At 69.4% G+C, this 53,123-nt stretch carries 65 protein-coding genes and 1 tRNA gene (1 of these 66 running past the window's edge); 36 read left to right on the top strand and 30 right to left on the bottom strand.

Annotated elements, in window-relative coordinates; translation table 11 throughout:
• Positions 1-1,253, top strand: partial view of a flavin monoamine oxidase family protein gene (locus FH610_RS40025; RefSeq protein ID WP_276607739.1) — the 3' portion only. The gene continues 595 nt to the left of window position 1, outside the view; the window shows 1,253 of its 1,848 coding nt (coding positions 596-1,848); its start codon lies off the left edge, out of view; its stop codon occupies positions 1,251-1,253.
• 62 nt (positions 1,254-1,315) lie between these two features.
• Here FH610_RS40025 and FH610_RS40020 read toward each other — a convergent pair whose 3' ends face one another.
• The 3 genes from FH610_RS40020 to FH610_RS40010 form a co-directional block, all read right to left on the bottom strand.
• Positions 1,316-1,705 carry a nuclear transport factor 2-like protein gene (locus tag FH610_RS40020; protein ID WP_139580452.1) on the bottom strand — a complete coding sequence of 130 codons (390 nt, stop codon included), beginning with the start codon at positions 1,703-1,705 and terminating at the stop codon, positions 1,316-1,318.
• Positions 1,702-2,259, bottom strand: a complete 558-nt coding sequence (locus FH610_RS40015; protein WP_139580451.1) for a MarR family winged helix-turn-helix transcriptional regulator — start codon at positions 2,257-2,259, stop codon at positions 1,702-1,704. Before FH610_RS40015 ends, FH610_RS40020 begins: the two co-directional genes overlap by 4 nt.
• 72 nt (positions 2,260-2,331) lie before the next feature.
• The gene (locus FH610_RS40010; RefSeq protein WP_139580450.1) at positions 2,332-2,817 is read right to left on the bottom strand and encodes a MarR family winged helix-turn-helix transcriptional regulator; all 486 of its coding nucleotides are present in this window, start codon (positions 2,815-2,817) and stop codon (positions 2,332-2,334) included.
• Between the two features lie 83 nt (positions 2,818-2,900).
• Here FH610_RS40010 and FH610_RS40005 point away from each other — a divergent pair, with 83 nt between their 5' ends.
• Positions 2,901-3,545, top strand: a complete 645-nt coding sequence (locus tag FH610_RS40005) for an FMN-dependent NADH-azoreductase (RefSeq protein ID WP_139580449.1) — start codon at positions 2,901-2,903, stop codon at positions 3,543-3,545.
• 103 nt (positions 3,546-3,648) lie between these two features.
• On the opposite strand, the gene FH610_RS40000 is transcribed toward FH610_RS40005, so the two are convergent.
• Both FH610_RS40000 and FH610_RS39995 read right to left on the bottom strand, forming a co-directional pair.
• A complete protein-coding gene (locus FH610_RS40000; RefSeq protein ID WP_139580448.1) occupies positions 3,649-5,166 on the bottom strand; it encodes an alpha/beta hydrolase domain-containing protein in 1,518 nt (505 codons plus the stop codon).
• Positions 5,167-5,254: 88 nt separating this feature from the next.
• Positions 5,255-5,641: a nuclear transport factor 2 family protein gene (locus FH610_RS39995; RefSeq protein ID WP_139580447.1), complete on the bottom strand. Its 387-nt coding sequence runs from the start codon at positions 5,639-5,641 to the stop codon at positions 5,255-5,257.
• Between the two features lie 59 nt (positions 5,642-5,700).
• Between FH610_RS39995 and FH610_RS39990 the strand changes: the two genes are divergently transcribed.
• The 3 genes from FH610_RS39990 to FH610_RS39980 all read left to right on the top strand — a co-directional run bounded on the left by FH610_RS39990 (position 5,701) and on the right by FH610_RS39980 (position 8,289).
• Positions 5,701-6,648, top strand: a complete 948-nt coding sequence (locus FH610_RS39990) for an RNA polymerase subunit sigma-70 (RefSeq protein WP_240809475.1) — start codon at positions 5,701-5,703, stop codon at positions 6,646-6,648.
• A 17-nt stretch (positions 6,649-6,665) separates the two neighbouring features.
• A complete protein-coding gene (locus tag FH610_RS39985; RefSeq protein WP_139580445.1) occupies positions 6,666-7,271 on the top strand; it encodes a DUF1707 SHOCT-like domain-containing protein in 606 nt (201 codons plus the stop codon).
• A 286-nt stretch (positions 7,272-7,557) separates the two neighbouring features.
• Positions 7,558-8,289, top strand: a complete 732-nt coding sequence (locus tag FH610_RS39980) for an rRNA methyltransferase (protein ID WP_139580444.1) — start codon at positions 7,558-7,560, stop codon at positions 8,287-8,289.
• Between the two features lie 102 nt (positions 8,290-8,391).
• Here the strand turns inward: FH610_RS39980 and FH610_RS44045 are convergent, their stop codons facing one another.
• The 4 genes from FH610_RS44045 to FH610_RS39960 form a co-directional block, all read right to left on the bottom strand.
• Positions 8,392-9,204 (bottom strand): P-loop nucleotide/nucleoside kinase family protein, encoded by an 813-nt coding sequence (locus FH610_RS44045; protein ID WP_139580443.1) that lies wholly within the window; start codon positions 9,202-9,204, stop codon positions 8,392-8,394.
• Positions 9,205-9,439: 235 nt separating this feature from the next.
• A complete protein-coding gene (locus FH610_RS39970; RefSeq protein ID WP_139580442.1) occupies positions 9,440-10,396 on the bottom strand; it encodes an acyltransferase domain-containing protein in 957 nt (318 codons plus the stop codon).
• A 142-nt stretch (positions 10,397-10,538) separates the two neighbouring features.
• A complete protein-coding gene (locus tag FH610_RS39965; RefSeq protein ID WP_161628198.1) occupies positions 10,539-11,126 on the bottom strand; it encodes a DsbA family protein in 588 nt (195 codons plus the stop codon).
• Positions 11,127-11,383: 257 nt separating this feature from the next.
• Positions 11,384-11,923, bottom strand: coding sequence for a GNAT family N-acetyltransferase (locus FH610_RS39960; protein ID WP_139580440.1), 540 nt, complete (start codon positions 11,921-11,923; stop codon positions 11,384-11,386).
• A gap of 1,144 nt (positions 11,924-13,067) precedes the next feature.
• Here FH610_RS39960 and FH610_RS39950 point away from each other — a divergent pair.
• Positions 13,068-13,640 (top strand): DUF6461 domain-containing protein, encoded by a 573-nt coding sequence (locus FH610_RS39950; protein ID WP_139580438.1) that lies wholly within the window; start codon positions 13,068-13,070, stop codon positions 13,638-13,640.
• A gap of 275 nt (positions 13,641-13,915) precedes the next feature.
• Here FH610_RS39950 and FH610_RS39945 read toward each other — a convergent pair whose 3' ends face one another.
• Complete coding sequence (locus tag FH610_RS39945; RefSeq protein ID WP_139580437.1) at positions 13,916-14,140, bottom strand: DUF2283 domain-containing protein; 225 nt, start codon at positions 14,138-14,140, stop codon at positions 13,916-13,918.
• A 463-nt stretch (positions 14,141-14,603) separates the two neighbouring features.
• Between FH610_RS39945 and FH610_RS39940 the strand changes: the two genes are divergently transcribed.
• Positions 14,604-14,996, top strand: a complete 393-nt coding sequence (locus FH610_RS39940; RefSeq protein ID WP_139580436.1) for a hypothetical protein — start codon at positions 14,604-14,606, stop codon at positions 14,994-14,996.
• Positions 14,997-15,193: 197 nt separating this feature from the next.
• Here FH610_RS39940 and FH610_RS39935 read toward each other — a convergent pair whose 3' ends face one another.
• Positions 15,194-15,538 (bottom strand): hypothetical protein, encoded by a 345-nt coding sequence (locus FH610_RS39935; protein ID WP_139580435.1) that lies wholly within the window; start codon positions 15,536-15,538, stop codon positions 15,194-15,196.
• Between the two features lie 220 nt (positions 15,539-15,758).
• On the opposite strand from FH610_RS39935, the gene FH610_RS39930 reads away from it, so the two are divergent.
• Positions 15,759-16,163, top strand: coding sequence for a hypothetical protein (locus tag FH610_RS39930; protein WP_139580434.1), 405 nt, complete (start codon positions 15,759-15,761; stop codon positions 16,161-16,163).
• A 923-nt stretch (positions 16,164-17,086) separates the two neighbouring features.
• Here the strand turns inward: FH610_RS39930 and FH610_RS39925 are convergent.
• Both FH610_RS39925 and FH610_RS39920 read right to left on the bottom strand, forming a co-directional pair.
• Positions 17,087-17,908: an inositol monophosphatase family protein gene (locus FH610_RS39925; protein ID WP_139580433.1), complete on the bottom strand. Its 822-nt coding sequence runs from the start codon at positions 17,906-17,908 to the stop codon at positions 17,087-17,089.
• A complete protein-coding gene (locus tag FH610_RS39920; RefSeq protein ID WP_139580466.1) occupies positions 17,905-18,774 on the bottom strand; it encodes a DUF5919 domain-containing protein in 870 nt (289 codons plus the stop codon). Before FH610_RS39920 ends, FH610_RS39925 begins: the two co-directional genes overlap by 4 nt.
• Before the next feature lie 157 nt (positions 18,775-18,931).
• On the opposite strand from FH610_RS39920, the gene FH610_RS43120 reads away from it, so the two are divergent.
• The 4 genes from FH610_RS43120 (at position 18,932) to FH610_RS39905 (ending at position 20,609) form a co-directional block, all read left to right on the top strand.
• Positions 18,932-19,096 (top strand): hypothetical protein, encoded by a 165-nt coding sequence (locus tag FH610_RS43120; RefSeq protein ID WP_161628197.1) that lies wholly within the window; start codon positions 18,932-18,934, stop codon positions 19,094-19,096.
• Positions 19,097-19,101: 5 nt separating this feature from the next.
• Positions 19,102-19,461: a hypothetical protein gene (locus FH610_RS39915; RefSeq protein WP_139580432.1), complete on the top strand. Its 360-nt coding sequence runs from the start codon at positions 19,102-19,104 to the stop codon at positions 19,459-19,461.
• Positions 19,458-19,778, top strand: coding sequence for a hypothetical protein (locus tag FH610_RS39910; protein ID WP_139580431.1), 321 nt, complete (start codon positions 19,458-19,460; stop codon positions 19,776-19,778). The genes FH610_RS39915 and FH610_RS39910 overlap by 4 nt, the downstream gene beginning before the upstream one ends.
• 99 nt (positions 19,779-19,877) lie before the next feature.
• Positions 19,878-20,609, top strand: a complete 732-nt coding sequence (locus FH610_RS39905) for a GntR family transcriptional regulator (RefSeq protein WP_139580430.1) — start codon at positions 19,878-19,880, stop codon at positions 20,607-20,609.
• Here FH610_RS39905 and FH610_RS39900 read toward each other — a convergent pair.
• A complete protein-coding gene (locus FH610_RS39900) occupies positions 20,597-21,172 on the bottom strand; it encodes an Imm21 family immunity protein (protein WP_139580429.1) in 576 nt (191 codons plus the stop codon). The two genes, FH610_RS39905 and FH610_RS39900, sit on opposite strands and share 13 nt — an antisense overlap.
• Before the next feature lie 154 nt (positions 21,173-21,326).
• Here FH610_RS39900 and FH610_RS39895 point away from each other — a divergent pair, with 154 nt between their 5' ends.
• The 8 genes from FH610_RS39895 to FH610_RS39860 all read left to right on the top strand — a co-directional run bounded on the left by FH610_RS39895 (position 21,327) and on the right by FH610_RS39860 (position 27,019).
• A complete protein-coding gene (locus tag FH610_RS39895) occupies positions 21,327-21,719 on the top strand; it encodes a plasmid replication, integration and excision activator (protein ID WP_240809474.1) in 393 nt (130 codons plus the stop codon).
• Positions 21,716-21,994: a hypothetical protein gene (locus FH610_RS39890; RefSeq protein ID WP_139580427.1), complete on the top strand. Its 279-nt coding sequence runs from the start codon at positions 21,716-21,718 to the stop codon at positions 21,992-21,994. The genes FH610_RS39895 and FH610_RS39890 overlap by 4 nt, the downstream gene beginning before the upstream one ends.
• Positions 21,991-22,320 carry a hypothetical protein gene (locus tag FH610_RS39885; protein ID WP_139580426.1) on the top strand — a complete coding sequence of 110 codons (330 nt, stop codon included), beginning with the start codon at positions 21,991-21,993 and terminating at the stop codon, positions 22,318-22,320. The genes FH610_RS39890 and FH610_RS39885 overlap by 4 nt, the downstream gene beginning before the upstream one ends.
• An 87-nt stretch (positions 22,321-22,407) precedes the next feature.
• A complete protein-coding gene (locus FH610_RS39880) occupies positions 22,408-23,820 on the top strand; it encodes an FtsK/SpoIIIE domain-containing protein (protein ID WP_167538829.1) in 1,413 nt (470 codons plus the stop codon).
• A 4-nt stretch (positions 23,821-23,824) separates the two neighbouring features.
• On the top strand, positions 23,825-24,007 hold the full coding sequence (locus tag FH610_RS39875; RefSeq protein ID WP_139580425.1) for a hypothetical protein: 183 nt from the start codon (positions 23,825-23,827) through the stop codon (positions 24,005-24,007).
• A complete protein-coding gene (locus tag FH610_RS39870) occupies positions 24,004-25,620 on the top strand; it encodes a replication initiator (protein WP_139580424.1) in 1,617 nt (538 codons plus the stop codon). The genes FH610_RS39875 and FH610_RS39870 overlap by 4 nt, the downstream gene beginning before the upstream one ends.
• Entirely contained in the window at positions 25,617-25,811 is a 195-nt protein-coding gene (locus tag FH610_RS39865; RefSeq protein ID WP_139580423.1) for an excisionase family DNA-binding protein, read from the top strand. The genes FH610_RS39870 and FH610_RS39865 overlap by 4 nt, the downstream gene beginning before the upstream one ends.
• A gap of 107 nt (positions 25,812-25,918) precedes the next feature.
• A complete protein-coding gene (locus FH610_RS39860; RefSeq protein ID WP_161628196.1) occupies positions 25,919-27,019 on the top strand; it encodes a tyrosine-type recombinase/integrase in 1,101 nt (366 codons plus the stop codon).
• Positions 27,020-27,078: 59 nt separating this feature from the next.
• On the opposite strand, the gene FH610_RS39855 is transcribed toward FH610_RS39860, so the two are convergent.
• The 3 genes from FH610_RS39855 to cysS all read right to left on the bottom strand — a co-directional run bounded on the left by FH610_RS39855 (position 27,079) and on the right by cysS (position 29,579).
• Positions 27,079-27,151, bottom strand: a tRNA-Thr gene (locus tag FH610_RS39855).
• 51 nt (positions 27,152-27,202) lie between these two features.
• Positions 27,203-28,162 (bottom strand): 23S rRNA (guanosine(2251)-2'-O)-methyltransferase RlmB, encoded by a 960-nt coding sequence (gene rlmB, locus FH610_RS39850; RefSeq protein ID WP_139580421.1) that lies wholly within the window; start codon positions 28,160-28,162, stop codon positions 27,203-27,205.
• A 22-nt stretch (positions 28,163-28,184) separates the two neighbouring features.
• The gene (gene cysS, locus FH610_RS39845; RefSeq protein ID WP_139580420.1) at positions 28,185-29,579 is read right to left on the bottom strand and encodes a cysteine--tRNA ligase; all 1,395 of its coding nucleotides are present in this window, start codon (positions 29,577-29,579) and stop codon (positions 28,185-28,187) included.
• 350 nt (positions 29,580-29,929) lie between these two features.
• Here cysS and FH610_RS39840 point away from each other — a divergent pair, with 350 nt between their 5' ends.
• Positions 29,930-31,450, top strand: coding sequence for a DUF2637 domain-containing protein (locus FH610_RS39840; RefSeq protein WP_139580419.1), 1,521 nt, complete (start codon positions 29,930-29,932; stop codon positions 31,448-31,450).
• Between the two features lie 152 nt (positions 31,451-31,602).
• Here the strand turns inward: FH610_RS39840 and FH610_RS39835 are convergent, their stop codons facing one another.
• The 3 genes from FH610_RS39835 to FH610_RS39825 all read right to left on the bottom strand — a co-directional run bounded on the left by FH610_RS39835 (position 31,603) and on the right by FH610_RS39825 (position 33,023).
• Positions 31,603-31,872 carry a GlsB/YeaQ/YmgE family stress response membrane protein gene (locus tag FH610_RS39835; RefSeq protein WP_139580418.1) on the bottom strand — a complete coding sequence of 90 codons (270 nt, stop codon included), beginning with the start codon at positions 31,870-31,872 and terminating at the stop codon, positions 31,603-31,605.
• A 192-nt stretch (positions 31,873-32,064) separates the two neighbouring features.
• The gene (gene ispF / locus FH610_RS39830) at positions 32,065-32,523 is read right to left on the bottom strand and encodes a 2-C-methyl-D-erythritol 2,4-cyclodiphosphate synthase (protein ID WP_139580417.1); all 459 of its coding nucleotides are present in this window, start codon (positions 32,521-32,523) and stop codon (positions 32,065-32,067) included.
• A gap of 17 nt (positions 32,524-32,540) precedes the next feature.
• Positions 32,541-33,023: a CarD family transcriptional regulator gene (locus FH610_RS39825; protein ID WP_030510364.1), complete on the bottom strand. Its 483-nt coding sequence runs from the start codon at positions 33,021-33,023 to the stop codon at positions 32,541-32,543.
• Positions 33,024-33,280: 257 nt separating this feature from the next.
• Between FH610_RS39825 and FH610_RS39820 the strand changes: the two genes are divergently transcribed.
• Positions 33,281-33,925, top strand: coding sequence for a copper chaperone PCu(A)C domain-containing protein (locus tag FH610_RS39820; protein WP_240809473.1), 645 nt, complete (start codon positions 33,281-33,283; stop codon positions 33,923-33,925).
• Positions 33,926-34,018: 93 nt separating this feature from the next.
• Here FH610_RS39820 and FH610_RS39815 read toward each other — a convergent pair whose 3' ends face one another.
• Positions 34,019-34,708, bottom strand: coding sequence for a response regulator transcription factor (locus FH610_RS39815; RefSeq protein WP_139580416.1), 690 nt, complete (start codon positions 34,706-34,708; stop codon positions 34,019-34,021).
• Positions 34,705-35,895: a sensor histidine kinase gene (locus FH610_RS39810; protein ID WP_420813775.1), complete on the bottom strand. Its 1,191-nt coding sequence runs from the start codon at positions 35,893-35,895 to the stop codon at positions 34,705-34,707. The genes FH610_RS39815 and FH610_RS39810 overlap by 4 nt, the downstream gene beginning before the upstream one ends.
• A 104-nt stretch (positions 35,896-35,999) precedes the next feature.
• Here FH610_RS39810 and phoU point away from each other — a divergent pair, with 104 nt between their 5' ends.
• Both phoU and FH610_RS39800 read left to right on the top strand, forming a co-directional pair.
• Positions 36,000-36,659 carry a phosphate signaling complex protein PhoU gene (gene phoU, locus FH610_RS39805; protein ID WP_139580415.1) on the top strand — a complete coding sequence of 220 codons (660 nt, stop codon included), beginning with the start codon at positions 36,000-36,002 and terminating at the stop codon, positions 36,657-36,659.
• 136 nt (positions 36,660-36,795) lie between these two features.
• Positions 36,796-38,193, top strand: a complete 1,398-nt coding sequence (locus FH610_RS39800) for a hypothetical protein (protein ID WP_139580414.1) — start codon at positions 36,796-36,798, stop codon at positions 38,191-38,193.
• A gap of 74 nt (positions 38,194-38,267) precedes the next feature.
• On the opposite strand, the gene FH610_RS39795 is transcribed toward FH610_RS39800, so the two are convergent.
• From FH610_RS39795 to mshA, 3 genes are read right to left on the bottom strand one after another with little or no spacing between them, the layout of a single operon-like run.
• Positions 38,268-39,011 carry a phosphoglyceromutase gene (locus FH610_RS39795; protein ID WP_139580413.1) on the bottom strand — a complete coding sequence of 248 codons (744 nt, stop codon included), beginning with the start codon at positions 39,009-39,011 and terminating at the stop codon, positions 38,268-38,270.
• Between the two features lie 39 nt (positions 39,012-39,050).
• On the bottom strand, positions 39,051-39,536 hold the full coding sequence (locus tag FH610_RS39790; protein ID WP_139580412.1) for a type III secretion system chaperone family protein: 486 nt from the start codon (positions 39,534-39,536) through the stop codon (positions 39,051-39,053).
• Between the two features lie 10 nt (positions 39,537-39,546).
• Positions 39,547-40,830: a D-inositol-3-phosphate glycosyltransferase gene (gene mshA / locus FH610_RS39785; protein WP_240809472.1), complete on the bottom strand. Its 1,284-nt coding sequence runs from the start codon at positions 40,828-40,830 to the stop codon at positions 39,547-39,549.
• A gap of 157 nt (positions 40,831-40,987) precedes the next feature.
• Between mshA and FH610_RS39780 the strand changes: the two genes are divergently transcribed.
• The 3 genes from FH610_RS39780 to FH610_RS39770 are packed head-to-tail and all read left to right on the top strand — an operon-like array spanning position 40,988 to position 43,123.
• On the top strand, positions 40,988-41,737 hold the full coding sequence (locus tag FH610_RS39780) for an SDR family NAD(P)-dependent oxidoreductase (RefSeq protein ID WP_205826394.1): 750 nt from the start codon (positions 40,988-40,990) through the stop codon (positions 41,735-41,737).
• A gap of 10 nt (positions 41,738-41,747) precedes the next feature.
• Positions 41,748-42,569, top strand: coding sequence for a class I SAM-dependent methyltransferase (locus FH610_RS39775; protein WP_139580410.1), 822 nt, complete (start codon positions 41,748-41,750; stop codon positions 42,567-42,569).
• 26 nt (positions 42,570-42,595) lie between these two features.
• On the top strand, positions 42,596-43,123 hold the full coding sequence (locus tag FH610_RS39770; protein WP_240809471.1) for a GNAT family N-acetyltransferase: 528 nt from the start codon (positions 42,596-42,598) through the stop codon (positions 43,121-43,123).
• 17 nt (positions 43,124-43,140) lie between these two features.
• On the opposite strand, the gene FH610_RS39765 is transcribed toward FH610_RS39770, so the two are convergent.
• Positions 43,141-43,659 (bottom strand): O-acetyl-ADP-ribose deacetylase, encoded by a 519-nt coding sequence (locus FH610_RS39765; protein ID WP_139580408.1) that lies wholly within the window; start codon positions 43,657-43,659, stop codon positions 43,141-43,143.
• Positions 43,660-43,710: 51 nt separating this feature from the next.
• Here FH610_RS39765 and FH610_RS39760 point away from each other — a divergent pair, with 51 nt between their 5' ends.
• From FH610_RS39760 to FH610_RS39740, 5 genes are all read left to right on the top strand, one after another.
• Positions 43,711-44,067, top strand: coding sequence for a BlaI/MecI/CopY family transcriptional regulator (locus FH610_RS39760; RefSeq protein WP_076438399.1), 357 nt, complete (start codon positions 43,711-43,713; stop codon positions 44,065-44,067).
• Positions 44,064-44,978, top strand: coding sequence for a M56 family metallopeptidase (locus tag FH610_RS39755; protein WP_139580407.1), 915 nt, complete (start codon positions 44,064-44,066; stop codon positions 44,976-44,978). Before FH610_RS39760 ends, FH610_RS39755 begins: the two co-directional genes overlap by 4 nt.
• 68 nt (positions 44,979-45,046) lie before the next feature.
• Complete coding sequence (locus FH610_RS39750) at positions 45,047-45,481, top strand: helix-turn-helix domain-containing protein (protein ID WP_139580406.1); 435 nt, start codon at positions 45,047-45,049, stop codon at positions 45,479-45,481.
• A 3-nt stretch (positions 45,482-45,484) separates the two neighbouring features.
• Entirely contained in the window at positions 45,485-45,844 is a 360-nt protein-coding gene (locus FH610_RS39745) for a hypothetical protein (RefSeq protein WP_139580405.1), read from the top strand.
• A 176-nt stretch (positions 45,845-46,020) separates the two neighbouring features.
• Positions 46,021-46,371 carry a DUF2516 family protein gene (locus tag FH610_RS39740; protein ID WP_240809470.1) on the top strand — a complete coding sequence of 117 codons (351 nt, stop codon included), beginning with the start codon at positions 46,021-46,023 and terminating at the stop codon, positions 46,369-46,371.
• A 7-nt stretch (positions 46,372-46,378) separates the two neighbouring features.
• Here FH610_RS39740 and FH610_RS39735 read toward each other — a convergent pair whose 3' ends face one another.
• Both FH610_RS39735 and FH610_RS39730 read right to left on the bottom strand, forming a co-directional pair.
• Positions 46,379-47,350 carry a magnesium transporter CorA family protein gene (locus FH610_RS39735; RefSeq protein ID WP_139580404.1) on the bottom strand — a complete coding sequence of 324 codons (972 nt, stop codon included), beginning with the start codon at positions 47,348-47,350 and terminating at the stop codon, positions 46,379-46,381.
• Positions 47,351-47,462: 112 nt separating this feature from the next.
• On the bottom strand, positions 47,463-47,879 hold the full coding sequence (locus tag FH610_RS39730) for a VOC family protein (protein WP_139580403.1): 417 nt from the start codon (positions 47,877-47,879) through the stop codon (positions 47,463-47,465).
• A 111-nt stretch (positions 47,880-47,990) separates the two neighbouring features.
• On the opposite strand from FH610_RS39730, the gene FH610_RS39725 reads away from it, so the two are divergent.
• The gene (locus FH610_RS39725; RefSeq protein WP_205826392.1) at positions 47,991-49,622 is read left to right on the top strand and encodes a DUF2207 domain-containing protein; all 1,632 of its coding nucleotides are present in this window, start codon (positions 47,991-47,993) and stop codon (positions 49,620-49,622) included.
• Here FH610_RS39725 and FH610_RS39720 read toward each other — a convergent pair.
• The gene (locus FH610_RS39720) at positions 49,617-50,222 is read right to left on the bottom strand and encodes a CGNR zinc finger domain-containing protein (protein WP_139580402.1); all 606 of its coding nucleotides are present in this window, start codon (positions 50,220-50,222) and stop codon (positions 49,617-49,619) included. The two genes, FH610_RS39725 and FH610_RS39720, sit on opposite strands and share 6 nt — an antisense overlap.
• 85 nt (positions 50,223-50,307) lie before the next feature.
• Here FH610_RS39720 and FH610_RS39715 point away from each other — a divergent pair, with 85 nt between their 5' ends.
• The gene (locus FH610_RS39715; protein ID WP_139580401.1) at positions 50,308-51,189 is read left to right on the top strand and encodes an alpha/beta fold hydrolase; all 882 of its coding nucleotides are present in this window, start codon (positions 50,308-50,310) and stop codon (positions 51,187-51,189) included.
• Between the two features lie 11 nt (positions 51,190-51,200).
• Here FH610_RS39715 and FH610_RS39710 read toward each other — a convergent pair whose 3' ends face one another.
• Positions 51,201-52,142 carry an asparaginase gene (locus FH610_RS39710; RefSeq protein WP_139580400.1) on the bottom strand — a complete coding sequence of 314 codons (942 nt, stop codon included), beginning with the start codon at positions 52,140-52,142 and terminating at the stop codon, positions 51,201-51,203.
• Positions 52,143-52,187: 45 nt separating this feature from the next.
• Here FH610_RS39710 and dtd point away from each other — a divergent pair, with 45 nt between their 5' ends.
• Positions 52,188-52,613: a D-aminoacyl-tRNA deacylase gene (gene dtd / locus FH610_RS39705; protein ID WP_079316195.1), complete on the top strand. Its 426-nt coding sequence runs from the start codon at positions 52,188-52,190 to the stop codon at positions 52,611-52,613.
• A 36-nt stretch (positions 52,614-52,649) separates the two neighbouring features.
• Positions 52,650-53,123 (top strand): VanZ family protein (locus tag FH610_RS39700; RefSeq protein ID WP_139580399.1); only part of this gene is annotated, 474 nt, incomplete at its 3' end.

Below are 53,123 nucleotides of genomic sequence, written 5' to 3'. Positions count from 1 at the left end.
GCGCCTTCACGGCGCCCCCGCGCGTGAACCACACGTTCATCCACGTCAACGGCATCACCCAGCGGCGCGACGAGTACGCGAGGGATCCGCGCAGGATCAACGCGTCGTTCGGCCTCGGGGACGACCGGACCGCGGCCGAGATCCTCGACGCCGCCCTGGACCCGGCGAGGGACTACTTCTCCGTACGCAGGGGCGACAAGCGGATCGACAAGCCGCTGCCCGAGCAGATCGAGGGCTGGGCCCGGCTGCTGTACGACTTCGACGGCTACTCGATGTACGCCTACCTCAAGGAGCACGCGAAGCTCGGCGACGAGGCGATCGACGCCATCGGCACGCTGGAGAACCTCACCTCCCGGCTGCCGCTGTCGTTCATGCACACGTTCCTCACCCGCAGCCTCGTCAACCCGGCCGTGACCTACTGGGAGATGACCGGCGGCAGCAGGGAGCTGCCGTACGCGCTGGAGCCGGGCCTGCGCGACGAGATCCGCATGGACCGCAGGGCCGTACGGATCGAGACGTCCGGACGCCGCGTGCGCATCTCGACGGTCAGCGAGGCGGGCAGCACGGAGTCGGAGTTCACCCGGCAGACGCCGCGGGAGACGTTCGAGGGAGACGTGGCGATCATCACGGTCCCGTTCTCCGCGCTGCGCCACGTCGAGATCGCGCCGGCCCTGTCCTACCGCAAGCGCCGCTCGATCATGGAACTGCACTACGACTCCGCCACGAAGGTGCTGCTGGAGTTCCGCAGGCGCTGGTGGGAGTTCACCGAGGAGGACTGGAAGCGCGAGCTCGGCGGCCGCTACCGCCCCGGGCCGGTGGCGCACACGATGGGCGGCGGGTCGGTCTGCGACAACGCCAACCGGTTCATCTACTTCCCCTCGCACCCCGTGCCGGGCAGCGACGGCGGCGTCGTGCTGGCCAGCTACTCGTGGGCCGACGACGCGACCCGCTGGGACTCGATGGACGACGAGGAACGGTACGGCTACGCGCTGCGCGGGCTCCAGGAGGTGCACGGAGACCGCGTCGCGGAGTTCTACACCGGCCACGGCCAGACCCAGAGCTGGATGCGCAACCGCTACGCCTTCGGCGAGGCAGCGGTCTTCACGCCCGGCCAGATGACCGAGGTCCACCCCGCCATCGCCGTCCCCGAGGGCCCGCTGCACTTCGCCGGCGAGCACACCTCGCTGAAGCACTCCTGGATCGAGGGCGCGCTGGAGTCGGCCGTACGCGTGGCCCTGGAGGTCAACGGCTGACCCCCTACTCCCGCGGGGTCCTTCGTGCCCGGGGCCCCGCGGGTTCACCCGGACAGACGTGGTCAACGCCCGAGATCCGGCTCGATCTCCGCTCTCATCGGCTGCCAGGGCGACGCGTCGAACACCAGCATGATCGAGACGATCTTGCCGTCGTCCAGGCGGAAGTGCTCGGCCGTGCGCTGCGTGCCGGCCGGCGTCGCGGTGTGCACGTCGTACACGAGCGTCGCCTCGGCTTCGCCGTACAGCTCGCTGATGAGGTCCACCCCGGTCACGATCGACACGAACCCCGGCAACGTCGCCAGATGCCCGGCCCGGTCGTCGGAACTGAAGAACGGGCTCTGGAACCGGAAGGGCTCCCCCAGATGTGCCGCGGCGGCGGTCGCGTCCCCGCGGAAACGGGCCTCGTGATACCCGCGTACGGCGCGGCGCGTCTGTTCCTGCGTGACGTTCACGGCTGGGATCCGATCTGACGGAGGTGGGCGGAGAGGCGCTGCTGGTTGGCGGCCAGGCGCAGGCACAGGTCGCGCAGCACGACCAGTTCTTCGGGCGTGAACCCCTGGAACAGCGCCTTCATCGCGAGCCTCGACGGCTTGCGGAAGTCGTCGATCCACGCCCGGCCGGCCGGGGTGATCTCGGCGAGGACCGAACGCCGGTCACCCGGGTCCGGGACCCGGCGGACCAGCCCGTCGCGTTCGAGGGTGTCCACCAGGCCGGTGACGTTGCGGGAGCTGACCCCGGCGGCCCGGGCGAGCTCGCCGATGCTGATCCCCCGCTCGCTCGCGGCGAGCCGGATCAGCAGGTCGAGAGCGCCCGCGCTGACTCCTCTGCCCTCGGAGCCGTGGGAGCGGAGGCGCTCGACGGCGTGACAGGCGGTGCGGACGGCCGCGCTCGCCTCGAACGCGGGCAGATCACCGTCGTCACCGGCGATCCACGCCATCGCCGCCCTGGCTCGCGGGTCGTAAAGGAAGCCGTCCGGATCGTTCTCATAGGTATCTACGTCCTTCATAGTAAGAACATAGATTAGTACGTACTTCCAGATCTTGCGATCTTTTGCTGGAGGCAGGCGGCCCCGCCGCCCTCAGCAGGGTGGGACTTCGTCGCAGGCGGCCACTTCGGCGCAGGCCTCCGCGCTGCCGCCGGCCACCTGCTGGAGCAGGCCGTAGAGAGTCTCACGCTGGTCGTGGTCGAGCGCACCGAGCACCTCGTCCTCGACCGCCGCCAGCGCGAACTCGGCCTTCGCGAGCCGCTTCGCGCCGGCTTCGGTGAGTTCGACGAGGTGCCTGCGGCGATCCTCCGGCGACCGCCGCCGCTCGATCAGTTTCTCGGCCTCCAGGTCGTTGAGCAGCCCGACGACGTTGGTCCCGTCCATCTCCAGCGTGCTCGCGAGCGCCTGCTGGGTGCTGCCGCCGCGGTCCCGCAGCACCGTGAGGGCGACGAGGTGGCGGGGACGCAGGCCGAGCGGCGCGAGCACCGACTCGGAACGTAGACGCAGACGGCGCGCGAGGTGTTCGAGCAGCGCGCCGCACCGGTGCACCGGCTGGTTGACGACGGGCAGGGACGCCATGGTCCAACTCTAGCCGACTTGACCTGCGATAGATGGGGGGCTAATCATTGATGCAGCACAAACCATCTGTGGAAGGCGAGGAAATGTCCCATCTGCTGCACATCGACGCGAGCATCCAGGGCGAGCGTTCCGTCAGCCGCAAGCTCACCGCGAGGGCCGTCGCCGCCTGGCGCGCCACGCATCCCGGGGGCACCGTCGCCTACCGCGACCTGGGCAGCACCCCGCTCCCGCATCTCGACCAGGACAGTGGCCTGGCCCGGATGGTCCCGCGGGAGCAGCACACCGCGGCCCAGGCGGCCTCGTGGAGGTTGACGGAACAGTTGGTCGGCGAGGTGAGGCAGGCAGACACGATCGTGCTCGGGCTGCCGCTCTACAACTTCGGGGCGCCCAGCGCCGTCAAGTCCTGGGTCGACCACCTCATCGCCCCCGGACTGTCGTACGACCCCGCGACGGGCGAGGGCCTGCTGGGAGGGCGTGACTTCCTGGTCCTCGCGAGTCGCGGCGGCGGCTATGGGACGGGGACGCCTCGCGAGGGGTGGGACCATGCCGCGCCGTGGCTGCCGCACGGTCTGTCCATGACGGGCCTGCAGCCGCGCTTCATCACGGCCGAGCTCACCCTCGCCTACGTCACACCGTCGATGACCGAGCTGATCCCGCTGGCCGACAAGAGCCTCGCGGCGGCGGAGCAGGAGATCGACGGTCTCTGGGCTCCCGCCGCCGTCGCCTGAAGGGAGTCCGGCGGAAGCGGGCAGCCGACGGGCGAGGGCCCCTTCCCGGGGTGGGAAGGGGCCTTCGTCCGTCGAGAGAAGGGGCGTTGCCCCGGTGATCGCGTCAGCCGCCGATGCCGGAGTTCTCCGCGGCGGTGACGATCGTGGTCGCGTCCTCCGGCAGGAGGTATCCGGCGCTCACCGACGCCTGCGCGGCCGCCCGCACCTTGCTCACGTAGTCGGCGTGCGTCGGGTAGAGCCGGGCCAGCACAGGCTCGGCCGTACGCGGCAGGAACGGGTCGGACGGGTCGCCCAGGTTGTGCCGGTCCCACGGGTCGGCGTCGCCGTTCCACGGGTCGCGGGCGCCGTAGAGGCCGCAGAAGACGCCACTGCCGCTGGTGTCCCGCTCCCCCGTGAGCGTGCGGGTCGGCACCGCCACGTCGGGGAGCCGGACGCCGCCTGCGGCCAGGCCCGTCGCCGGGTCGCGCAGCTCGGGGTGCAGCAACGCCCCGCTCGGCGGCCGGGGCCCGCCCCTCGCCCAGGCGGCCAGGTGACGCAACGCGGCGTTCATGGAGTAGTGGCCGGGTCCGTCGTTGAACGGCGCCGACCCGGCGGCGCAGTCGGCCCGCGGCGCGGCGGAGCCCGCCGACTTCTGCACCGTCGGGTCACCGAGGTCGTACGCCCACTGGTCGCCGTGGGCCGTACCGGCCAGCTCCCAGTGCACCACCCGGTCGGTGTCCGGCTGCCGGGCCGCGAACGCCGTCGGGACGTCGGTCTCGGTGAGCACGACGAACGTCGGCACCGGCAGGTCCGTACGGATCCTGCTCGGGTTCGGCATCGCCAGCACGTCGATCAGGCTGCCGCTGATCGGGGCGCCGACCGCGCCGTTGCTGTGGATCATGAAGCCGTCGTAGACCTTCGACACGGGCTGCACCGCGTTGACATACGTCGTCATGAAGCCGGCCGACTGCGACTCGCCGTCGGCGAGCAGCGTCGTGACGTGCAGGCCGCCGAGCGGATCGGGCCCGTTCGGCGTGCGCAGCGCCTGCCCGGCCTGGGAGAAGATGTCGTACGCGTAGGCGTCGCCGGGGTGGACGAGGCTGCCGTACCGCGCCGGGTCCCAGCCCTTGAGACCGCTGATCTCGCCGAGGCCGCCGTTGACGCCGACCTCCTGCGCCGAGACGCCCACCCACGCGTAGCCCTTGCGCAGCAGTTCGTCGCGTTCGAACCAGTAGTCCGGGGACAGGTCGATCTGGCCGCTGACGTTGAGCCATTCGACCACGACCGTTCCGTTGAACCTCGCCGGGTCGGCGGGCCGGCGGACCAGGAGCCGGGTCTTGTACGCGGCGCGGCCGGCCGCCCGGACGTTCCACCGGCCGTCCGAGGTCCAGATGCCGGACTTGGCGTAGGAGGTGGCGGTGCCCTCGATGAAGTACTCGCTCTCCGTGAAGCCGAACGAGCCGAGGTCCTCCGCCGCGGCGAGGAACGGGAAGCCGTGGTCGCCGGCGGCCGGGACGCTGATGGCAGGGCTCGCTGCCGCGGCCTGGGCGGCCGGCGGGGCGCCGAGGAGGGCGGCGGCGAGCGCCGCCCCCAGCGCCGCGGCGGTGATCCGCCGCCGGGGGGACCGGACGGGTACGCGCACGGGTTACCTCCGTGAGACGAATGTCGGGGAGGCACAGTGTCGCCCGCCCCACCCGGCCGGGTAATCGGCGGAATCACCTGCGTTGGCACTAGCCCTGAACGGCGCCGGCCTGGGCCTGCCGGCGGCGGAACTCGTCGAACGGCGTGCGGTCGAAGACGAACCGGTTGTAGACGATCTTCCCGTCGCGGACCGTGACGCATTCGGCCGCGGGCGCGCTCTTCGCCGGGATCGTCTCCGCGTCGTACATCATCAGGGCCTTGTCGTCGTCACCGAACGCCGCGATCATCTCCGCCCTGACGAGGAACCGTTCGGCGAAAGGCGCCAGGAAGTCCCGGTACGCCTGGATCCCGACGAGCCGTCCCGCCGGGGCGTCGAGCACGACGTCGTCGGCGATGTAGCCGGTCGCGAGGTCGAGGTCCCCGCCGGTCCACGCGCGGTGGTAGGCGAGCGCGATCTGCAATGCTGAGCTGGTCATCATGTCTCCTTCACGGTGCTGCCTTGTACGACACCGAAGACCCGCGGAACGGAACGGTCGTGGCGGAAATCGCGTTCGAAGAACTCACGGCGTACCGGCAGGAGCTGCTGCTGCACTGCTATCGCCTGCTGGGCTCGCTGACCGACGCGGAAGACGTGCTGCAGGAGACATTGCTGGCGGCCTGGCGTGGCCTGGACGGCTTCCAGGGCCGTGCGTCGTCGCGGTCGTGGCTCTACCGCATCGCCACCAACCGGTGCCTCAACGCTCTACGCGACCGCGGCAGGCGGATGCCGCCCGCGCCCAGCCCGCCGTTCCAGCCGCCCGAGCCCAGCCGCCACGGCGACGTACGGTGGCTGCAGCCATACCCGGACGCCCTGCTCGAGTTCGTGCCGGACGCCGCCCCCGGCCCCGAGGCGCGCTACACGGCACGGGAGGCGGTCGAGCTGGCCTTCGTCGCCGCGCTCCAGCGGATCCCGCCGCGGCAGGCCGCGGTCCTGGTGCTCTGCGACGTGCTCGGCTATCCGCTGAGCGAGGTCGCGCCGATGCTCGGCACCAGCTCGACCGCCGTCAAGGGTCTGCTGCAGCGGGCACGGGCCTCGCTCGGCCATCGCCGTGCCGAGCCACCGGCGCAGGGGTCGGCGCAGGAGCGGCATCTGGTCCGCCGCTTCGCCGAGGCCTTCACCGGCGACGACATCGACGCTCTGGTCGCCCTGCTCACCGACGACGCGTGGCTGTCCATGCCGCCCGCACCGCACGAATACCACGGTGTGGCGGCGATCGCCTCGTTCCTGCGGGCGAGCGCCGCGTGGCGGGTGGGTCGACGCCTCGAGTTGGGACCCACCCGCGCCAACGGTCAACCGGCGTTCACCTGCTCCCTCGACGGCGGACCCACCGGGGTCATCGTGCTCACGCTGAGCGGCGACCGCATCCACGGCATCACCCGGTTCCTCGACGACCGGCTACAGGAACATTTCGAAGCGGGACGAACTCCCTGTCGGGTCGAATGAGAACTATCGTGACCAGCATGGAAAATCCCCCCCAGCGCCGGGACTCCCCGACGTCCCACCTGCGCGCCTCGGACAGCAACAGGGACCAGGTCGCCGCCCTGCTCGGGGAAGCCCTGAGCACGGGCCAGCTGAGCCACGAGGAGTACTCCGAGCGGCTCGACAGCCTCTACCAGGCCAAGACCGTGGGAGAGCTCGAGGTCCTCACCCACGACCTCCAGGTGGAGCGGCAGCGACCGGCCGCGAGCCCGGTGTCCTACGCGCCGAACGCGAGCACCGAGCCCGACAACATCATCGCCGTCTTCGGCGGCGCCGACCGCAGGGGCCGCTGGCGGGTACGACGGCAGACCAAGGCGCTGGCCGTCTTCGGCGGCGTGCGGTTCGACCTGACCGAAGCCGAGTTCGAGGCGAAAGAGGTCGAGATCACGATCAACGCCATCTTCGGCGGGGCCGAGATCATCCTCCCGGAGGGGGTCGAGGTGCGCTGCCAGGGCGTCGGCGTCTTCGGCGGCTACGACGTGCACAACAGCCCGGACGTCGACCCGACGGCACCGGTTGTCGTGATCAAGGGCCTGGCGCTGTTCGGCGGAGTGAGCGGCAGGTTCCGTCGCCGCCGCGACCGCTGAGCCCCCGCTGAGCGCCCGCTGAGCCTGAGGGACGCCGCGCGAGGAGCCGCGAAAATCGGTGGACAGCGCCGATATCGTCCCAAAATGTGATAATCCTTGACGTTGACCGGTTCGTCGCAGACGGGTTCGCCAAGGTGGAGGCGGTGATTCCGGCGCGAGGTCGGCGACGCCGCCAGGGAGCTGCTGCGGCGGCGAATCGGGCTGTCGCTGGACGACCCGTCGGTCTGGACGCAGCCGGTGGTGCGGGCGGCCTGCTGGTGAGGCGTCACGCGAACGGCCCCGCGTCGTGACCTATCGGCACGCGACCGTCCGGGACGACTACGCCGATCTGGCCGGCGGCGCGGTGCTGCACTCGGCTCCGGGGTTTCCCGCCTTTCCCGTCAGGCTGGCCAGCGAGATGTTCCAGCGCGCGATGGAGCTGCGGGGCGGCGGCCGGGCCACGGCGTGGGATCCGTGCTGCGGCAGCGGCTACCTGCTGACCGTGATCGGGCTGCTGCATCGTCGCCGGATCTCGGCCGTGCTGGCCTCTGACATCGATCCCGCTGCCGTCGGGCTCGCGGAACGGAATCTGGCCCTGCTGACGCGAGCCGGGCTTGCGGCTCGTGCCGCCCATCTCGCCGAGCAGGCCGAGCGCTGGGGCCGCGCTTCCTACACAGCGGCGGCCGAGGCGGCACACCGGATTGCGACCACCCTGAGCGCCGACGGCGGTGACGTGCCCAACGCCGTGTGTCAGGCCGACGTGTTCGACGCCGACCGGCTCCGCCAGATCCTCGACGGACGCCCGCCGGACGTGGTGATCACGGACGTGCCCTACGGCGAGCAGACGTCCTGGCACGGGCCCAACAGCGCCGACGGGGCCGCGGGCATGCTCAACACCCTGGGCTCGGTGCTCGGCGAGAACGCGGTGATCGCGGTGGCGGTCCGCGGACGCAAGGCACCGCGCGCCGACCGCCTGCGTACATGCGCGACTTTCAAGATCGGGACTAGAACGGTCGCCCTGCTGCGGCCTCAACCGTGACGTGACGCCGGTCCGCAACTAGTCAGCAGCCGTCTTCGCACCAGCCGCCGCCAGGCGATCGTAAGGGCGATGTCGGACGGAGTCGTTCCTGGCAACCGAGTCTTAGTCGGGCAGATCGAGGCCATGCGCCTTCAGCGCTTTGCGAGCTCGGTGGACACATTCTTCCGCGGAGCCCGCGTCGGCTCGGACAACCCATCTCTCCTGGCTCTGCCCTGCACCGCTTGCGTGGAACGTCCATGACCGGGCGCCTCCACGCTCGGCGTCGACCCTGAGCAGAGCGTCGACGTCGTGCTCCAGGAGCCATTCGAGCATTGCGACCGCGTGCTGAGCAGGCCCTTGGTGATCACCCCGAGCGCCACCGCCGGAGGCGTCGGTCATTGATCTTCGGTGTATCCGTTCCGCCAGCTCGGCTATGTCCACGACCTCGGTGGTGGCCACACGGTGGACGGGGCCGAGGGCGAGTGGTCTGGCTTGGCGGGCCCATTCCTTCCACTGCTGATCATCGACCTGGGATTCATGGTGGATGGGGTGCCGGTCAGCGGACCGTTTCTCGTATCGCCGGCGAGCGAGAGGTGCGGGGATGTCGCACCACACCTCCTGGATGGCGGTGACGTCGGCTTTCTGTAGGCCGGCGACGACGACTGGCCGCATATTCGCGAGCCATGGGCTTTCGAGCACTGCACCGCACCTGGTGTCGGCGAGGAGTGCCCAGAGGGTTTCGCCTGCTGTGGCACCGAGTCTCTGGCTCCATTGCCGAGCGGTCAGGCCTGGTGGTGCGGTGATGCCGAGTGTGTCGGCGAGGGTTTCCTTGATGCGGTCCTTGCTGAGGAGGGGAAGGCCGAGAGCGTTGGCGAGGCCTTTGGCGAGGGTTGTCTTACCCGAGCCGGGCAGGCCGTTCACGAGCACGACGAGCATTCGGCGATGGTAGGTCATGGCTCGTACGTGGAAGCGGCCCGAGCCGCCGCCGGCGGTGACGATGGCTCGGGCTCCGCGGGCGACGAGGAGGCTCGCCGGCGATCGCTCATCTTGTGTCGAGGTCCTCGAAGCCCAGCTTCAGCCAGCTCTGCCCCACGACGACATGAAGCTCACTGCCTCGCCCCAGGAGAGTCGCAGACCTGGGCACCGGTCGCCCATCGGGCATCACCAGAACCTAGGGGCGTGGCTGGATCGGGAAGTGGCCGCGGCGCCAGTGCCAGTGACGGCCGGCCTTCAGGTGGTCGACGATCGCGCGCTGGAGCACGGTGCGGCGCGGCAACTGGTCGAGCGGCGTGGTCAGGGTGCGGAACACGAATCGCAGCACCTCGACGTCGGCGTCTATCCCTTCCGGTTCCTCGTAGGGCTCCAGCTCGAACCTTCGCTGGAACCGGACGATGTTGGAGTCCTCGGGCAGGTACTCCAGCAGCTGCGGGTCGAGCAGCCACGAACCACAGGAGAACGCCGTGTAGCGCTCGTCGGGAAAGTGGTGCGGGAAGAACGCGCGGGCTTCGTCGAGCGACGCCGCGATCGCCTCCGGGGTCATCGGCCCCGACTCGGGGATGTGCAGGCCGATGGCGGTGTCGCCGCGCTGGTACTGCAGCCGGCCCAGCTCGTAGACGCCGCCGCGCGCGTGCAGCGTCAGCCAGCTCTGCATGACCGGCCAGCCCTCGCCGCGCATCCGCCGGTCGATCGCGAGGTTGCGGCCCAGGTCCGCGAGGGTCACCCACGACACGGCATCGGCGATGCCGTGGTCGCGGTGGTACCCCATGACGACGTCGACCAGGGCCAGGTACGCGTACACGTAGAGATGCCGCCAGGCGGGGCCCCGTTCTCGCGGCAGCTCCGGACCTGGCGGCAGCCAGCCATGGCCCCCGAGATCGGCGCGGACCAGGGCGATCGAACGGTCGAGCAACCAGCGCAGCTCCGCAGTCCACAGTGGAGAGTCGGGGTCGGGCCAGCCCGCCATGATTTCGGCGGCGTCGTCCGGCTGCACCGCGAGCCGGGCGAGGATCGCGGGCGCGTCGGCCTTGGCGGGCAGCGGAGCCGACGGCCGGTCGCCGGCGAGCCGATGCACGCGCTCGACGTCCTCGACGGGTACCCCGAGCCGGGCGGCGGTATCCTCAAGATCCACGCGGACGACCCTACCGGCCGGTGGGCGTCTTCCACAGCCCTACCGCTCGGGCCAAGCACCCGGTCGCTCATCGTGGACCTGGTCCTCCCCGGCGACCTCCACGAGCTGGAGGACGCCTATTCGCTCTGACGCGAAGGGCACGTCATCCTTGCCCCGCTTCACGCCAGCTTGACGTCCAATCGAGGTCTTGGCCCTGATATCGGATCGTGGGGGTACCTGTCACTCCTCGGCTGAGGGCCAGCGCGGTGACGGCGTCGGCCCGCTTCGCGGTTTCTGGAGATTTGAGACACGCTGTGAATTCCGCGACCGGAATGCCGACCTTCCTTGCGAGCTGTACAAGCTGCTCATTGGGGAATCCGCCCTTCTGGAACTCGTCCGGCTGATGGGCGTACAGCTCATCGTGATATCTCAGCCACTTGCGCGGATCCTGAACGCAAAGTGAGGCGATCAGAGCCCGTCGCGAGTTCTCCCGAGTGATCGGCTTGTTATCCCGGAAGATGGTCAACGGGTGGATCATGACGGCTATCGCCCCTTTGACAACCATTTCTCGCACGAGCGCGTTGTTGTCGCCCTGCTCGAACTCCAGGCAGACCGGGCACTGGTAGTCCTCGTAGATCTCCAACGTCGGGCCTGCCACGTCAAGCTGAGCTATGCGGACGGTGCCGTCCCACTCCAGTTCGACCAAGTCGTCGACGACGGCACCGGCGCGCGCGGCGACAGTCGGAGCCACAGCAGGTTCTTCACGTGTGCCGCAACCGGCCGCTACTGCTACACACGCAAACGCGACAAAGAACCTCAAAAGCAGATTCGGGCGCGGAGCCATATGCACCTTCAAGATCTCTACGAGTGACGAAAACGCCACTTTAGTGATCTATGTGCACTTGCCTCTACCGGTTTGTGAGAGGCCCGTGACGTCTACGGCCACGCGTTAGAAAGATCACCTAATGGGTGCTCTTCGGGAGTGGATCGCGGCCGGCGCTCACGTCTCTACCTCGGATCGAGTACGCGCGTCATCCAGATCGTGTTGCCGCGTTCGGCGTCCTCGGTGATGCGTTCGCTTCGGTGGAAACCGAGCTTCTCGAGGACGCGGAACGAGGGTGCGTTCCACTCCCGCACGGTCGCCCAAAGTCGTCGACGTCCTGTTCGCGTCGCGGCTTCGATGACCGCACGGGCGGCTTCTGTCGCGTAACCATGGCCGTGAGCTCGTTGTGCCAGCTCGTACGCGATCTCAGGTTCGTCGAAAGATCCCTGGCCGACGGTCAATCCGCAGTACCCGATGAACTCACCGGTGTCTCGCAGCTCGATCGGCAGCAACCCGAGCCCCGGATCCGCCATCAGCGGATTGTTGCGGAGCCAGCCGCGGATGTCCTCGACCGTCGGGCGTCCCTCGGCGTCGATCCGCCGTACCGCTCGTGGATCCCGCTCAAGCCATAACCCGCGGAACTCCTCGGCATCCGACGGCGCCCACCGCCGCAACCGCAGCCGCTCGGTCAGCAGCTCCGCCGGTAGATCCTCATAGGTCTCCACCCGACCAACCTAACCCGGTGCCGACCAAGACCGGAGGTGACGGCTAGAGGCGACGGTCCACCGCGGCCCCAGCGAGAACGGCACCCCCACAGACCTGCCGCCCCCACCGCTCGTCGCCAGCTCCGCGTTAGCAAGATCGCCGGCCTGGCTCAGAGCCTCATCGCCTGGAGCACGTCGACAACAACCTGGTCAGCCTGGCGCTCATGGTCGGGCCATGTTCCGGGGTCTCCCAAACCGGGTGTCAGCGCGGAAGATCCGCAGGGAAAGTTTCAGCCCTTGTCCGGCATAGTCGCAGGTCACCTCATAGGGGAACGGATGGCAGGTAACGTGACCTGTACTGATATCGCCCGCGCTGCAATGCTTCGCAGTGGAAGTTCGGCGCGACATCCACTGCAAGGAGAGTAAGTGCGGAAAATCAGAGCTTTAGCCGTCGCCGGCGCTTTGGTCAGTGGGCTGACAGTCATCGCGAACGCCGTCCCCGCGCACGCCGATACGCTTCGTAACGTCTACTACTCCTCGTCCGACTGCTATCGGTACGGAGACTACGGCGTCCAGAACCACCTTTGGAACTGGTATCACTGTGATTACCAGTACAACCTGTGGTTCCTTTACAGCGTCCCTTAAATTTCCTCCACGGCCGCGACCGGATCCAACCGGCTCGGGTTCACTGGTCGCCGGGCAGAAAGCATTCCACCCGGCGACCAAATCGTTCACGTGATGCTCATCGGACGGTGACCCGGTCACCGCTGGGGCGCTGACTGTCGAGTTCTTCAGCAGATAGGCGGACAGGGCCCTTCTGTCGTCCGGGCCACCGCGATAGGCGTTGGTGACTCCAGTCCATCAGGGGAGACCTTCGTCGCCGCACACCAGAATGTAGTTGACCGCGATTCCGCTGACCTGGTCGCCGGCCACCGGAACGCCGTTCGACGTCATCTCGGTGTGGCATTGGTGCCGCTGGTCTCTTGGTTGTCGATACATCCGCTCTTGTCGCTCAGACCTATGCACGGTACTACGGGCACAGCCCCGCCCCTTTCGCCCAGCTCGCGCCGGCCACGGTGCGCCACGCCGCATCGCGCCCGGCCCCCATCGTCCCGTGTGACGACCGGGTTCTGTTCCTGTCGGTGGCGGCTGGCAGCATGACGACATGACTATGCGGCCCATCGATATCTCTTGGCTCTGCGGCGAATACGCCGAGGAGTGCTACAGCTTCATCTATATCCGTGCCAGGCCCGAACAGGTGGTCGCCCGCCTCGGCGGTCGGTGGGAGGACTTCACGCCGGGTCCCTTCCCTGACGACCCCGATTACTACTCAGGGTCTGGGGAGCCTCTCGGCGTCACCTCCATCGGCGATTGGACGTTCGTCTTCGACCCCGGCTGGCTCGGCACCCGCGAAGACGTGATCACCAAACTCTCCGAGGGCACCCGCCTCGTCTCCCAAGCCGCACTCGCCATCAAGGACATGGACTACTTCTACTGGTGTGAGGACGGCGAGATCCGATTGGCCTGGGGCGGCGATGACGGATATCTGACGGAAATCCCGGACGAACTCGTGGATACGATGGCGGAGATCGACAGGCTTTACCCATCGGGTCCTCGGCTCTACCGAGGGCCGGCTTTCCTGCTCGTCGAGCACCTGACCGGGATCAGGGCGACGGAGCAGCTGCTGAAAGGCTCTACGTTGCTGTGGGGTGTCGTCCCAGAACCGGCCAAGTCGTAACGTTGGCCGACAGGGAGCCTTTTTCCTCCTGAGGCCGCAGTGCGGCGGCGCGGACGGGACCGGCCCGGAGAGGCCGCATGCCCTGCCGCGACCGACCGCGCCGCGCCAGCGCCGCCCATCGGGCGGCGGCGGGCCCGACTCGGACACTTCGACCCGGCGATCACGCTCAGGGGGTAGGTCCATGTGATCAGCGAGCAGATAGCGAGCGCGGCCGAGGTCTTCGCCGGCTCGATCAGGAATTCCGCCTGAGCCCTACCACTGTCAGAGGCGCTCCCCTACCCGGGAGCGCCTTCTTTGCTGCCCCGTTCGCCTGGCCACGTGGCGAGGATCTCGATACCGATCACCCTGCCGTTCTCGTCCAAGTCCAGGTTCACCATCGGCCTGTCTACGGTCACCATCTCAGCGACACCGCCGGGCGGAATCGGGCCGTGCAGGTAAACATAGGCCGCTCCGGCTTCGGGATCGTACGTCCACGTGCCCGGGTGCTCTTCCAAGGTCATCTGGTCTCCTGTTAGCAGGGGTGTTAGCAAGATCCCAAGATTGTCCAGACAAGCACAAGGCCCCTGACAGCGAAACCACTGATCAGGGGCCTGTCGTACGAGAGCCGCCTTGGGGAATCGAACCCCAGACCTTCTGTTTACAAGGTCCCCAAACGTCATCCGCAGTCGTCCAGATCCGTTCGCCGTGCTGCTCCCCGGGACTGCGGCTGTTCAGATCCGTCCGACGCAGTCCGTGATCGTCCGTCCGGGTGGCTCCCAAGGTGGCTCCCCACACGGCCTCGGAATGCCTGCTTGCAAACACGTAAGCCGATCTTGCTCAGCCTGCGTTTATGCCGCTCAGACCGCTGATCGTGTTCCCCGTGAGTCCCCGCTGGCCCCCCTTGATCACCGCTTCATCGGGCACGCAACGGGCACGCGCGCCAGCCAGTGAAGTTCATGCACCAGAGCCAGTACTGTCACCGGCATGGGACTGCTGTTGATGTTGCGTCCTCCGCAGCCTCGTCCGAAGAGCCTGCGTCGGGCTACTCGTGCACAGCGTCGTGAGCACCGCCGTGCCGACGTCGAGGAGTGGAGGACAGCACAGCAGCAAGGTTGGCTGCTGGACGTGGAAGTGGAGACGCTACTGCTGCTGGTGAACAATGCCGGGGGCAGCAAGCTGCCGATTCTCGGGCAGCTCGACCCCTGGTCGGACGCTGTTCTCGATCACCGCGACATACCTCAGCTTGAGGCTGATATCGATCGCCTGGAGGCAGTTGCCAGCGATGACGCACAGCGTGAGTTAGTGGCGGCCATGCGGAAACTGCTGATGAGCTGGCGTGCAGAGCCCGATTTGATATTGCACTGTTACGGGGATTGACCGCGCGTCACATGCCCCCCGTGATGGGTTTGACAACCACTGCAATCCCGACTATCAGCTTGGGAATTGCATGGATCACGGCCCGTACGGGCGCTGAGCTGGGCATGGAGCCGGTCGGTCATGGGTGACCGTGGTTGCCCCCTCATCACCCTGCCTAATGGCACGCTAATGGCACGACGATCAGCCCCGACCTGGGTCTACCACTCCTTACCTTCCGCCTGGCGTTGCTCTTTCATCACGCTGATCGCCGCACCTATCGCGTGGAGCACCTTGCGGGCGTGCTCGCGATCGACACCCATGCGGGTCTGGAAGTCCCACTCATCGAGGTGAACGCCGTTGCAAATCTCGTTGAGAGCGTTGTTGACAGCGAGAGCGTCGTCCGGCCCGAGGCTGATCGTGATCGCATCGGCTGTTGCTCTGATGATCTCCATGGTCACATCTTGCTGAAGGAAGCGCATCTGCGCACGCCTCGCATCTTCCTGATCACCCCGTCTGCCGTCGACCCGCCCGAAGGGGAAGCGGGCCAAGGCCGCCGGGTCCATGTGGAGCGCCCTACTGGACGAACGACCTGGACCCGGCGGCCTTGGTCTGCTCGGCTTGTCCCGGGGCGATGGCGGGCGGGGTGATCAGGCCCCTACCTCAGCCATAGTGAGACGCCAGCAACGCTGAGCAGGCCTTGGCGATCACCCCGGAGCCGGAGCGCCCCCGCCGGAGGCTGGGTTTGAATTGATCCCTCTACGGCGAGAGCCTAGGTTCGGAGCCATGGCAGATGATCTGGTCAGATTGGCAACGTCGCCTACAAGGTTCCCGTTGCGAGTGACATTTGTCGGATGGGCTCTGATGGCCGCGGTGCTGTCCTGGGTTGCTGCGTTCTTCGCCGGGCTCCTGGTCAGCTTCTCCCTGGAGCTCCACGAATGCGGTCTTGACCCACTCACGGAATACGAGACGGAGAAATGCGCTCCCGTCAGCCAATGGGCAAGCGTAACGGTCTATGCCTGGATCGCCAGTCCACTTGTCTGGCTGTTGGCGGGACTCTTTCTGTGGCTGGCGCCCAGGCGCCTCGTTCGCATCCGACAGCTTGCGGCATGGGCTATGCCTGCGCTGCCGGTCTTCGTCATCGCGGCTCAGGTGCTTGTGTCTTTGCTATACGGGCCGCTCCCTGCTTGAGCGATTGAACAACAGTCGCGCGGCGGACGGCCCGAGCTGCCGGCGGCCGGGACCGGCCCCCAGGCCGCATGCCCGGCCGCCGAGCGGGCGCGGGGCCGCGAGGCGGCGCGCAGCGCCGCCCTTGATCCTCATAAGCACAATTCGGCAGAGCTGATCGACCGCCCATCACATAGTGCTCATGAAGTCCCTTCTGTCGCTGTAGATGTTGTTGAGGTTGTCCAAATACCGGAAATTGGCGTCGCACAGCAAAGGTTGACGGAAAAGGGCCAGCAAGTATCGGCGACTCTCTCCAATATTTCGAACATGAGGACGATAGTCTTCATGAAATTACATCGATGTCATTATCGATTGCCACTGGCCCACTTAGAGGTGCTGCGGTATAAGAGATAGGGTGTGATGCCTTTTATCGCATTGGAGGCTTATGTCTCAACGTGGTGGCAAGAACGCCTCCGCTGCTAGCGTTCTTATGGGAGAGTTTATTGCAATAGTTTTTGTTGTGTACTCCATCCAGAAGAAGGATTGGGTCACGCTAATTTGGTCTTTATCTGCTTCCGTAGCGATTCCTGGCTGGATAGTTGCCGTGAAGAGGCGCACCCGATGTGGGGTGATCACCCAGAAAGGCCATCCGTGTCCGAACCCTACCGTGGGCGTGCTGTTTGGATGCACCAGGGCGCCCGACCATGAATGGGCTAAGCTACTGGCCCGCTTTGGCCTTGATCGAAAATCGATAGAGCAACCACCGAAGACTAATCTCGATAAAGGGAAGAGTCCTTCTGAACCAGGCGTGACCTTGAACGAGCTGCCCGGTCAACCCATGACTGTGCGAATAGAGGCGAATCGGAAAGATTCACTACTTTTTTGGTTCGCCACATGCGCTACCCTGGCTGGAGTGATTTCAGCAAGCGTAGATATCGCGAGCCTATTCACGTGAACGCGCGCAACCGGTCCGCATCATTCTTGGCTCCTGCGACCAGTTCGACGAGGTCGGCGAGGATTTTGGGGGCTGCGGCGATGGTGGCTCGGGCTTTGGCGGTGTGAGGGGTGCCGTCGATGTCGGTGACGATGGCTCCGGCTTCGCGGGCGATGAGGACGCCTGCGGCGGTGTCCCAGGGGTTGTTGGACAGCATGATGCAGGCGTCGGTCTTGCCTTCGGCGACCCACGCGAGATCGACGGCGGCAGAGCCGAACATGCGGACGCGCTGAACGCGGGTGGCGAGTTGGTAGTTGAGCGGGAGTCGGACGCGGTTCTTAGCCTCGGCGCCTCTTCCTACGGCGTAATCGCCAACCGAGACGATGGCCGCCTCCAAAGCGTCGGTTGTACTCGCCCCGATCGGGTGGCCGTTGGCGGTGGCTCCGGCCGTCTCCGCTGCGGCATACCGGGTGGAGAGGAAGGGGAGGTCGATCACTCCAAGGATGGAACGGTCGTGGTCGATCAGACCCAAGGAGGTGCCGCACAGCGGGATGCCGTGGGTGAAGTTGGCGGTGCCGTCGAGCGGGTCGAGCGCCCACATGAGGCCGTCGCCGGCGTTCGTGATCCCTTCTTCCTCTCCCAGGAACCCGATCTCCGGGGTTTCCCGTGACAGGAAGTCGCGTACGGCGTGTTCGACGGCGTAGTCCACTTCGGTGGCCATGTCGCGGTCGCCTTTGGCGGTGACCACGCCGGGGAGCTTGGTCGTGATGATGTGGCTGGCGATGGTGACGGCCTGCTCAGCTATGGGCAGTAGCGCGCGGGCGTCAAGGGTCATACGGGTTTGCTCCGCTCCCACATAGAGGTGAAGACCTGGTCGAAGACGGGAAACAGCCCGTCGGCGGCGGTGTTGTCGGTGATGACGAGCGTAGGTGAGTCGACTCCGCGGGCGGCCGGGAGGTAGGGCTGTACGACGCAGGTCGAGCCGTCCACGATCAGGATGTTGAAGCGGATCGTCTCGTCGTAGACGTGGATCTCCAGCCGTTCGGCGGCCTCGGGGTCGAGCCGGTCGCGGAGCCGGGTGAGCATGCTGATGTTGAGCGCCGTCAACGTTTGGAGGGTGCCGTCGGTGTAGTGCTCTTCGCGCTCGCGGGCCTTGATGGCCTCGCCCTTGGGGTCCAGGAACAGGCAGCGGATGCGGGTGCCGTTGTCCAGTAGGCGGGTGAGCTGGTGGTCGGGGTAGCTCTGGCAGATCACGTTCAGCGACAGGCCGCAGGCGTTGATCTCCTTGGCGCCGTCGAGCAGGGATGCGGGCGGGTAGGCGGCGCTGAAGGCGGACCGGCTGCTGAAGACGGCCGTCACGTCGGCGAAGCGGGCGTCCTCGCACGGGTCGGGCGCGGGCGTGTTGTCCTGGGTGCTCCTCGGTGCCGGTACGGCCGCTGCCGCTGCGGTCTCGGCGGAGAACAACTCCTGGGCGGTCAGGCCGGGGAACATCGCCTCCAGGACCCGGCAGTGATCGGCATAGGGCAGGCCCTTGAGTTCGCCGGACAGCCAGCGGTGGAGCTGGGCGCGGCTGGGCCACCTGCCCGCGAGGGCGGGGTCCACCTTCTTGGCGGCCTTGTCGTACTCCCGGCAGAACGTGCTGTAGGTCTGCCAGTGGCGCTGGCGTAGGAGCGACTTCAGCATGATCGGTTGCTCGGTCATCATCCGCGCCCTCGGGGTTGGGGAGCCCTTGTAGGCCCAGGTTAACCAGGGATGCGGATCACGGGGAGACAAAGACGAGACGAAGCGAGACACGATGCGCCCAGGCGGGACATTCACGCGGTCGAGATGCGACAGGCCGCCGGGCAATCGTTGGATCATGGCTGGTCAGTGTGGGTTGTGCGGAGGGCGGGGCTGGAAATACGCCAGTCCCCGGCGCGGGGTCGTCGCGGCCGAAGAGGGGGCCGGCGAGACCGTGGCGGGTGAGCGGGTCACCGTCGAATGCCTGGGCTGTCAGGGCTCCGGCATGGCGCCGGAGGAGTGAGGCCGATGGCTACCCGCTGGTTCGACCAGATCGCATTTCCTTCGCTGCCGCCTGATGTGCTGCTGACCGCTGAGCGGGCGGCCGGGCTGCTGTCCGCCGAGTTGTCCATCGGGCACGGCATCGCCACCGATGTCCATGCCGGGCACGGCGTGGCCTTCCTGTCGGTCTGGGTCGACCTGCTCGTGTGGACCAACGGCCGGTGGTTCCGCTGGTCGACAGGGCGGCGCTCGGCCAGTGGCCGACTCGTGTTCGCCTTCGCCCCGGCGCACGACATCGTGACCACCGCTCGGCGGGTGGCCCTGCTGCGGGAGGAGTTGCGCCGCACGCACCCCTATTCCCGGTACATCGAGGGTGGCGGCGCATGACTCCCGCTCGGCATTTGAGTCCTCACCTGCCGCGCCCCCAGGCCGACGCCGAAGCACTCGTATGGTTCGCTCCCACGCCCACCAGCCGAGAGCTTGTTCTGGCCTGGACGTGCGATTGCCTGGCGATCTTCTTCGAGCTGATCCAGTCGGGCGGGGTCGCGTTCATCAGGAGAACGATCCAGGACGAGCGTGAACCGGTGATCGCCGAGACGCACCGGTGGCCGCTTCGAGAAGCATGGCTCACCTGGGCGGCGATGCTGGCCGGTCAGGTGCGGGTGAACGGGCGCGGCGGCGTGGTCGAGTCCTCAGGGCAGTGAGGAAACTCCCGCGCCGTCGCGCCTTCTGCTTTCGACGGGGCAGACAGAATCAGGACGGATAGCTAAGCTGACGACAAGTCGAGTTATAGGGAAGTCGTCATGTCGTCCGAAGAGTATGCCCCGCCGAAGTACGCGCAGATCGTCCAGGCCATCCGGCGACGCATCGCGGACGGCACCTATCCTCCGGGCTCGCTCCTGCCGTCGGAGACGCAACTCATCAACGAGTTCCACGTCAGCCGGCCCACCGTCGTCCGCGCTCTGCAGGTCCTCCAGCTCCGGGGCGTGATCGAGCGGGAGCACGGCAAAGGCTCCTTCGTGAAAGCCACGCCACCGGCCGCGGCTGAGGAAGCCTCCCGGCCCGGCCGGGCCGTACTCGACCGCGCGGAAGCCGACGAGAACGGCTCACCGGTAAGCGTCGGTGAGCACCCGGCCCCCGCAAGCGTCGCCAAACTCCTCGGCGTCCCCGAGAAGTCACCCGTCATGATGCGGCGCGTCCTGTTCCGCGATGCCGACAGGCCGGTTGACCTCGTCACCATCTGGTGCCCGGTGGAGCTGGCCGAAGGCAGCGCCCTGGGCCAGCCCGAACCGCTCACCGCCGGCATCCGGCAGCACCTCCAGCACACCAAAGGCCTCAAGCTCGAACACGTCGCGGAACGGCTCAGCGCACGGCACCCCTCGACAGAAGAAGCCAAGCTCCTGGAACTGCGAAAGACCGCACCCGTCCTCGGCGTGCTGGCCAGCGTCTACAACGGCGGCGGCCGACCCGCCCTCATCGTGGACCTGGTCCTCCCCGGAGACCTCCACGAACTGGAAGACGCCTACTCCCTCTGAGCTGCAGCGGCTGCGGACAGGTTCAGCCGTACGAGCACAATTTGCTCTTCTGGCAGTTCGACGTAAGCGGCTCGGACCTTGTACTGGCCGGGTATCAGGTGGATCCACAGATGGTCCTCGGATGCGACGTCCTCATGCCCGTAAACGGAGTCGAAGAGAATCAACGGCTCTTCCACCGTCCATGTCACCTCTTCGTCCTCAGGCACGGTACCCGCATCGATGATCTCGACGACCGCCTTCGCGAGGGCGCTCGCCTCCTGCGCGTAGCGTTCGGCTGATCGCGTCTGTACCCATTGGATGATCACGTTTCTTTCCGGCAGGTAGGTCGTAGCGCCGAGTACGCCTGCCACGACCAACGATTGGGACGGGCCGACGTCGATCAGCCCGATGTACGACTGGACGGAGCAGGCACGGCCGTAGTCGCCTTCGTCCTCGGGATAGTTTCTGGGCGTTCCGTGCCAGTACGGGAGTGCTGACTGCGGCACAAGGATGTGCGGGCCACCCAAGGTGCTCACCCACGTGAGCCCACCAGATTGCGCCGGCTTCGGGTCATTTGCGGTCATGCCGCAGAGCGTACGCAGGCAACACGCCAAAATTCTCAGCAACTCGACTTGTCGAGTGCGGAGAAGGTGGGCACCCTCAAAGCAGCTCGACAATACGAGTTGTCGAGAAGGCGAGAGAAGGAGTCATCCCATGGCACTACAAGGACCCATCCCAGTGACCTTCGACATGGTCTTCCCCCACGGCTGCTACGTCGTGGGGGAGGTCGAGCAGGTCAAGGACTTCGACGCATCGACCAACGGCCGGTTCGTCCAGGCCCGGGACAAGCAGACGGGAGAACTCGTCTGGCAGGTCGCCGTGATGGACGCCGACCCGACCCTGAAGCCCGCGCAGAAGACGGTGGCCGTCAAGATCCTGGCCCCCGTCCAGCCGGTGCCGCCGGCCCCCATGGCGGGCCTGCCGTTCACCCCAGTGGAGTTCGACGGGATCAGCGTCACGCCGTACGTCAACCAGGCGGGCCGCCTGGCCTACTCGATCCGCGTGCGGGAGATGCGCGCTCCCCGCTCCAGCGGCGGCCGGGCGGCTGCTCAGGCGAAGGACGCGGCATGACGGGGCGGCGTACCGTGCCGCCGGTCAGCACGATCAACCTCAAGACCGGACCGGGCGCATCGGCGGCCAACCACCCCTACCCGCAGCGGTCGCCCGTCCTCGGGCTGGTCTTCGGCGGCGTCCAGGTGCTCGTCACCACTTCCGCAGGAGACCGGGTCACCGTCGATGACCTGGAGTTCGCCCGCTGCCTGGCACGTGAGGCGGCCTCGTTCGCCCGGTCGGTGGAGCGGATGTTCCACGGCCTCCCGGACGGTGAGGGGGTGGCGGTCCGATGACGACGGACCCCTACACCTACCTCACCATCTCCATCACCTCAGACGAGCGGCCACGCGTGAATGTCGGGTTCTACACCCCCGGCCTTCGCGCCGACGTTCGAAAGCTGGAGTCGGGGCGGCCGTACCTGGTCCTGGAGTCCGACGAGGCGTACGTCTCGATCTCCACGACCGGAGCCGGACCGGCCACCGCGAACGACGTGGAGACCGCCCGGCGCATCCTCGACGCCGCCGCCCGGTACCTGGCCGACTGCGAGCGCATGCACGCCGACCAGTCGGCCGACTCCGACCAGCTCGCCCTTCCCGTCGTCGGCGAGACGGCGGCCTGAGATGCAAGCGGGGCCGCAGGAAGCGGCAACTTCCGGCGGCCCCTCAACTCTCCCTGACTGCGAAATCACGAGAGGACACGAAGTCTAATGTTCCGAAAACTGCCTGGCGACGAGGCACGCAACCTCGTCTCCACCACACCAGACACGGCCGTGGTCTTCCGCCCGGCCGTCGTGCAGACCCCCGCCATCGTCACGATCGTGATCTGGCTGTCGCGGCTCGTCGCGGGCCTGGTCCGCCTGGTCGTGCGGCATCCGGTCGCGGTGGCCGTACAGGTCGGCCTCGGGGTGATCTGGACCCTGTACGGCTGGCGCCTGACCCTGGTGATGGCCGGGTTCCTGCCCTCGGCGGGCCTGTCGTGGCTGCTGCTGGATCGGGCCTCGTTCCTAAGGTTGGTCGGCTGGCCGCTGCTGGCCTGGTGGCGGCTGGTCGCCGTCTACCGGCGGCACTGGCAACCGGTCATGGTCGTCTCCGGCCTCGGGCGGCACATCCGGGGACGCGACTACCTGCCCCGCCTGGTCCGTGTCGAGTGCGACGGCTGGGCCGACCGCGTCAGCGTGAAGATGCTCAACGGTCAGGCCGTCACCGACTGGGCCGACCGCATCGAGCACCTGGCCCACGGCTTCGGCGCACCCTCCTGCCGCGTCGCCGTCGCGCGGGCCGGGCGGCTCGTGCTGACCTTCCCCCGGCGCGATCCGCTCGCCGAACCCCTGCCCGCCGTCCCCATCCCTGAGGTCGCCTCGGTGGGTCCGGTCGAGATCGGCCGATGCGAGGACGGCACACCCTTGCGGCTGAAAGTCCACGGCACGCATGTCCTGATCGCGGGCGCGACCGGGGCCGGTAAGGGCTCGTATCTGTGGGGGACGGTCCGCGGGCTTCTCCCGGCGATGCGGGCGGGCCTGGTGCAGGTGTGGGCGCTCGACCCCAAGCGGATGGAGCTGTCCTTCGGCCGTGCCCTGTTCGGCGGGAGATACGCGGCCGATCCGAAGGAGTGCGCCGACCTACTCGACGAGGCCGTGTGCGTGATGCAGGAGCGGGCCGACCGGTTCGCCGGCCTCCAGCGCTCCCACACCCCAACCGTGGCGGACCCGTTCGTCCTGGTGCTCGTGGACGAGGTGGCGTTCCTGACCGCCTACCAGCCCGACAAGCAACTCCGTCAGCGCATCACGGCGGCCCTGGCCACCCTGACCACACAAGGGCGCGCGGTCGGCGTCGGGGTCATGGCCGCGCTTCAGGACCCGCGCAAGGAGGTCATGAACATCCGCAACCTGTTCCCCGACAAGATCGCACTCCGTCTCGATGAGTCCGAGCAGGTGGACATGGTCCTCGGCGACAGCGCACGCGACCGGGGCGCACTGGTCGACCACATCTCACCGGTCCCCGAGCTGGGCGCGGGCGTCGGCTACATCCGCCTCGAAACCAGCCCTGATCCAGTGCGAGTCCGGGCCGCCTACGTCTCCGCGCCGACATTCGGGAGATGGTCGCCGAGTTCGCGGGGGTGAGCCGATGATGCACCTGGCTCACATCCTTGACGGCCTGCGCTGCTCGGGCTGCGGCGCGCTTGATGTGCTGTGGCTCGACCCGGTGCGCGGCATCGTCGAGTGCCACGAGTGCGGCCAGAAAGCCACCGTCATCGTTGACGGCCTCGACCTGGTCGACGCCCTCGACGGGTGCGGGGGTGACTGGTGACCAACCCGCACGACCGCTCCACACCCCGCGCCGTACGGATGGCCCAACCCCTCGCCCGCGAGGTCGTGGAAGAGATCGCCAAGCAGTACGGCGTCTGTATCCGGCCGGTTCCGCTGCAGCGGCAGGACATCCTCACCGGACAGGTTGAGGTCGTCGACGTTCCCTGCGGGGCGACGCTGGAGAGCAAGTGCCCGCCGTGTGCCAAGCGGAACCGGCAGCTCCGCCGGGCGCAGTGCCGGGAGGGCTGGCACCTCGACCACGAGCCGGTGAACCTGCCCGACAACGCCGACGAGTATCAGCGTCACCTCGTGGAGCTGCGGGCTGACGCTCAGGCGTGGCGGGATGAGGTGGAAAAGGCTGGCGGGGACACCACCGACCTGGACGCCGCGATCGTGGAGCTGGACGAGGAGATCAACCGGGCCGGGATGCGCGGTAACGTGCTCGGCCGCACCTCCGGCAAGCGCACGCGCTCGACCAAACGGCGGCAGGACGCCCCGGACCTGCCCAAGCGGCAGATGACCAAGACCACGCTCGGGCGGACCTTCACCGGCTCGGACGGCAAGACCTACCGGCCCTCGATGTTCGTCACCCTCACCCTCCCCTCCTACGGGCGGGTGCTCGACGGTGCGCCGCTCGACCCGGACCGATACGACTACGCGCGGGCGGCCCGCGACGCGTTGCACTTCTCCAAGCTCGTGGACCGCTTCGTGCAGAACCTTCGCCGGGTGGCGGGCTATGACGTGCAGTACTTCGCTACCGTCGAACCGCAAAAGCGGCTCGCGCCGCATCTGCACATGGCGATCCGCGGCACCCTCCCTCGTGCGGAGCTGCGGCAGATCATCGCGGCCACGTATCACCAGGTGTGGTGGCCGTCCACTGATGTCGTGCGGTTCGAGGGTGACCACCTGCCGGTCTGGGAGGACGGGGCCGGCTACCTCGACCCCCACACCGGGGAACTGCTGCCGACCTGGGAACAGGCCCTCGACGCCCTCGACGCCGACGAGGACGCCGAACCCCTGCACGTCCTCCGCTTCGGCGACCAGCTCGACATACAAAGCGTCCTCGCCGGAACCCCGGACGCCGACCAGCTCATCCAGTACCTGTCCAAGTACCTCACCAAGAGCCTCGGTGACGCGCTCGGCACCGATGACCCTCGCCGGAAGGCACATGCGGAACGGCTGCTCGACGCCCTGCGGTTCGAGCCGTGCTCACCGACCTGCCCGAACTGGCTGCGCTACGGCGTCCAGCCCAAGGGCGCCAAGCCCGGAATGGTTCCGGGCCGATGCAAGGGCAAGGCGCACAAGCCCGACCACCTCGGCTACGCGGGGCGGCGCGTGCTCGTCTCGCGCAAGTGGTCCAACAAGACCCTCACGGAGCACAGGCAGGACCGGCGTACCTGGGTCCTGGAAGCCCTCGGCCTGCCTGACGAGCCGGTCGATCCCTACCGCTACATCTGGCGACCGGTCAAACCCGGTGATCCCGAGCTGGCCCCGATCGGCGTCCGGCTGCTCCGGTCGGTCCACGAACGCCAGCGCTGGCGCAACCACATGAACCAACTCCAGGCCCAAGCAGAGGGCCAAGATCTTTCGGCAATCAGAGAGGAGGTTGCATGACAGGTGATCTCTCTCCCCTACTCCTCCGGCCAGAGGAGGCGGCAAAGCTCCTCGGCGTCGGCCGGACCAAGGTCTACGCACTGATCCGATGCGGATCTCTCCGCTCTGTCCGCATCGACGGTCTTCGCAGGATTCCCGCGACGGCTCTCGCCGAGTTCGTCGCCAATCTCGAACAGGAGCAAGCGGCGTGACGCGCAGGCGCGGGCAGAACGAGGATTCCATATACAAGGACGGCGATCGGTGGCGTGGGGCGATCTCGCTCGGTTACGGGCCGGACGGCAAGCGGATTCGGAAGAAGGTGTCGGGCAAGACGCGAGCTGAGGTCGCCGAGAAGATCCGCAAGATTCGTGAAGGTCTGGACAAGGGCCTCCCGGTGCCCGACGACAAGATCACCGTAGGGGCCTTCCTCGATCGGTGGTTGGCCACCTTGCCCGGACACATCGCGGACTCGACCTTGGACGACTACGAGGACACCGTCCGACTGCACCTCAAGCCCACTCTCGGACGGCACAAGCTCACCGGCCTCACGGTCGCCCAGGTGGACGCGCTGCGGCAGGCCAAGCGGGAACGGGGATACAAGGGCAACAGCATCCGCAACATGCGAGCCGTGCTTCGGAAGGCGCTGAGCCAGGCAGAGCGCGAGGGTCTGATCGTGCGGAACGTCGCGGCGCTCTCGCTGCCTCCTCGTATTCGGCAGTCAGAGGGGCGGACGCTCACGATCGATCAGGCACACACGCTCCTCGACGCGGTCGCCGAACATCGCCTCGGCCTGGTCGTCCTCCTCTCGCTCGTCTTCGGACTGCGGCGTGGGGAAGCCCTGGGGCTGATGTGGGACGCGTTCGATCCCGAGGCGAAGACGCTCCGGATCACTCATGCCGTGAAGCGGCTCAAGAACCGGGACGCGAATGCCGAAACCAGGACGAAGATCGTGATCAGCGAAGTCAAGACTCCGAAGTCACGCCGCACCCTGGCACTGACCTCCGAACTGGTCGACGCGCTCAAGGCGCACCGGGCCAAGCACAACGCCGCACGGTTGAAGGCCGGCGACGCATGGCTGGAACACGGCCTGATCTTCCCCACCTCGTCGGGGCGTCCGTCCGATCCGGACAACTTCTCGCACGTGTTCTCGCGCCTGACCAAGAGCGCGGGCCTGGGCCACTGGCACCCGCACGAACTCCGCCACTCCGGCGCCTCGATCATGCTCGCCCAGGGGACCCCGTTGCACGTGGTCTCCGAAGTCCTCGGGCACGCCAGCGTCGCGATCACCAAAGACGTCTACGGCCACCTTATGGAAGGCGACCGGCGGGCGGCGACGGAGGCCATTTCCGGCGCTCTGCTAGGGCAACGGAAGCGGGTGGCTCCCAGGGTGGCTCCCAACGACGCGGAAGAGACCGGATGAGCCGCGAAAGCACAAGGCCCCTGACAGCGAAACTGCTGCTCAGGGGCCTGTCGTACGAGAGCCGCCTTGGGGAATCGAACCCCAGACCTTCTGTTTACAAGACAGATGCTCTGCCGATTGAGCTAAGGCGGCCTGTTACCCAGACGAGTTTAGTGGGCCGAGGGCCGTACCGTCACGGTGAAATCACCGGCGACGGTGACGGGCGACCTCGTAGAGGGCGATCCCGGCGGCCACACCGGCGTTCAGCGACTCGGCGGCGGCGTTCATGGGGATGCGGGCGATCTCGTCGCACGCCTCCCTGACCAGGCGGGACAGGCCCTTGCCCTCCGAACCGACGACCACGACGAGCGGTTCTGCCGCGAGTTCGACGTCGGCGATGTCCACTGTGGCGGTGCCGTCGAGACCGACCACGAACAGGCCTTCCTCCCGGTACGCCTGGAGGGTCTGGGTGAGGTTCGACGCGCGGGCGACGGGGAGGGTCGCGAGCGTGCCGGCCGAGGTCTTCCAGGCGCCGGCGGTGACGCCCGCCGAGCGGCGGGACGGGACGAGCAGCCCGTGCGCGCCGAAGGCGGTCGCCGAGCGCGCGATGGCACCGAGGTTGCGCGGATCGGTCACGCCGTCCAGGGCGACGATCAACGGCACTTCGGCGGCGTCCCTGGCCCGCTCCACGAGCTGCTCGGGATGCGCGTAGTCGTAGGGCGGGACCTGCAGGCCGATGCCCTGGTGGACGGTGCTCTCGGTCAGCCGGTCGAGCTTGTCCCTGCTGACCTCCAGCAGCGCGATGCCACGGTCAGCCGCGATCTTGATGGCCTCGCGGACGCGGTCGTCGTTGTCGACCCGATGCGCCACGTACAGCGCGTTCGCGGGGACCCCCGCGCGCAGCGCCTCGATCACGGGGTTGCGGCCGCCGATGACCTCCGGGGCGTCCTCCCGGCGCGTACGGCTCGGCGCACGCGAGGGCGAACCCCCGCCGCCCCGGGCCTCGCGCTCGATCCGCTCGGCGCGGGCCTTGTCCTTGTACCAGTGCCGCATGTGCGCGGGCGGCGTCGCTCCCTTGCCCTCCAGGGAGCGCCTGACCTTGCCGCCCGTGCCCTTGGTCGGCCCCTGCTTCTTCGACGGCTTCCCTGAAGCCCTACCCGCCATGGTCTCTAGCGTAGGGCCACGCCTACTGTGCCAGCTCCCACCGCGGGCCCTGCGGGGTGTCCTCCACCACGATGCCGGCCGCCGCCAGCTGGTCGCGGATCGCGTCGGCCGCCGCGTAGTCCTTGCGGGCACGCGCGGCCTGCCGCTGCTCCAGCGCCACGGCCACAAGCGCGTCCACGACCTCCCGGAGCCCCGAGTCGCCGGTCGTACGCCACTGCTCCGACCTGGGGTCGAGACCCAGCACGTCGAGCATGTTCTGCGTCTCGGCCAGCAGCCGGGCGACCTGCTCCTTGTTGCCCTGGGCCAGCGCCACGTTGCCCTCGCGGACGACCTCGTGGACCACGGCGAGCGCCTGGGAGACGTTCAGGTCGTCGTTCAGGGCGTCCACGAACGCCTGCGGCAGCGGTGCGGCGGCGTCCACGTCGTGGATCACCTCGGCGGCCCGCGTGACGAACCCCTCGATCCGGCGGTACCCGGCCGCCGCCTCCTGGAGCGCCTCGTCCGAGTAGTCGATCGCCGAGCGGTAGTGCGCCGCGACCAGGTAGTAGCGAAGCTCGACCGGACGCACCTTGCGGAGCATGTCGGGGATCAGCAGGGAGTTGCCGAGCGACTTGCTCATCTTCTCGCCGCCGAGCTTGAGCATGCCGTTGTGCAGCCAGTAACGCGCGAAGCCGTCGCCCGCCGCCTGCGACTGGGCGACCTCGTTCTCGTGGTGCGGGAAGATCAGGTCGACGCCGCCGCCATGGATGTCGAAGGTGCCGCCGAGATACTTGGTCGCCATGGCCGAGCACTCCAGGTGCCAGCCGGGACGGCCCCTGCCCCACGGCGTCGGCCACGTGGGCTCGCCGGGCTTGGCGCCCTTCCACAGCGCGAAGTCGCGCGGGTCGCGCTTGAGCGAGTCGGTGTCGGTGTCGGCGGCCGCCCGCATGTTCTCCAGCTTCTGGTTGGAGAGCTTGCCGTAGCGGTCTTCGTAGGAGACCACGTCGAAGTAGACGTCGCCGCCCGACGCGTACGCGTGGCCCTTGTCGATCAGGCGGCGCATCAGCTCGATCATCTCGGGCACGTGGCCCATGGCGCGGGGCTCGACGGTGGGCGGCAGGCAGCCGAGCTGGTCGTACGCCCAGGTGAAGGCACGCTGGTTGCGCTCGGACACGACGAACCAGGGCACGCCCTCGTCCGCGGCGACTCTGATGATCTTGTCGTCGAGGTCGGTGACGTTGCGGCAGAAGGTCACCGCGAAGCCCTGCCGCAGCAGCCACCGGCGGAGAACGTCGAAGTTCACCCCGGACCTGATGTGCCCGATGTGTGGCGGAGCCTGAACGGTCGCACCACACAGATACATCGAAACCCGGCCGGGCTCGACCGGTACGAATTCACGGACCGTACGCGTGCTGGTGTCGTAGAGGTGCAGGCTCACGAAGGCAAGGCTAACGCCTGACGGCATGGCACAGGGCTACTTGGGCGCCTGTGAACGGCATGGTGTGGCCGATCATGGAAACTTGCGACACATAAGTCCCGATATAACCCGAAACAAAACCCGTAACGATCTGTACAGCGATCCGCGCGGGCTTCGCCTGCCTCGCGCAGGGCCCGGCCGGACACGCACCGTCGCCGGGTCGCCCCGGGCGCGACCGGAGACGATCAATAGGGACGCACCGGGCGGGGACCGCGCCGGAGGTTCCCGGCGGACTCTCCGCTTCGGACACCAAACGGGTGATCACGCGGGTGCGATCGATCGTCACTCCGATTCTGTAGGCTCGAAACGCCATGGACGTGACTCCCCCCGGCGCGGCAGGCACGGCCTCCCGCCCGTCCCGAAACACCCCCTCCGGAATCCCGCTGGTGCTGCGCCGCCTGGCCATCGGCCTCGCGGGCGCCGCCCTCGCGGTGCTCGCGGGGGTCGCCTGCGCGCTGTCCTTCGACGACCTGCGGGCTCTGGCCGTCTCCGGGCGCGCCGAGCCGCGGCTCGCCTACCTGTATCCCGCGGCGTTCGACGTTCTGCTGGTCGTCGCCCTGGTCAGCGTGCCGTTGCTGCGGGGCGCGCGTTTCCTGGTCCGGTTACAGGCGGGCTTCGTCCTGCTCCTGCTCCTGGCGTCGGCCGCCGCCGCGAACGCCTCGACCGCCATCGGGGTCTCCTTCGACCCCGACGCCTCCGCTCTCGTCGTCGCGTTGTCGCCCTGGGTGATGCTCGCCATCGGGCTGTGGCTGCTGCTGCTCCTGTTGAAGCACGTGCGCACCAATCGGGCCGACCTGGACGACGACGACGACGACTCCGACGACGACCTGGTGCCCTTCGACGGCGCGCGCGAACCCCGGGCCGCCGTCACCGCCCCCTATCCGGTGGCCGTGCAGGAGCGCCCCGCGCACGCCGTCACCGAGGAGCACGGCGCGCCGCCCCTGCAGCCGGTTCCCGAGGCCGTGGCGCCCCCCGGCTACGTCCCCCCGCTGCCGGTCAGCCCGGTCTCCGAGACCGTCGCACCACCCGAGTACGCCCCGCCGCTGCCCGTCACCCCTCCGCAGGCCGAGGAGGAGGCCGGACCGCGCGGCATCACCCCCGACACCGACGAGGACGGCGCACGGCTACCGCCCGAGGCGATCCCGGAAACCGTCCCCGAACCCACGCCCGAGACCGGGTCCGAGGCGATGCCGGACCAGACGCCGGACCAAACGCCAAACCAGACGCCGGACGAGCCCGAGGTCCTGCCGGTCGTACCTCCGACGGCGGCGCCTCGCACCCCGCCCGTCACGGAGCAGGCCGATCCGGACGTCACAGAACCGGCCGTGACAGAGCCGGCCGTGACGGAGCCGGTCGCCGAGCCGGCCACGGACGAGCACGCCCGCGACGCGGAGTCCGTCGCCGCCGGGACGGCCGCCCAGCCCACCCCGGAGGCGCCTTCTCCCGCCGAGACGGATGACCGCCCGGCGCAGCCCCGCCGCAATCGCCCCGTGCGCTGGGGCGACCTCGTACGGCCGCACACCGGCGACGTCCTCGTGCACCCCCGCCCCAGACCGGACGAGCCCGCCGACGCCGAGCCGGAGCGGCCCGAAGACGAGGCGGGCGTCGACACCCAGCCGCTCCGTCAGATCAGGGACGTGCCGGACCCCGCCCACGCGTCGGACTGCGCCGACCCGGCCGAGCAGGACGGAAAGCGCGGGCCGCACGCCACGGAAGACGGCCATCGGGGTGCGCCGGAAACCGGGGACGCCGAGGAGGGCACCGGGGAGGGAACTGTGCCGATGGCGCCTCCGTCGGGCCGGATGCGCAGCACGCCCCGCCCGCCCGCCTGACAGCGCCCGCGGAAGCCCCCGTGGGGCCGCCGGCCGAGGTGCGATCCGATGCGCCGGGCCGTACGCACACGCGCAGGCCCGCCCGGCTGGGGAGCCGGACGGGCCTGCGCGCTATGGGGTGAGGGCGGGGGCCGCCCCACCGAGCGAGTGCCTTACACCCGCGACCCTCGCTTGAGGCCGGCGACGATGCCGACACCCACGACGGCCAGTACGACCTGCATGACCAGTTCGATCCAGTCGATGCCATCCGTCGTGGCCACGCCCATGACCTGGGCGATCGCGGTACCGATGAGCGCCGCCACGATACCGACGACGATCGTCAGCAGCCAGCCGATCGGCTGCCGGCCCGGCAGGAACAGGCGGCCCAGAGCGCCGATGACCGCACCGATGACGATGGCGCCGAGAATGGACTCGATTGTCATATCGACCTCCCGATGAGGGTGACCCTTTCATCCTCGGACTGTGGGATACCCCACGGAAGGGAAATATGCGTCCCATGAAAGAAAAAAGAGGGCGGCGGCTCGATTCCGCGCCTTGGTTCGAGCCGCCGCCCACGCGCTAGTGAGACGCTCCAGGTCTCATTCAGGTTGGCATGTCCGATTGGAACGGAACATTCATGCCGGGAGGATCAGGGCGGTCGCGATGGCCGCCACGCCCTCACCGCGGCCGGTGAGCCCGAGGCCGTCGGTCGTGGTCGCGCTGACGCTCACCGGCGCCCCTGCGGCGGCCCCGAGGGCCTTCTCCGCCTCCGCGCGGCGAGGTGCGACCTTCGGGCGGTTCCCGATGATCTGGACGGCCAGGTTGCCGATCTCGAATCCGGCCGCCCGCACCTGGCGGGCCGCCTCCTCCAGGAGAGTCACGCCCGCGGCGCCCGCCCAGCGGGGATCGGAGGTGCCGAAGAGCGCGCCCACGTCTCCGAGCCCGGCGGCCGACAGCAGCGCGTCACAGCACGCGTGCGCCGCCGCGTCGCCGTCGGAATGACCCGCCAGCCCGGTCTCGCCCGGCCAGAACAGTCCGGCGAGGTGGAGCTCCCTGTCAGACGCGAAAGGGTGGACGTCGACCCCGACGCCCACCCTTGGCGATGTGATGTTCAGGAGTTCAGCACCTCGTCGAGCAGGGCCTCCGCCTTGTCCTCGTTGGTCTTCTCGGCCAGCGCGAGCTCGCTGACGAGGATCTGGCGTGCCTTGGCGAGCATGCGCTTCTCACCGGCGGACAGGCCGCGCTCCTTGTCGCGCCGCCACAGGTCGCGCACCACTTCGGCCACCTTGTTGACGTCCCCCGACGCCAGCTTCTCAAGGTTGGCCTTGTAGCGGCGGGACCAGTTGGTGGGCTCCTCCGTGTGCGGCATGCGCAGCACGTCGAACACCCGCTCGAGTCCCTCTTGGCCGACGACGTCGCGCACACCGACGAGCTCGGCATTTTCCGCTGGTACCTGTACGGTCAGGTCGCCCTTGTCGACCTTCAGCACCAGGTAGGTCTTTTCCTCACCCTTGATGGTTCGGGTCGTGATGGCCTCGATCCGAGCAGCCCCATGGTGGGGGTAGACGACAGTGTCGCCGACCTGGAAAGTCATGTGACGAGTACCCCTTCCGCTGTACTCCAGGGTACCACGCGGTTATCGCCTCCCGGAACAGTGAAAGGAACATAACTGCAGGTCAAAGCCTCGTTTTGGGACTTGACAAGCCGCTCACTCTGTGAATCGGCATATGGGACATACTGGATGACCTGCGCTGCTGCGGCGTATGGACCGGGAGCCGACGCCGGACCGGTGACCGGCGCGGATAAGGTGATTGCTGCCCATACACGTGCGTACCAAGGAGACCTGGAACCGTGACCAGCAGCAGCCGTCGCAGGGCGATCGCCATTGCCGCGCTCCTCGCCGCCGCCATCCCTGCACTGGCCGCGTGTGGCGCCGGTTTCGACGCCAACACCAATGTGCCGTACGCCCCGAACGAGGCGGGCGTCCTCTACGACGGCGACGGCAAGGCCTACGGCAAGAACGGCGTCATGATCCCGCAGGCGTTCATCCTCGGGCCGGATTCCGGCCAGCAGCTCGCCGCCGGCGGGTCGGCTCCGCTCTACCTGACTCTCCTGAACAGCACGGGGACCGCCGACCAGCTCACCAGCATCGTCCCCGAGGAGCAGAAGGCCACCTCGGTCAAGGTGCAGAGCCCCATCGACCTCCAGCCGGGCACGCTCGCCAAGACCCCCGGGGTCACGGTCGAGGGCCTGAAGACGGCGCTGCGCGGCGGCGAGAGCATCAAGCTCACGCTCCAGTTCAAGAACGCCGGTGACGTCGCGCTCACCGTCCCGGTCGTCGCCCGCAGCCGCGAGTTCGCGACGCTGCCGCCCGCGCCGACGGCCCTTCCGACGGCCTCGCCGCTCGCCACCGGAAGCCCGGTGCCGTCGGACACCGCCACCCCGGAGACCACCGGGGCCGCTCCCTCCGAGTCGCCCGCCGCGAGCGCCGGCTAGCGGCCGTGTAGACGCGCAGGAGCCCCTGTCCGGCCGGACAGGGGCTCCTTTTCATGCGGACGGGGCCGCGCGAGCCGTACGCGCCCTACGGGCTCACTCGTCGGCGGGGTCGAACTTGTAGCCGAGGCCGCGCACGGTGAGGATGCAGCGGGGGCTGGACGGGTCGGCCTCGACCTTGGCTCGCAGCCGCTTCACGTGCACGTCGAGCGTCTTTGTGTCGCCCACGTAGTCGGCGCCCCAGACCCGGTCGATGAGCTGGCCGCGGGTGAGCACCCGCCCGGCGTTGCGCAGCAGCACCTCGAGCAGTTCGAACTCCTTCAACGGGAGCTGCACCTGCTGGCCGCGCACGGCCACGATGTGCCGGTCGACGTCCATGCGGACCGGTCCCCCGGTCAGGACGGCCGACTCCACCTCCTCGACGTCGCCCTGCCTGCGCAGCACCGCGCGGATGCGCGCCACCAGCTCGCGGGACGAGAACGGCTTGGTCACGTAGTCGTCGGCGCCCAGCTCGAGGCCGACGACCTTGTCGATCTCGCTGTCCTTCGCGGTCAGCATGATCACCGGCACCTTCGAACGCTGCCTCAGCGAGCGGCACACCTCGGTTCCGGGCAGGCCCGGGAGCATCAGGTCGAGCAGGACGAGGTCGGCGCCGTTGCGGTCGAACGCGTCCAGCGCGTCGGGGCCGGTGGCCGCCACCGCGACCTCGTACCCCTCCTTCCTGAGCATGTACGACAAGGCGTCCGAGAACGACTCCTCGTCCTCGACGACGAGTACCCGAGTCACTTAGCGGCCTCCTGGGGGATGGTCGTGCTTGGTACGGGGACCGCCTGACCGCCGAACGCGGGAAGGCGAAGAGTGAAGGTCGAACCGGAGCCCTCTTTGCTCCACACCGCGACCTCGCCGCCGTGGGCGACGGCCACGTGTTTGACTATCGCGAGGCCGAGCCCGGTGCCGCCGGTGGCCCGGGACCTGGCCGCGTCGACGCGGAAGAACCGCTCGAAGATGCGCTCCTGGGCGCTTTCCGGGATGCCGATGCCCTGGTCGCTGACGCTCACCTCGACGGCGTTCCCCGCCGGCCTGGCGCTGATCACCACGCGGGTGTGCTCGGGGCTGTAGGCGACGGCGTTGTCGATGAGGTTGCGCAGCGCGGTGACGAGAAGCTCCTCGTCCCCCCAGACCTTCAGGCCCTCCGCGCCGCCCGCGACGAGCGTGATGTCCTTCGCCGATGCCTTCGTGTTGCACCGGTCGATGGCCTCGTGGACGGTCTCGTCCACGGGCACCTGCGCGGGCGCCGGGATGGGCTCGCCGCCCTGGATCCGCGACAGCGTGATCAGGTCCTGCACCAGGTAGGTCAGGCGGGCGGCCTCGTGCTGCATCCGGCCGGCGAACCGCTTCACGGCCTCGGGGTCGTCGGCCGCGTCCTGGACGGTCTCGGCGAGCAGGCTCAGCGCGCCGACCGGCGTCTTGAGCTCGTGGCTGACGTTGGCGACGAAGTCCCTGCGCACCGCCTCGACCCGCTGCCGCTCGGTCTGGTCCTCGGCGAGCACGAGCACCTGTCCGTGGGAGCCGAGCGGAGCCACCCGCACCGCGAACGACGTGGACTCCTGCCCGAACTTGCGGCCGGCGGTCTCTATCTCGCTCTCACGGATCTCGCCGTCCCTGCGGACCTTCCTGGCCAGCGCGAGCAGTTCGGCGGCCATGAGGGACTCGCCGCGTACGAGGCCGAAGGCGCGCGCGGCCGAACTGGCGCGCAGCACCCGGTCCTCGCGGTCGAGGACGACCGCCGAGGAGGGCAGCACGGCGAGCACCGACGCCACCCCCGGAGGCAGGCCGTCGTCCACCGGTTCCGGTGTGCGGGGCTTGTCCGCCTGCCGTCGGATCGCGAGCATGACGAAGGAGCCGAGGACGAATCCGCCCATCGCCGCCAGGCTCGCCAGCAACTCGTTCACATTCAGCAGCCTAGGCGGCATTTCTGGTTCTTCCACCTGTCCTACCTGGCACGACGGCCCTGTTTCCGGAAAAGTTCATCCGGCGGTCGGGATTCGTTCATCGACGCGCGCGTAGCGTGGCGGCCATGCGCGACGCCTATCACGAAGAGCTTGCGGCCCTGACCGACCGCCTGGTGGAGATGACCCGCCTGGTGCGGTCGGCCATGTCGAGGGGGACGACCGCCCTGCTCGACGCCGACCTGCAGCTGGCGGAGAGCGTCATCTCCCAGGACGCCGAGGTCGACCGGCTGCACCAGGAACTCGAGGCCTCGATCTTCGAGCTGATGGCCACGCAGCAGCCCGTGGCGGTGGACCTGCGTACCGTCATCACCGCCCTGCGGATGGCCGCCGACCTGGAGCGTATGGGCGACCTGGCCGAGCACATCGCCAAGCTCGCGCGGATGCGCCACCCCGAGTCCGCCATCCCGGCCGAGCTGCGTGACACGTTCGTCGAGATGGGCGCCATCGCCGAGAACCTGATCACCAAGGCGGGCAGCTGCATCGCCTCCCGCGACGTCGACCTCGCCAAGGAGCTGGAGGCGGACGACGACGCGATGGACCGCCGTCACCGGCGGCTGTTCCGCGTCCTGCTCTCCAAGGACTGGGAGCACGGCATCGAGGCCGCCATCGACATCACGCTGGCCGGCCGCTACTACGAGCGGTACGCCGACCACGCCGTACGCGTCGCCCGCGACGTCGTGTACCTCGTCACGGGTACGCGCGACGCGGACGCCCTCGCCGGCTGACGCGGCGGCGTACGGGGGCGCGAAAGCCCCGGTCCTCGGGGGGCCGGGGCTTTCTGCGTTGCAGTGCCCTCGCTCCGCTCGCGGGTTGCCCGGACCACATGTCGTTTGTCGTCCGCGCCGAATAGTCTTCGCTCTCGTGCCGAGACGATCATGGGTGCTCTGGGCGGCGGCCACGCTGACCTCGGTGGCTCCCACCCTCTACATCTGGGGCGCGCCGTTCCTGACGGGCGACGACGGCAGCCAAAGCTACTGGGTGGTGACCTGGGGTTCCTGCCTCGGCTGGAACATCTACGATCAGGTCTCCCCCTGGGCAGATCCGATCAAGGGCCTTCCCCTCTTCTGGTACGGCGGCGCACCGCTGATCGTCCTGGGCTTCGCGGGCTGGTGGCTGAGCCTCCGGAGGGGGCGGGCCGGACTGGGCAGGATCATCGGCCGTTGCGTGGCCGTCGTCCTGCTCGTCCTCAACCTCCCCGACTTCCTGTTCCCCACACTGGACGCGGCCCCGTGGTGCAGGGACCTGTGGGGACCGGCCGACTTCTACTCCTGGCAGGTCGGGTGGGGGCTCTACGACTTCCTTCCGCCGGTCCTCGTCCTGTTCGCCGTACGCGCTCCCCGGCGCGTGTACGTGCGGCGGGGGCCGGTGGCCCGCACGACGGTGGCCGTCCTGGCGGTGACCGCGGTCGTCCTGCTGCCGGTGGCGTCGGCCCCTCCCGGCAGGGTGAGCGCCGAGTCGGAACTCGGCTGTGCCGGGTTCCGCCACGGCACCGTCAAGGGGCTGAGCCCGGCGGAGAAGGACTTCCTCTGCACCGTCCGCGGCCACGATCACCGGTACAACTCCGGGCTGGAGGGGTGGGACGAGGTCTCCGACCAGGATCTCCTCGCTCAGGGGCACCACCTGTGCACGCTGACGACCCGGCACGGAGGAGACATCCACGCGCGGGCCGTCCAGGAGGCCCCGCAGGCATCCCTGGTGATCGCGCTGCCGAGCCTGTGCCCGCCGGTGGCCCGGGCGCAGGAGGCCGAGGAATCGCGGCGGCAGGCGGAGTCGGACGCGTACGTCGCCCAGAAGGAGCGGGCCTGCGCGGCGCATCCCCGACACCGGCCGAAGATCGGGCCCGTACGGCAGCGCCGGGCCACTATGTGGACCGAGTTCTGGACCATCGAGGGCTGGGAGGACGGCTACGAGGGCAATCCCCCCGACCTGGTGAGGAACCTGGTGGGAGGCGGCCGGGGCAGTCTGGCGATCTGGGCCGCCGACGAGGGCGGCCACGCCTGCGTGACGGTCGAGTCCTACACCCGGCGCCCGCCTTTGGAGACCAGAGGCTGGGACGAGGTGGTCGAAGCCGGGTACGAGAGCCCGTCCGGGTCCTTGTATTTGTTCGACGGCCATGGCGCCAGACTGGAATGGGCTTACCACACGCGGCCCGGGTTCCTACCGGGTCAGGGTCCACCTGCGTGGGCGCAAGCTCGTCTACCAGGTGCCCGATCCCCCGGACGGCGCCGTCGAGCTCCTGGTCCAGGTGTTCCCCGGTAAGGCGAAGAAGCCCGTCGTCTACAAGTAAGGCCGCGCTCCCCGACGGAGCGCGGCCTTCGTGAGAGACGTGAGGGTTACTTCTTGCCCTGGTTGGCGACGGCCTCGATGGCGGCCTTGGCGGCCTCGGGGTCGAGGTACTCGCCCTTGCCGACCGGGCGGAAGTCGGCGTCCAGCTCGTAGCGCAGCGGGATGCCGGTGGGGATGTTCAGGCCCGCGATCTCGGCGTCGCTGATGCCCTCCAGGTGCTTGACCAGCGCGCGCAGGGAGTTGCCGTGCGCCACCACCAGCACGTCGCGGCCGGCCGCCAGGTCGGGGACGATCTCGTCGTACCAGTACGGCAGCATGCGCCCGACGACGTCCTTGAGGCACTCGGTGCGCGGCACCAGCTCCGACGGCAGCAGGGAGTAGCGGCCGTCGCCGAGCTGGGAGTACTCGTCGTCGTCGGCGATCGGCGGCGGCGGCACGTCGTAGGACCGGCGCCACAGCATGAACTGCTCGTCGCCGAACTCCGCGCGGGTCTGGGCCTTGTCCTTGCCCTGGAGCGCGCCGTAGTGGCGCTCGTTGAGCCGCCAGGAGCGCTTGACCGGGAGCCACAGCAGGTCGGCCGCCTCAAGCGCGATGTTGGCGGTCCTGATGGCCCGGGTCAGCACCGAGGTGTGCACCACGTCGGGCCGGATGCCGGCCTCCAGGAGCAGCTGACCGCCGCGCCGCGCCTCCTCCTCGCCGGTCGGCGAGAGTGTGACGTCCACCCAGCCGGTGAACAGGCCTTTGACATTCCATTCGCTCTCGCCGTGCCGCAGCAGCACCAAAGTCGCCATGCGGCCAATCCTATCGGCGTGCGGCAGACGTCCCGTTGGTCAGGACTCGACCACCCGCGCGAAGGCCCGGAGGTTGGCCAGCGACTCGCCGCGCTTGACCCGCCACTCCCACTCGCGCCTGATGGACGTCGCGAAGCCCAGCTCGAGTGCGCGGTCGAACGACTCGTCCGAGTAGGTGAGGACGCAGCCGAGGACCCGGTCGATCTCCTCCTCGGTCACCGCGTCCAGCGGCAGCCGGCCGACCAGGTGCACGTCGCCCGTGGCGTCGACGGCGAAGTGGACGCCGTACATCGAGCCGTTCTTGTGGAGCAGCCAGCGGTAGAACTCGGCGTGGTTCTCGTCGGGCTGCCGGCAGAAGAACGCCTCGATGTTGAGCGCCTGGTCGCCGATGACGAGCCAGGTCAGCGTGGCGAGCTTGTGCTGGCCCGGCAGCCTGACCAGGAACGCGCCCGGCTTCGGCCGCTCGTAGGACAGCTCGGCGGACTCCAGCGCCGACGCGATGACGGCTTCCAGATCCGGTCTCATACCGACCACCCTATGAGTTGACCGCGATGGGGGTCCGGTGGAGCTGGGCCATGGCGCCGGCGTACACGTCGGCAAGCCGGGCGGCGGTCGCCGACCAGCCGAAGCCCGTGGCGTGCTGCACGGCGCTGGCGGCCAGCTCGGCGAGCCGGTCCGGGCGCCTGGCCAGCACGGCGAGCTCGCGCGCCCAGTCGTGCGGGTCGTGTCCCGCCACGAGCACGCCGGACACGCCGTCCTTGACGGCCGTGCGCAGGCCGCCGACCGCCGCCGCGACGACAGGTGTGCCGCACGCCTGCGACTCCAGCGCGACCAGCCCGAACGACTCGTTGTACGAGGGCACCACGGTCACGTCGGCGGCCCGATACCAGTCGGCCAGCTCCGGCTGCGGCGCGGGCGGCGCGAGCCGTACGACGTCGGCGATGCCCAGCTCGGCCGCGAGGTCGCTGAGCAGGGAGGGATGGGCGAGACCGTTGCCGCTGGGCCCGCCCACGCAGGCCACGACGAGCCGCGACCGCAGCGAGGGGTCCTCCACGAGCATCCGGGCGGCGGCCCTGAGCAGCACGTCGGGGGCCTTGAGCGGCTGGATGCGGCCCACGAACAGCAGCACGTGGGCGTCCTGCGGCAGGCCGAGGCGGCGGCGCGCGGCGCTCTTGGACTCGGGCTGGAAGACGGCGAGGTTCACGCCGGGGTTGACGACCGCCACCCGCTCGCGCGGCGCGCCGTACAGGCTGATCAGCTCCTCGGCCTCGGCGGCGGTGTTGGCGACCAGGCGGTCGGCGACCTCCACGACCTGCTCCTCGCCGAGCACGCGCATCGCCGGCTCGGGCTTGTCGCCCTCGGCGAGCAGCGCGTTCTTCACCTTGGCCATGGTGTGCATGGTGTGCACGAGCGGCACGCCCCAGCGCTCCTTGGCCAGCCAGCCCACCTGGCCCGACAGCCAGTAGTGCGAGTGGATCACGTCGTATCGGCCGGGGTCGTACATCGCCTCGGTGCGCAGCACACCGGACAGGAAGCCGCACAGCTGCCCGGGGAGATCGGCGCGGTCGAGCTCCTCGTACGGCCCGGCGGTGACGTGGCGCACGAGCACCCCCGGACTCAGCTCGGCGACCGGAGGCAGGTCACGGGCGGTGCGGCGGGTGAAGATCTCCACCTCGATGCCCAACGCCGCGAGACGTTTGGCGACCTCGAGGATGTAGACGTTCATACCGCCCGCGTCACCCGTACCCGGCTGGTCCAGCGGGGACGTGTGCACGCTGATCGTCGCGACGCGGTTGACCCGACGCCGTAACACCGACACCCGAACCACCTCCGAAAGCGTTATAACCACCAAAATCATCACTGGATTCCCCGACATCGGTGAGATCGGGGGGCCCTGAGAGGATGTCGCCTGCCGATCGAGGCAGGGTGGAAGGACGATGGCGGTGACGATGACCAATCCCGCGGGAACCGAGACCGTGGTCAGGACCGCGGTGGTGACCGGCGCGAGCAGCGGCATCGGCGAGGCGACGGCTCGCCGGCTCGCCGCGGAGGGGTACCGGGTCGTGGCGGCGGCGCGACGGCGGGACCGGCTCGACAAGCTCGCGGCCGAGGTGCCCGGCGTGCGCCCGGTGACGCTGGACGTGACCGATCAGGCGTCGGTGGACGCGCTGGCCGCCTCGCTGGACCGATGCGACGTCCTGGTGAACAACGCGGGCGGCGCGTTCGGGCTCGAGCCGGTGGCCGAGGGCCGGGTGGACGACTGGCAGCGGATGTACGACGTGAACGTGCTCGGGTCCCTGCGCATGACCAGGGCCCTGCTGCCGAAGCTCATCGAGTCGGGGGACGGCGTGCTGGTGATGCTCACCTCGACGGCCGGGCTCGTGTCGTACGAGGGGGGTGGCGGCTACTGCGCGGCCAAGCACGCCCAGACCTCGATGACCGAGACCCTCCGCCTGGAGCTGTGCGGCGACCCGGTGCGGGTCGTCGAGATCGCGCCGGGCATGGTGATGACCGAGGAGTTCGCCGTGACCCGCTTCCGCGGCGACGCCGAGCGTGCCGCCAAGGTGTACGAGGGCGTCGCCGACCCGCTGAGCGCCGACGACGTCGCCGACGTGATCGCCTTCGCCGTGACCCGCCCGTCGCACGTGAACATCGACAGGCTGGTCGTCCGGCCGCGCGCGCAGGCCGCCCAGCACAAGGTGCACCGGGTCGCGCCGAGTAGATGAGCGCGGGGACATGAGGCCGGTCCGGCCCGGCCGTCCCGTGGGGACGGTCACGCGCGGCACCACCGGGCACAACCGGCTGCGCCGCTGCGACCGCTGGATCGCCGCCGTGTACGGCCCGCTGCTGCGCTCGGCCCGGGCGGGGGCGGCGCCGCTGGTGGTGGACCTCGGCTACGGCGCGTCCCACACCACGACGACCGAGCTGTTCACGCGGCTGCGCCGGGTCTGCCCCGCGGTCGAGGTGGTGGGCGTGGAGATCGCCCCCGAGCGGGTCGCGGCGGCCAAGCCGTACGAGCGGGAGGGGTTGTCGTTCGTCAGGGGCGGCTTCGAACTGCCGGTCCCCCGCCCGCCGATGATCGTGCGCGCCTTCAACGTGCTGCGGCAGTACGGCGAGGCCGAGGCGTGGGAGCACTGGGACCGGCTGCGGGGCGGTCTGCATCCCTCGGGTGTGCTCGTGGAGGGCACCTGCTCGGAGGTCGGCCACCGGGCGACCTGGGTGGCGCTCGGCGCCGAGGGGCCGCGCACGCTCACCTTCGCGGCCCGGTTCACCGGCTTCGAACGCCCTTCCGACCTGGCCGAGCGCCTGCCCAAGACGCTGATCCACCGCAACGTCGCGGGCGAGCGCATCCACGCGTTCCTGACGGACTGGGACCGCGCCTGGGCGACCTGCGCCTCCTTCGGCGCGTACGGCACGCGGCAGCGCTGGATCAGGGCGGCCGAGCTGCTGGCGCGGGACTGGCCGGTGGAGGCGACCCCGCCGACCGGCGGCCCCGGCCGCTGGCGGCTCGGCGAACTGACCCTGCCCTGGAGCGGCGTCTCCCCCCGCGATCGATGAGTCCGGCGGTTGATAACGTCCCGCCCATGCGTTTCGTCCTCGACCCGGAGTTGACCCCCGAGCTCTTCGAGGAGCTCCTGAGCTGCTGGGCGGAGGTGACCAACGCGGGCGGCGCGGTGGGTTTCGTTCCTCCCGTGACGCCGGACGACGTCAGGCCGACGGCGGACAAGGCGCTCGCCCGCACGCGCGCGGCCGCCGGGCCGGGGGCCCCCGACAGCCTCCTCGTCGGGTTCGGTGACGACGGCGCCGCGGGCGGCTGGCTCATCCTGGGCGACAACGGCTCGGGCCTGCGGGCGCACTGGCGATGGCTGCTGCGGGTCATGGTCCACCCCAAGCACCAGGGCAAGGGGTACGGCAGGGCGCTGCTGCTCGCCGCCGACGACGCCGCCAGGTCGCTCGGCCTGGAGGCGTTGCAGCTCACCTGCCGCGGCGGCACCGGGGTCGACCGCTTCTACGCGAGCGTGGGCTACCGGGAGGTCGGCCGGGTGCCCCGCTCGATCCGGCTGGCCCCCGGTGACGACCGCGACGAGATCTACATGCTCAAGTGGCTCTGAAAGTTTTGGCCCAATGCTTATCCGATGTCCCGTAGGGCCGAATCGAACACCGCATAGGCTGCGGTACTGAACAGCACGAAGCGCACCTCTTCCACCACGGTCGGGGCGGCCTGCCGTATCGCGGTGATCGCGATGCGGGCGGCGTCCTCGACCGGCCACCGGTAGATCCCCGTGGAGATCGCGGGGAACGCCACCGTGCCGGCGCCCAGCGCGTCGGCGACGACGAGCGACTCCCGATAGCAGGAGGCCAGCAGATGGGATCGGTCCTCGCTCCGCGAGTGCACGGGCCCGACCGTGTGGATCACCCATCGCGCGGGCAGGCGCCCCGCGGTGGTCGCGACGGCCTGACCGGTCGGCAGTCCCCTGCCGTATCGGGACGCGCGCAGCGCCCGGCACTCCTCGAGGATCTCGGGGCCGCCGCGCCGGTGGATGGCGCCGTCCACCCCTCCGCCGCCCATGAGGGACGAGTTGGCCGCGTTGACGATCGCGTCCACCCGCTGCTCGGTGATGTCGCCTTCGACCAGAACGATTTTCATGCCGCCCACCTCTCTACAGGACGTAGTACTACCCCGGGTAGGCTGAAAGACGTGAAGGGACTGGGAGAGCTTGAACGCAGCATCATGGACATCCTCTGGGCGGAGAACACCCCGCTCACGGCTCGCGAGGTAGGACGCCTCATCGAGGACCGCGACCTCGCGCCGACGACCGTGATGACCGTGCTCGACCGGCTGGCCCGCAAGGGCTTCCTCACCCGCACCCGCGACGGCCGCGCCTGGCGCTACCAGCCCGCCGCGAGCCGTGACGCGTACGTCGCCGAGCTGATGCTCGAAGCCCTGGACATGACCGGCGACCGCGACGCGGCGCTGACCCGCTTCGCCCGTGCCGTTTCCGGGTCGGAGGCCGAGATCCTGCTGAAAGCCCTCACGGAGCTGGAGGAAGAGTGATCGCGGCGGCGGTCTTAGCGGCGCTCGCGATGATCTGCGCGGTGGCCGCGTGGCGGCTGACGTTCGCGCGCTGGACCTGGCGTGCCCCGCGCACGGCGATCCTGCTGTGGCAGTCGCTCGGGCTGACCTGGGGGCTCGCCTCCATCGGCGCCCTGCTCGCCTTCGCGCTCGACCCCTACCGCAAGGGCGTCGTGCACGGGCTCGCGGAGTTCCTGCTGAGCGTGGAGTTCGGCGTGCGCCAGCCGTACGACTACCTCCGGCTGGCCGCACTGGTCGCGGGCCTGTCGCTGCTCGCGGTGCTGGTGGCCCTGCCCCTCGCGGCCGGGGCGCAGACGCTGCGTGCCCGCCGCCGGCACCGGCTCCTGCTCGCGCTGGTCGCCAGGGACGAGCCGGCCGTGCCCGGCGTGCGGGTGGTCGACTTCCCCGGGGCCGCCGCCTACTGCCTGCCGGGGCTCAAGTCGCAGGTCGTCATCAGCGACGGGACGCTGCACCTGCTGTCGTCCGCGGAGCTGGAGGCCGTGCTGGCGCACGAGGCCGCCCACGTACGGGAGCGCCACGACCTGGTGCTGCTGCCGTTCGCCGCGCTGCGCCGCGCGCTGCCGTGGTCGAAGCTGGTCCGCGACGCGCAGGCGTCGGTCGAGCTGCTGGTCGAGATGGCCGCCGACGACCGCGCCCTGCAGCGGTGCTGCCCCCGCAGGCTCGCCACCGCCCTGCTGCGCTTCGGCACCTCGGCCGCGCTGCCCACGCCGCAGGGCGCGCTCGGCGTGTCCGCGCCGTCCAGCGTGATGGCCCGGGTCGACCGGCTCGTACGGCCCGAGGTCGCGCTTCCTGCCGCCCACCGCTTCCTGATCCTGGCCGGATCGGTGGTGCTCGCCACCAGCGCCCCGCTGCTTTGGCTGCTTCCTGGGTAAGCCATGGGTGCTAGCTGGAATTATCCGTCGAGTTTGCAATTGCAAGCAGTGCGATGCAGACTGGGGATATGGAACTGCCCAAGGTCGCCTCGCTCGGTGAGTACATCCGCCAGCAGCGGCAGCAGGCGAAGATCTCGCTTCGTCAGCTCGCCGCGCAGGCAGGTGTGTCCAACCCTTACCTGAGCCAGGTGGAACGGGGCCTGCGCAAGCCGAGCGCGGAGATCCTGAACCAGATCGCGAAGGGTCTGCACATCTCCGCCCAGGCACTCTACGTCCAGGCCGGTCTCATTGAGGACCGCGAGCCGCACAGCGACGTGCTGGCCGCGATCCGGGCCGACGTCACACTCACCGGGCGGCAACGCCAGGTGCTGATCGACATCTACGAGTCGTTCCGTAAGGAGAACCGGGCCGACACCGCCCAGCCGCCGCAATCGGCTGAGCATCTCGGGGACGACCCGGTTCTCCCACGCGACGGCATTACACCGGATTCGAGGGAAGGATAGCCCATGACCATCACGACCCAGGCCAAGAAGATCACGGAGTCCAAGCCGTTCTACGCGCTCACGGGCGCCGGCGACTACGCCGTGGAGAAGGCCCGCGCCTACGCCTCCACCGTGCAGGACAAGGCGGAGGTCGTCGCGCGCGAGCTGCCGGAGAAGGCGAAGGGCTACGCCGACGCCGCCACCGCCCGGTTCAACCGGCTGTACGACGACCTGGCCAGCCGTGGCCGCAAGGTCGTCAGCCGGGTGAGCGGCGAGGCCGCGCTGGAGCTGACGGAGGTCTCGGAGACCGCCGAGCCGGCGATCGCCGCCGAGACCACCTCCAAGCGGACCGGTCGCGCCCGCGCCACTACGAGCCAGGGCTGATCCGCGGCCCACGCGAGCGACACGGCGGCCCGCCTTCCCTCCGGGGGAGGCGGGCCGCCGCCGTCTCGCGGACGTTCGCGGCTGCGGGCCGGGATGTTCACCGAGACCGGCCCTCGGCGCCCGCGCCACCTGTCGGCGCCGCCCATTAGTCTGGGGGCGTCAGTGACTGTGACCGTGTGGGAGAGTCCATGTTCGGGCTGTACGGCATCCTCGACATCGTCTTCTGGCTGCTTTCCGTCGGGGCCTTCGTTTTGTCCGGCTGGGCGCTGGTGCACGCCCTGCGGATCCCCGCAGGCGCCTTCCCCGCGGCCGGCAAGCAGACCAAGCGGCTCTGGCTGATCATCCTCGGCCTGGCGACGCTGTTCACCTTCGCCGCCGCGATCAACTACCTGGGCATGGGCATGGGGCTGCCCAACATCTTCACGATCGCCGCCGTCATCGCGGCGGGCATCTACCTCGCCGACGTGAAGCCCGCGGTCAACGGCTACCGGGGCGGCGGCAACCAGGGGCCGTACGGGCCCTGGTGACCTGCCGTCAGAGCCAGTCGCGGGCCCGGAACACCCGGTAGAGCGCGGCCGAGGCCACGACGATCAGCACGATGGACGTCCAGAAGCCCGACGAGTGCCCGAAGCCGGGGAACGGGATGTTCTGGCCGTAGAAGCCGGTGATCAGCGTGGGCACCGCGATGATCGCGGCCCAGCTCGTCACCCGCTTCATGATGAGGTTCATCCGGTTGCTCTGCATGGTCAGGTGCGTCTCGCGGATGTTGCTGACCAGGTCGCGCAGCGACTCCGTCCACTCCGTGGCTCGCAGCACCTGGTCGTACACGTCCTGGAAGTACGGCGTCATCTCACCGTCGTCACTCAGGCCGTTGCGGCGCAGGAGCGTGTTCACGGCCTCCCGCATGGGCATCACGATCCGGCGCAGCGTCACCAGGCTCTTGCGCAACTCGAACGTGCGCCGCTGGTCCTCGGGGCCGACCGGCCGGTCGCCGAACACCGTCCCCTCCAGGTCCTCGACCTGCTCGTCCATCGCCTCGACGGTCTCGAAGTGGCTGTCCACCACGTAGTCGAGCAGGCCGTGCAGCAGGAACGCGACGCCGTGCCGGGACAGGGCCGCCCCCTCGTCCCAGCGCCGGACCACTTCCTTGATGGAGAAGTCGTCCGACTGGCGCACGGTGACCAGCGCGTTCTTCGTGATGAAGGCGGTGGCGGGGGCGATCCGCACCTGGCCCGACTCGCTGTCGAAGGCCGCCGCGTAGACGCTGAGGAACATGTGGCTGTCGTAGACGTCGAGCTTGGGCCGCTGCCGGTGCTGCAGCGCGTCCTCCACCGCCAGGGCGTGCAGTCCCAGCTCCTCGCTGATGGCGTGGAGGTCCTCCTCGGTGGGGGCGCACATGTCGAACCACACCACCGCCGACGGGTCCTCGACGAGCTCGGAGACGTCGGCGACCGGAAAGCCCTCGGCCTCCAGGGTTCCGTTCCGGTACAACCGGGTGTGTCCCATGGACGGCAACCCTACCGATCGGGCGGACGTCGCCGAAGGGGGCGCCCTCCCGGGCCTACCCAGGAGGACGCCCCCGTCTCGCACGGCACCGGCCACCGGCGGTGCCGCCGCGTCAGCCCTTGCCGAGCTGCTGGAAGCGGACCATGTTGCCCGCCGGGTCGCGGAAGGCGCAGTCGCGGACGCCGTACGGCTGGTCGATCGGCTCCTGCAGGACCTCGGCGCCGGACTCGCGGATCTTCTCGAAGGTGGCGTCGCAGTCCGGGGTGGCGAAGACGACGGCGCGGATCCTGCCCTTCCCGAGCAGGTCGGTCAGCGCCGCGAGGTCCTCCGGCGAGATGTTCGGGTCGGCGTTGACGGTCTCGAGGACGATGTTGACGTCCGGCTGCGACGACGGGCCCATGGTCAGCCAGCGGGCGCCTCCATACCCGACGTCGTTGCGCAGTTCGAGGCCGAGCACGTCCCGGTAGAAGGCGAGCGCCGCGTCGCCGTCGTCGACCGTGATGTAGCAGTAGTGAAGAGTGAGTTCCATGCCGAGGACGCTACGGTCGGCGGTGTTCCCCACGCTTCTCGATTCCTGACCGGTCCGGCGGCCCGCATCCGATCCCCAGTTGGAGCACCGGGACCGATAGAGTTGCGGCTCATGGTGGATCTCGCGCGCCGGCTCGGACTGGCGGCCCTGCTCGCCGTCCTCGCCGCCTCCCCCGCGCTCGCCGTTCTCGCCGCCTCCCCCGCGCACGCCGTCACCGCGGCTTCCGCGCCTCCGGCGAAGGACGAGGTGACGATGGAGCTCCGCGAGAACGGCGTGCTCCATGTGAAGGAGACGGTCGCCCCCGCCGGCGAGACGGTCAGGCGCACGCCGCTCACCCGGACCCGCTTCGACGACGGCCACGACCGCGTCTACCGCATCTCCAACGTCAAGGGCGGCTCGTACGACGGGGAGACCCTGACGTTCAAGGGCACGGTGGAGTACGACGTGACCGGCGCCGTGACGCCCACGGCGTCGGGCGAGGAACTGCGGTGGTTCGCGGTGTCCGGCCCCGTGCAGGACGCGGTCGTCACCGTGACCGGCCCGGGCCGGGTGCAGAACCTGTCCTGCTTCGCCGGTGAGCTGAGCGCGGCCATCGCCTGCACCAGCGCCTCGACCGAGGAGACCGGCACCACCTCCACCTTCGAGCAGCAGGGCCTCGGGGAGGGCCAGACGCTCACGGTCGTCGTCGGCTACCCGAAGGGTGCGACGGGGGCCCGGCCGATCCTGGAGCGCAGGTTCGAGCTGTCCACCGCGTTCACGCTGAATGCGGTGACCGGCGGCTCGCTGGCGGCGCTGCTGGTGCTGCTGCTGGGCGGCGTGGGGCTGCTCTACTGGACGCGGGGCCGCGACTCCCGTGTGGTCGGCAGCGAGTCCGCCCCGGTCAGCGGCCACCGCGACGGGCACTTCAGCCCGCCGGACGGCGTGCGCCCGGGACAGATCGGCACGCTGTTCGACGAGCAGGCCGATGTGGTCGACGTGACCGCGACCATCGTGGACCTCGCCGTGCGCAACTTCCTGCGGATCGACGAGCGGCCGCGCCAGACCTACGACACCCCCGACTGGTGCCTGGTCAAACTGCCCGGCGCCCCGGTCGGCCAGCTGCTGCCGTACGAGCGCGCCCTCTACGACGCGATCTTCGACGGCCGCGACAGGGTGCTGCTGTCGGAGCTGCACGGGTCGTTCGCCGCCCGCCTGTCCACCGTGCGCGACGCGTTGTATCAGGACGTCGTGGCGCAGGGCTGGTTCGCCCGGCGGCCCGACTCCACCCGGTCGCGCTGGACGACCCTCGGTCTGGCCGTGGTCGGGCTCGGGGTGATCGCCACCGTCCTGCTCGCCTGGCTCACGACATACGGCCTGCTGGGACTCGCCCTGATCATCGCCGGAGCCGCGCTGGCCTTCGGCGCCCAGTACATGCCGGCCAAGACGGCCAAGGGCGCCGCGGCCCTGGCGCACACGCTCGGGTTCCGGGAGTACCTCGCCGGGGCGAGCGTCGACGACGTCCCCGCCGGCCAGCGTGTGGAGCTGTTCTCCCGCTACCTGCCGTACGCGGTGATCTTCGACAGCGTCGACCGGTGGGCGCGGGTGGTCAGCGCGTTCAACGGCAACGGGCGGCAGACCGACCACCTGTACTGGTACCAAGGCCCGGCCGAGTGGGACCTGTCCAGGTTCGCCGACTCGATGCGGACGTTCGTCATGTCCACCTCCGGAGCGATCTCGACCTCGCGCCAGTTCCGCTCCCTATGAGCCGGAGTCGGCGGCGCGGTGACGCCGGTAGTGCCGGGCGACGCGAGCCCGGTTGCCGCACCGCGCCGCCGAACACCAGCGCCGGCGCGGATGGGCGGGCAGGAACAGCATCGCGCAGTCGTCCGCCGCGCACTCCCGCACGGTCGTGACCGCCGGGTCGGTCAGCAACTCGGCGGCCGCCTCGGCGAGCACCGCCGCCAGCCGGACGCCCGGCGGGCCGTCCCTGCGCGGCACGGCCGTCACGGCGGCGCCGTCCCAGGCCAGAGCGCGGACGGCGGGCGCCGCCCGCTGTGCCCGGTTGAGGCCGCGCAGCGCGCCCTCGGGCGGTTGCAGGCCCCGTCTCGCCTGATCGATCGCGGCCGCCGCGTGCGCACGCACCTCGTGCACCGCGTCCACCGCCGCGGCGAGGTCGTCGTCCGTCAGCGGCGCCTGCCCGCCCTCCGGTAGCGCGCCGCCGAGCCGGTCGGCCTGCAGGCCCAGCCAGGTGCGCAGCCCCTCGGCGGTGGCGATCAGGTCGACCGGGCCGTCCGGCGTGTGCGGCCGGGTGTTGACCAGGTCGAGGGCGAGCGGCTCCCCGGTGAGGGGGACCAGATCAATCATGACGCTAATGCTATTCCCATCAATTGACGCATTAGGTCACCAGCCGCTACAACTAATGCATCACCAGCACGAGGAGGCATTAGGAATGACGCTGCTCACCGTTCCGCGCACGCTCCACCGGCACGTCGAGGTCGGGGACGTGCGGGTCTTCTACCGCGAGTCGGTGCCGGACGAGGGCGGCGACGACGCCCCTGTGATGCTGCTGCTGCACGGGTTCCCGTCCGCGTCACACCAGTTCCGCCGGCTCATCGACGTGCTCGGATCCCGCTATCGGCTGATCGCGCCCGACTACCCCGGCTTCGGGCACACCGAGGCGCCCGCGGGCTTCACCTACGGCTTCGACAACCTCGCCGACGTGATGGAGGGCTTCGTCGAACGGCTCGGGCTGACCCGGTTCGTCATGTACGTCTTCGACTTCGGCGCTCCGGTGGGATTCCGGCTGGCGACCCGGCACCCCGAGTGGATCGCCGGCCTCGTCGTGCAGAACGGCAACGCCTACGAGGAGGGCCTGTCGGAGGGCGCCCGCGCCTTCATCGCGCTGCGCCCGGACGTCGAGGGCGACGAGGACAAGGTGCGGGCGCTGCTGACGCTGGAGATGACCCGCGGCCAGTACGAGGGCGGCACGGCCGATCCCCGGCTGGTGGCCCCGGACGGATGGACCCTCGACCAGCACTTCCTCGACCTGCCGGGGCGCAAGGAGGCCCAGGTGGCGCTGGCCTTCGACTATCACACCAACGTGGAGCGCTATCCGCTGTGGCAGGCATGGCTGCGTGAGCACCGGCCGCCGACGCTGATCACGTGGGGTCGCGACGACATGTTCTTCCCCGAGCCCGGGGCTCACGCCTACCTTCGCGACCTGCCCGACGCCGAACTGCACGTCCTCGACACCGGTCACTTCGCGCTGGAGGAGCGGCTCCCCGAGATCGCTCCACTGATCGCCGCGTTCCTCGACCGCGTGTGGATGTGACCCTCAGCCGGTCAGGCGGGACGGACGCGAACCTCTCCGACCGGGACCCCGCCGCCGAACATGGGGGCGGTGGCCAGCCCGGCCAGCTCCGGAGCGTCGATCCCGGCGGCGCGCAGGGCGGCGACGGTGACCGGCACACGGGCCCGGCCGCCGCCGTCCACGATCTTCACCGCGCCGGCCCGGCCCTCGGCGTCGGCGAAGGCGTCGAACGCCTCCGCGCCCGACTTCACCAGCAGCCCGGGAACGGCCCGCATCAGCAGGTTCTCGGCCCGGGTCGTGCCGCTCGTCCACTCGGGGTGGGCGCGCATCGCGTCGGCGACGCGCCGCTCCGGCGTGCCGGCCGGGGCGAGTGTGAGGGCGCGGAAGGCGCGCGCCACCCCCGCCATCGAGACGAAGAACAGCGGCGCGCCGCAGCCGTCCACGCCGGTCGCCGCGACCCGCTCGCCGGTGAGCTCCTCCACCATCGCGCGGATGGCCCGCTGCAGCGGGTGGCCGGGATGGCGGTAGTCGTCGACCGGCCAGCCGTTGACCGCGCAGGTCGCGAGCATCGCCGCGTGCTTGCCCGAGCAGTTCATCAGGATCCGGCGGGCGTCGCCGTGCTCCCGCAGAACCCGGCGGCGCGCCTCCTCGTCGAGGGGCAGGTCCTCCGGGCAGCGCAGGTAGGTCTCGTCCAGCCCCGCGCCCGCGAGGATCTTCCGTACGCCGTCGATGTGGAAGGGCTCACCGCTGTGGCTCGCGGCGGCGAGCGCGAGCAGTTCGTTCTCGAGCGGCAGGCCCGCCCGCACCATCGCGAGCGCCTGCAGGGGCTTCATGGCCGAACGCGGCGACGCCAGGCTCGAGGTGTCCCCGCAGACCATGACCGGGGCGCCGTCCGCCCCGATCACGTGCACGCGTGCGCGGTGCACCGACTCGATGAACCCCGACCGGACGACCTCGACGACCATCTCCGACATAACGGGCAGTCTATGAAGACCCCGGACGTGGCAGAATTCGGGGCCATGCGTGCGGTCGTTCAGCGGGTCAGCTCCGCGTCGGTTGTGGTGGAGGGTCAGGTCGTCGGCGCCATCGACGAACCCGGCCTGCTCGTGCTCGTGGGCGTCACCCACACCGACGGTCGGGCCGAGGCGGCCAGGCTCGCCGCCAAGCTGTGGGGACTGCGCATCCTGCACGGCGAGAAGTCCTGCTCCGACATCGGCGCGCCGCTGCTGGTGATCAGCCAGTTCACGCTGTACGGCGACGCGCGCAGGGGCCGCAGGCCCACCTGGCAGGCCGCCGCGCCCGGCCCGGTGGCCGAGCCCCTCGTGGAGGCCGTGGTGGCCGAGCTCCGGGCGCTCGGCGCACGGGTGGAGACCGGCGTCTTCGGCGCCGACATGAAGGTCACCCTCACCAACGACGGCCCGATCACCCTCGTCCTGGACGTCTGACGGACACGGTCTCCCCCGGCCTGCCATCATGATCGGATGCGGGAGGCGTGGAGCACGTGGGGACACGTCGTCATCGCGACCGTCTGCGCCGTTCCCGTGGCCGCTCTCGCCGTCCTGCTCCTCACCCGCCGCCGCGCGCGCCGGGGACATCCCGCTCCCCTCCGTACCGCCGTCGCCGACGTCGTCACGGTGGCCGGGACCGCACCCTGGATCTGGATGATCCTCACGCCGGGAACGGAGGAGGGCGTGCACGTCGTCCCCCTGGTGGACCTGGCGGGCCAGGTCGCGCGGTCGTCACCGGGAGCGGCGGTCGTGCAGATCGGCGGCAACCTCCTGGTCTTCGCCGCGCTCGGCGCGATGCTCCCGGTCCGCTCCGCGCGCTTCGCCTCGCTCGGCGTGGAACTCCTTCAGTACGGCCTGCGGCTCGGGCGGGTGAGCTCCGTGGACGACGTGATCCTCAACGCGGCGGGCGCCGTGCTCGCGGCCCTGTGCACCCGCAGGTGGTGGGCT

The organism is Microbispora catharanthi (assembly GCF_006334915.2).
Classification (GTDB): domain Bacteria; phylum Actinomycetota; class Actinomycetes; order Streptosporangiales; family Streptosporangiaceae; genus Microbispora; species Microbispora catharanthi.
This window is presented reverse-complemented; position numbering and strand designations above follow the sequence as displayed.

Excerpts from the sequence above, each read along its gene's own strand:
- FH610_RS39765 (WP_139580408.1), bottom strand. The coding sequence starts at position 43,659 with ATGAAAATCGTTCTGGTCGAAGGCGACATCACCGAGCAGCGGGTGGAC.
- FH610_RS39945 (WP_139580437.1), bottom strand. The coding sequence starts at position 14,140 with ATGACCTTGGAAGAGCACCCGGGCACGTGGACGTACGATCCCGAAGCC.
- FH610_RS39940 (WP_139580436.1), top strand. The coding sequence starts at position 14,604 with ATGGGACTGCTGTTGATGTTGCGTCCTCCGCAGCCTCGTCCGAAGAGC.
- FH610_RS39810 (WP_420813775.1), bottom strand. The coding sequence starts at position 35,895 with ATGCCGCCTAGGCTGCTGAATGTGAACGAGTTGCTGGCGAGCCTGGCG.
- FH610_RS39915 (WP_139580432.1), top strand. The coding sequence starts at position 19,102 with ATGGCTACCCGCTGGTTCGACCAGATCGCATTTCCTTCGCTGCCGCCT.
- FH610_RS39905 (WP_139580430.1), top strand. The coding sequence starts at position 19,878 with ATGTCGTCCGAAGAGTATGCCCCGCCGAAGTACGCGCAGATCGTCCAG.
- FH610_RS40015 (WP_139580451.1), bottom strand. The coding sequence starts at position 2,259 with ATGAAGGACGTAGATACCTATGAGAACGATCCGGACGGCTTCCTTTAC.
- phoU (WP_139580415.1), top strand. The coding sequence starts at position 36,000 with ATGCGCGACGCCTATCACGAAGAGCTTGCGGCCCTGACCGACCGCCTG.
- FH610_RS39930 (WP_139580434.1), top strand. The coding sequence starts at position 15,759 with ATGGCAGATGATCTGGTCAGATTGGCAACGTCGCCTACAAGGTTCCCG.
- FH610_RS39995 (WP_139580447.1), bottom strand. The coding sequence starts at position 5,641 with ATGACCAGCTCAGCATTGCAGATCGCGCTCGCCTACCACCGCGCGTGG.
- FH610_RS40010 (WP_139580450.1), bottom strand. The coding sequence starts at position 2,817 with ATGGCGTCCCTGCCCGTCGTCAACCAGCCGGTGCACCGGTGCGGCGCG.
- FH610_RS43120 (WP_161628197.1), top strand. The coding sequence starts at position 18,932 with ATGGCTGGTCAGTGTGGGTTGTGCGGAGGGCGGGGCTGGAAATACGCC.
- FH610_RS39925 (WP_139580433.1), bottom strand. The coding sequence starts at position 17,908 with ATGACCCTTGACGCCCGCGCGCTACTGCCCATAGCTGAGCAGGCCGTC.
- FH610_RS39880 (WP_167538829.1), top strand. The coding sequence starts at position 22,408 with ATGTTCCGAAAACTGCCTGGCGACGAGGCACGCAACCTCGTCTCCACC.
- FH610_RS39710 (WP_139580400.1), bottom strand. The coding sequence starts at position 52,142 with ATGTCGGAGATGGTCGTCGAGGTCGTCCGGTCGGGGTTCATCGAGTCG.
- FH610_RS39735 (WP_139580404.1), bottom strand. The coding sequence starts at position 47,350 with ATGGGACACACCCGGTTGTACCGGAACGGAACCCTGGAGGCCGAGGGC.
- FH610_RS39900 (WP_139580429.1), bottom strand. The coding sequence starts at position 21,172 with ATGACCGCAAATGACCCGAAGCCGGCGCAATCTGGTGGGCTCACGTGG.
- FH610_RS39795 (WP_139580413.1), bottom strand. The coding sequence starts at position 39,011 with ATGGCGACTTTGGTGCTGCTGCGGCACGGCGAGAGCGAATGGAATGTC.
- FH610_RS39910 (WP_139580431.1), top strand. The coding sequence starts at position 19,458 with ATGACTCCCGCTCGGCATTTGAGTCCTCACCTGCCGCGCCCCCAGGCC.
- FH610_RS39730 (WP_139580403.1), bottom strand. The coding sequence starts at position 47,879 with ATGGAACTCACTCTTCACTACTGCTACATCACGGTCGACGACGGCGAC.
- FH610_RS39875 (WP_139580425.1), top strand. The coding sequence starts at position 23,825 with ATGATGCACCTGGCTCACATCCTTGACGGCCTGCGCTGCTCGGGCTGC.
- FH610_RS44045 (WP_139580443.1), bottom strand. The coding sequence starts at position 9,204 with ATGCTCGTCGTGCTCGTGAACGGCCTGCCCGGCTCGGGTAAGACAACC.
- FH610_RS39745 (WP_139580405.1), top strand. The coding sequence starts at position 45,485 with ATGACCATCACGACCCAGGCCAAGAAGATCACGGAGTCCAAGCCGTTC.
- FH610_RS40005 (WP_139580449.1), top strand. The coding sequence starts at position 2,901 with ATGTCCCATCTGCTGCACATCGACGCGAGCATCCAGGGCGAGCGTTCC.
- FH610_RS39985 (WP_139580445.1), top strand. The coding sequence starts at position 6,666 with ATGGAAAATCCCCCCCAGCGCCGGGACTCCCCGACGTCCCACCTGCGC.
- rlmB (WP_139580421.1), bottom strand. The coding sequence starts at position 28,162 with ATGGCGGGTAGGGCTTCAGGGAAGCCGTCGAAGAAGCAGGGGCCGACC.
- FH610_RS39770 (WP_240809471.1), top strand. The coding sequence starts at position 42,596 with ATGCGTTTCGTCCTCGACCCGGAGTTGACCCCCGAGCTCTTCGAGGAG.
- FH610_RS39865 (WP_139580423.1), top strand. The coding sequence starts at position 25,617 with ATGACAGGTGATCTCTCTCCCCTACTCCTCCGGCCAGAGGAGGCGGCA.
- FH610_RS39885 (WP_139580426.1), top strand. The coding sequence starts at position 21,991 with ATGACGACGGACCCCTACACCTACCTCACCATCTCCATCACCTCAGAC.
- FH610_RS39715 (WP_139580401.1), top strand. The coding sequence starts at position 50,308 with ATGACGCTGCTCACCGTTCCGCGCACGCTCCACCGGCACGTCGAGGTC.
- FH610_RS39720 (WP_139580402.1), bottom strand. The coding sequence starts at position 50,222 with ATGATTGATCTGGTCCCCCTCACCGGGGAGCCGCTCGCCCTCGACCTG.
- FH610_RS39825 (WP_030510364.1), bottom strand. The coding sequence starts at position 33,023 with ATGACTTTCCAGGTCGGCGACACTGTCGTCTACCCCCACCATGGGGCT.
- dtd (WP_079316195.1), top strand. The coding sequence starts at position 52,188 with ATGCGTGCGGTCGTTCAGCGGGTCAGCTCCGCGTCGGTTGTGGTGGAG.
- FH610_RS39920 (WP_139580466.1), bottom strand. The coding sequence starts at position 18,774 with ATGACCGAGCAACCGATCATGCTGAAGTCGCTCCTACGCCAGCGCCAC.
- FH610_RS39950 (WP_139580438.1), top strand. The coding sequence starts at position 13,068 with ATGACTATGCGGCCCATCGATATCTCTTGGCTCTGCGGCGAATACGCC.
- FH610_RS39890 (WP_139580427.1), top strand. The coding sequence starts at position 21,716 with ATGACGGGGCGGCGTACCGTGCCGCCGGTCAGCACGATCAACCTCAAG.
- FH610_RS39840 (WP_139580419.1), top strand. The coding sequence starts at position 29,930 with ATGGACGTGACTCCCCCCGGCGCGGCAGGCACGGCCTCCCGCCCGTCC.
- FH610_RS39835 (WP_139580418.1), bottom strand. The coding sequence starts at position 31,872 with ATGACAATCGAGTCCATTCTCGGCGCCATCGTCATCGGTGCGGTCATC.
- FH610_RS39750 (WP_139580406.1), top strand. The coding sequence starts at position 45,047 with ATGGAACTGCCCAAGGTCGCCTCGCTCGGTGAGTACATCCGCCAGCAG.
- FH610_RS39725 (WP_205826392.1), top strand. The coding sequence starts at position 47,991 with ATGGTGGATCTCGCGCGCCGGCTCGGACTGGCGGCCCTGCTCGCCGTC.
- FH610_RS39935 (WP_139580435.1), bottom strand. The coding sequence starts at position 15,538 with ATGGACCCGGCGGCCTTGGCCCGCTTCCCCTTCGGGCGGGTCGACGGC.
- FH610_RS39775 (WP_139580410.1), top strand. The coding sequence starts at position 41,748 with ATGAGGCCGGTCCGGCCCGGCCGTCCCGTGGGGACGGTCACGCGCGGC.
- FH610_RS39790 (WP_139580412.1), bottom strand. The coding sequence starts at position 39,536 with ATGAGACCGGATCTGGAAGCCGTCATCGCGTCGGCGCTGGAGTCCGCC.